This window comes from Streptomyces barringtoniae, from assembly GCF_020819595.1.
Lineage (GTDB): Bacteria > Actinomycetota > Actinomycetes > Streptomycetales > Streptomycetaceae > Streptomyces > Streptomyces barringtoniae.
The window spans coordinates 1-57,384 of sequence record NZ_JAJHNP010000029.1 but is presented as its reverse complement, the minus strand read 5'-3'; the positions used below and the strand labels follow the sequence as shown (position 1 = coordinate 57,384).

The window sequence follows — 57,384 nt, the reverse complement described above, 5'->3', positions numbered from 1 at the left end:
TGGTCGATGACGTCTCAGGCAGTGCTGCTGTGTGTGTCTCGGGCGACTCTCGTGATGCCGTCGAAGCAGCGGTCGAACTCGTGAAGAGTCAAATCCCGTTCAGCACCTTCGAGGATCTGCTGAACGCAGTCGATGCAGCAGCCGATTCCATGGATACGGCACGAGCTCTGATCCGGGCCGGCATCGGAGCTCCGGGCGACTTCGACGAGGGTCTGTTCAGCAGGGTCCGGTCTCTTCTGTTCGGTACCGACCCGGTGTTGCAGGAGGCTGCGATCTGGGCTGTTTCCTACGCGCCCTGGCCAGAATTCCGTGCCGTGCTGCAAGAGTTCCTGTCAGCGTCCTCCAACGAGCGACTGGGGCTGACTGCGCGGCAGGTGTTGGAGGGGTTTGAACAAGAGGAGATCCCCGAGGCATGACCACCTACGCAGACATACCCAAACCCATCCGCTCCGGCCTGGTCATCGTCGACCCCCAGCGCGGAACGCCCAAGGAGATCATCGTTCTCCAGTTCAACCCGGACAGCCTGGAGCGGAGCATCGCGCCGCAGGCGGCCGGGGCGGACAACCAGTCGGGGGACCGGACCGAGGCGTTGCGGCTCAAGGGGCCGGCCGTTGAGACGTGGAAGTTGACCGCGGAGATCGACGCGACCGACCAGTTGGACGTGGCGGCGCCGAACGGGATCCATCCGCAGCTCGCCGTGCTGGAGATGCTGGTGAGCCCGTCGAGCGCCAGCCTGCGCCAGCTCGAGGCGCTCGCGGCCCGCGGCACGTTGGAGATCACCCCGGTCGAGGCCCCGCTGACGCTCTTCACGTGGGGCAACAAGCGGGTCGTACCCGTCAGGCTCACGGAGTTCTCGATCACCGAGGAGGCGTTCGACGTCGACCTGAATCCGATCAGGGCTCAAGTGGCGATCACCCTGCGTGTTCTGACGGTCAGTGACCTGCCCGTCAGTAACCGGGGGTACGAGCTCTACCTCGCGTACCTGGCGCAGAAGGAGCGGCTGGCAGGTCCCGCCGCGACCCGGCGGCTCAGCGCGCTGGGTCTCAGCGGAAGCGGACTGGGAGGGGTCTGATCACCATGGCGTCGCTGGAGAACCCGCTGGACGCGGTCGCGCTCGCACAGGCGACCACCGCCTATCCGCGGTCGAGCCGCTACTACGGGCTGGGCACCGCCCGGTTCACGGAAGCGGACGGCCACGAAGTCACTTATCTGCGTCGCCGCCTCCTCCCCGCCCCGGAGGGCATGGCGGACCTGACCACCCACACCGTCAGCACCGGCGACCGCCCCGACCTCCTCGGCGCCCGCTACCTGGGCAACGCCGAGCAGTGGTGGCGGATCGCGGACGCCAACCCCGTACTGGATCCACGGGAGTTGACCAGCGAGCCGGGCCGTCGGATCCGCATCACGCTCCCCTCGGGCGTGCCCGGAGGGGCGAATGGCTGAGTACGGTCCGATCACGACCGGGCCGATCCATCTGACGCTGATGATGGGCCCGCAGCTGGCCGTGCCCGTCGCGCAGGAGGTCGCGGACTCGCTGCTGTCCGTGCAGGTGACGGTGGCGTCGGGGCAGCGCAGCGGCTTCCAGCTGGCATTCGACCTGGCGAAGGACAGCCTGATCAGCAACAGTCTGCTGCCCGGCGGCCACTTCGATCCCAAGACGCGCGTCATCCTCACGGTCACGGTCCAGGGCACTCCCACCGTACTCATGGACGGTGTGATCATTCGTCAGGAGGTCGGGATCTCCAACCAGCCCGGCCAGTCGACGCTCACCGTCACCGGCGAGGATCTCACCGTCCTGATGGACCTGGAGGAGCGCGCCGCCGTCCCGTACCCGGCGATGTCCCCGGCCGCCCGCGTGCACGCGATCATCGCCCAGTACGCGCAGTACGGGATCACCCCGCTGGTCGTCCCGGAGCTGATCCCGCAGACGCCGATGCCGACGCAGCGTGTGGACTTCCAGAAGGGGACCGACCTCGCCTACGTCAACCAGCTGGCGCAGGCCAACGGTTACGCCTTCTACCTCGACCCCGGCCCCGTCCCCGGGCAGAGCCGCGCCTACTGGGGGCCGGAGGTCCGCCTCGGAGAGCCGCAGCACGCGCTGAACGTCAACATGGACGGACTGTCCAACGTCGACCAGCTGACCTTCGCCTTCGACGGCACGGCACGGGAGCAGCCGGAGGCGCGTATTCAGCTGCCGGCCACCCGCGTCTCCTCCGTCCTGCCCGTGCCCGAAGTGAGCATCCTGCGGCCGCAGCTGGCCCAGCGGCCGGCGCCCGCGCTGAAGAAGACGGTGATCGCGGACACCGCCAAGAAGGACAGCGGGCAGGGCATCGCCGAGGCGCTCGCCAAGGCGGCGGAGTCCGCCGACGCCGTCACCGGCTCCGGCCAGCTGGATGTCGTCCGGTACGGATACCTGTTGCGCGCCCGGGAGTTGGTCGGCGTCCGCGGCGCCGGCATCACCTACGACGGCCGGTACTACGTCAAGTCCGTGACCCACAACCTGCAACGGGGCTCGTACACGCAGAACTTCACCCTTGCTCGCGAGGGGCTGATCGCGCTCGAGCCGACGGTCGTCCCCTAGGAGACAGAGAATGGCTGCTGAACCCACCCGCTACCTCGGCAAGTACCGGGGCACCGTGGTGAGCAATGCCGACCCCATGGGCGTGGGCCGACTGCAGGTCCAGGTCCCGGACGTGCTCGGCGACGTGCCCTCGACCTGGGCCATGCCGTGCTTCCCGCTGGCCGGCCCCGGGATGGGGCAGTTCCATCTGCCGCCGGTGGGCTCGGGCGTGTGGGTGGAGTTCGAGCAGGGCGACCCCAGCTACCCGATCTGGACGGGGTGCTGGTACGGGGCGGCGCACGAGGTGCCCGAGGACGCGGTCACCGCCACCAACAACCCGAACGTGGTGCTCCAGACGCCCGGCCTGCGCCAGATCGTCCTCTCCGACGAGCCCGGCGGCAAGGGCATCACCCTCAAGCACCCCTCCGGCGCGTCGATCGTCATCGACGACACGGGGGTGCACATCAGCAACGGTCAGGGTGCGGTGATCTCCCTGGTGGGGCCGACCGTGACCATCAACAACGACGCGCTCAGCGTCACCTGAATTCCGACGGGGGAAGGCCAAGTTCACGTGTCCGGAAATCTTGTCACCATCGGTGCCACGGTGATGTGCCCGCACGGCGGTCAGGCGAACGTCCTGCCCGCCCAGTCGCGGGTGCTCGTCGACGGCAGCCCGGCCGCCACCGAGGCCGACGTCCACACGGTGACCGGCTGCACCTTCACCGCCGGTGGATATCCCCACCCCTGCACGACGATCCGCTGGACGGGGGCCTCCGCACGCATCCGCATCAACGGCTCGCCCGCCCTGCTCCAGGACTCGACGGCGCTCTGCAACACGGCCGCCGGCGCGCCGCAGGGCCCGCCGAACGTCACGATCGTGCAGCAGCGGGTGGTGGGACGATGAGCCCGCGCAACCGCCGGACCGCGGCAGCGGGCGCGGCCGCCCCGGCCGGAATCCACGCCGAGCGCGTCATCCAGCTGCCCGCTCCGCAGCCGTACCCGTCCCGCACGGACATCGCCTTCCCCTTCCATGTCGACAGCCGCGGCCGCACCGCGGGCACCGACTACGACGGGCACGTGCGGGACATGATCGAGCAGCTGCTCTTCACCAGCCCGGGGGAGCGGGTCATGCGCCCAGACTTCGGCTGCGGGCTGCTCGACCTGGTCTTCGCGCCCAACAGCCCCGAGCTGGCCTCGGCGCTCCAGCTGTCCGTCCAGGCCGCCCTGCAACGCTGGCTCGGCGACGTGATCGAGGTGGACGCGCTCGACGTGGTCAGCGAGGAGAACGTGGTGCGGGTGCACCTTGCCTATACGGTCCGGCGCACCGGGACGCGCCGTACCGACGTGTTCGAGGGGAGCGGGGGAGCCGCGTGAGCAGCGCAGACTGCCGAACCGACCAGCGCCGCGGAGCCGTGCGTGCCGCGCGTCTGCACGGCGTGGACGAGGTGGAGGCGAGCGACGACGGCCGTACGCTCGTCGTCACCTTCCTCGGCAAGGCACCGAACCACCTGTCACACCACCACATCCGCATCGAGGGCGGCCGCCGCATCCGGGACATCCACGCCCTGGCGGTCGAGATCGTCCGCGAGGACGACCCCGAGCTCGACGACCGGATGTTCGTCACCCTGGACAAGGCGGGGGACACGTCGCCCTACCGCCTCCGCGTCGTCGAGACCGACGCCTTCGGCCGGCCGGGGACGCAGCCGCGCCGGGGCTTCGACGTCCGGTACGCCGCCGCCGAGTTCGCCTTCACCCAGGGCGGGCCCAGCCCGTACGACTGCGGGGAGGACGAGGAGGACTGCGCCCCGCGCTACGCCCGCCACCCGGTCATCGACTACACCGCGCGCGACTACGACAGCCTGCGCCGCCTGATCCTGGACCGGATGAGCCTGACCGCACCCGGCTGGGTCGAGCGCCACGCCCCGGACGTCGGCACGGCCCTGGTCGAACTGCTGGCCTACACGGGCGACCAACTCTCCTACCATCAGGACGCGGTGGCCACCGAGGCGTATCTCGCCACGGCCCGCCGCCGGGTCTCGGTCCGCCGTCACGTCCGCCTGATCGACTACGCGATGCACGACGGCTGCAACGCCCGCACGGTCGTGGCGCTTCAGACGGACCGCCAACTGACGCTTCCCAAAGGCGAGTTCCGCTTCGCGGCCATCGACGTGTCGCGTCTCGGCCCGCAGGAGCGCCCCGACTTCGGCACGGTCGTCGCCGACGAGGACCTGGACGCCCTCGCCGACCTGCCCGTCGGCCTGGAGGTCTTCGAACCGCTGAACCCAGGTGCCGATCTCGCTCTCCGCCCCGAGCACAACGAGATCCGCTTCTGGACCTGGGGTGAGGAGGAGTGCGTCCTGCCCAGGGGCGCCACCTCGGCGACGCTCATGGACACCCCGAAGCGTGGGCTCAAGCTCAGGCCCGGCGATCTGCTCGTCCTGGAGGAGGTCCTCGGCCCGCGCACCGGAACGCCCGCCGGCGCCGACCCGACGCACCGCCAGGTCGTCCGCCTCGCCTCGGTCACGCCCGGTGAGGACGAGCTCTACGAGCAGCCCGTCCTGGAGGTGACGTGGAGCCAGGGCGACGCCCTGACCTTCCCGTTGTGCCTGTCCGCACGCGGCGGACTCGACTGCGCACTCATCACGGACGTCAGCGTCGCCCGCGGCAACGCCGTCCTGGTCGACCACGGCCGTTCGCTGACCTTCTGCAACGGCGCCCCCGAGCGCTTCGCCGTCCCGCCCGCGCCCGCCGAACTCAGGCCGTGCGGCCCCGCCGCCTTCGGCTGCTCCGACGAGCGCACCCAGGGCAGCCCCGCCGGCGAGGCGGTCCACGCCCTGCTCGACCAGACCCGCCGCGGGCGTCCGATGACGCCGGACCAGGTGCGCGAGCTGGAACCGCTCCTGGGCGCGGCCGCCGTCGCCCGCGCAGGCATATCCGTCGTCCTCGCCCCCGGCACCACCGTCGAGGAACGCGTCCAGCCCTCCACCGCCGAAGCCCAGGCCACGGCCCTGGAGACGCTCCTCGCCCAGTCCACCTACCCGGCGATCGCCCCCCGCTTCCGCCCGCTCCTGCGCCACACCCCCGTCACCCAGGCCACCCCCTACCCCGACCCCGCTCGTGTCGCCGCGGGCCAGGCCGCCCGTCTGGCAGCCATACCCACCCGGCTGCGCGAGCGGATCGAACAGCTGTGGCGCCGCGCCGAGGAGGGCGAGCCGCCCACCGAGGGCGAGGTCGACGAGCTGACCGTGGTCTTCGGCGCCCGTACGATCCAGCGCCTGCGCATCGACGAACACCCCGGCCGGGCCCTGCGCGAGCTCTACGACCGCCGGACCCGCCTCCTCGCCGGCAAGCTCCGCCGCCTGGAGGTGCTCACCGCCCGCGCCCACGCGGGCACGGTGCTCAACCGCTACGTGGCCTGGGAGATCGCCCAGAGCTGGGGCGAGCGCTACGCCGCCGAGCTGGAACCGGGCGACCCGGTCCTCGCCGGACCGGCCGCCGACGCCCTGCGCCAGGACCCGCGCACCGCACTGCCGGCCGTCCGCGCCCAGGCCGGCGACGGAGTGTGGACTCCCCGCCGCGACCTGCTCGCCGACGGCCCGCGCGGCCACCACGTGGTCGGCGAGGTCGAGGACGACGGACGCCTTGCCCTGCGCTTCGGCGACGGCAAGCACGGCGCGCCGCCCCCGCCCGGCGCCACGCTGGAGGTCGCCTACCGCGTCGGCAACGGCGCATCGGGCAACGTCGGCGCCGAGGCGATCAACCACCTCGTCGTCTGCCGCGGCAGCGACGACAACGGCCGCGGCGCGCGTTCCCGCCGAGCCGCCTTCGAGGCGGTCACGGCGGTCCGCAACCCGCTCCCCGCCGTCGGCGGCACCGAGCCCGAGGCGGTCGACGAGGTCCGCCGGCTCGCCCCGCTCGCCCCGCACCGCGAGCTCAGGCGCGCCATCACCCCCGGCGACTACGCGGCCCTGGCCGCACAGGTCCCGGGCGTGCGCCGGGCCGCCGCCGAACTGCGCTGGACCGGCAGCGGCCAGGAGATGCACGTGGCCGTCGAGGCGGTGCAGCGCCCAGGAGCCACGGTGGCGGGAGGGCCCGCCGGAGCCGTCGACTTCCCCGAGCCCGGCGAGGCACTGCTGCAGGCCGTCGAGCACAACCTGCTGCCGTACCGCCGCATCGGCCACGAACTGGTGGTGCGCCCCGCGCTCCAGGCCTCGGTCGACCTCGCGCTGTCGGTCTGCGCGGACCCGGCCCACCAGCTCGGCCACGTGCTGGCCGAGGTGCGCCGGGTGCTGGGCAACCGCCGGCTGCCCGACGGCAGGCTCGGCTTCTTCCACCCGGACGCGCTGACCTTCGGCGAGCCGGTGCGGGTCAGCCGCCTGGTCGCCGCCGTGGCGGCCGTACCCGGGGTGCTCAGCGCCAAGGTGACGCGGCTGCGGCGCCTCTTCCGGACCGACCAGGGCGAGTTGGCGGCCGGGTTCCTGCCGGTCGGCGCGCTCGAGGTCGCCGCTTGCGACAACGACTCCGCCCGGCCCGAGAACGGCCGGCTCACCATCGAGATCGGAGGTGGCCGATGACCGGCAACCCGTGCAAATGCGGTTGCGATCGCGGCGGAGCCGACCCGGCGACGCCGGTCGAGGTGTTCAACCCGCCCGGCCTGGACGCGGTCCGCTACCGGGTGGGGGAGTACGGGCGCTTCCTCTCGGCGATGCTCGACCGGCTCTCCGGCCCGGCCTACCCCGCCCTGCGGGGCCTCACCGTGCGCACCCCGGACGACCCGGCGGTCGCGCTGGTCGACGCCGCCGCGGTGGTCGGCGACGTGCTCACCTTCTACTCGGAGCGGATCGCCAACGAGGGCTATCTGCGCACCGCCACCGAGGAGGGCTCGCTCGCCCTGCTCGGCGGCCTGGTCGGCCACAAGCCCCGTCCGGGCGTCGCCGCCGAGACCTATCTGGCGTACACCGTGGACCGCGATCCGCGCAGCGGCCAGGAGCCCACGGTCGTCGTCCCGCGCGGCACGCGCTCGCAGAGCGTCCCGGGCCAGGGCGAGGAACCGCAGTCCTTCGAGACCGTCGAGGACCTCACCGCCCGCTGGTCCTGGAACGAACTCAAGGTGCTCCAGCGCCGCCCCTACCAGCTGTCGGCGGCCCAACTCGCCAAGCGCAGCAGGCTGTTCGCCGCCGGGACGACCAACAACATCAGACAGGGCGACCAGCTGCTCTTCATCTTCAGCGCCGACCGCGCCGCCGACCGCAGCCAGCGGGTACTGCTCACGGTCCCCGGCGTCAGCGTCGACCGGGAGAGCGGCACCACGGCCATCGGCCTGCCAGAGGCCTCGCTGCCGTCCCTCCAGGGCATCAAGGCCGAGCTCACCCGCTGGATCACCGAAGAGGGAGAGCACAACCCCAACCCGTGGCCCGAACACAGCCGTATCGTCCGCGACTTCGACGACCAGGTGCTGGCCCCGCTCCGCGGCGAGCTGGACACCCTCGACACCCCGCCGAAGCTCGCCGACCGGCTGACCCGGACCCTCGCCCGGCTGCGCGAGGCCAAGGCCTACGGACAGGACTACCGGGACGTCTCCGACTGGTTCGAGGCCCTGGACACCGAACTGACCCGGCTGCGCGCGCAGGCCCTCGGCCTCCAACCGCCGCAGCCCGCCGCCGGTACGGGCACACACACCACCGCGGCGGCGGCCCTGCCAGGCGCGGCGTCGGCCTCCGGGGCTCCCGGCAGCGAGCCGGGGGACTGCCCCGCCGATGCGATCGACCCGGCCCTCTCCGGGCTCGGCCCGCTGCTCTCCGCCCTGCGCACCCCGCCGGCCGGCCTCCCCTCGGACGCCCGCGCCCTCTCCCGCGATCCGGAGCGCAGCTACGCCCCCGGCTCCGACCTCGGCGCCGGGCTGCTCACCGCGCTCGACCCGCGACTGGGTGACGGCCTCTACTCCGCCTGGGCCAACGTCGACCTCGGTGCACCCCTCGCACTGCTCGATGCCCAGGCCATGCGGGTCACCGGGACGCCGTTCGGCGCCACCGCCCCGCTCAAACCGGTCTACGACGGGACCGGCCGCGTCGTCCGCTACACCGACTGGCCGCTCACCGGGTCCAAGCTCACCGGCATGCGCGTCGACTACGACACGGACGGCGCCACGCCCCGCCGTGCGGAGTTCAGCTACGTCGAGGCCGGTGGCTCGGTGAGCATCAACTTCACCCTCCCCGGCGACGACGGCACCCACGACTTCGGCCCCGGCCGGATCGAACTCTCCACCACCGGCAGTGAGTCGGCGCCGCGCCGGGCCCTAGAGGCCGGCCAGGAGCCGGGTGTCACCGCACGCCTGCGGGCCCACCTCCCGGAGCGCGACCTCTTCGTCTCCCGCCCCGCCGACGACGGCCGCATCCACGTCACCATCACCGCGACCGGCACCACCGACGAGGGTGACGGCAACGGCCCCAACCCGCCGCTGCCCCAGCCGCTCGACTTCCGCCTCGCTCCCGGCGACCAGCCGACGGGCACCCAGGGCGCGTACCAGATCACGGTGAAGCGATCCGCCGACGACGGCCCGGCCTCCGTCGAGGTCACCCTCGCCGCCCAACTCGGCCTGACCGCACGCAACGTGCTCGCGCTCGACGCGGTCTACGAGGGCATCGCCCCCGGCAGCTGGATCGCCGTCGACCGCCCCCGCAAGGGCGTCACCGGCGGCGTCCCCGGTGACCCCAAGCTCTCCAGGGTCATCACCCGGGTGAGCGGTGTCCGTGTGCTCTCCCGCGCGGACTTCGGCATCACCGGCAAGGTCACCGAGCTGACCCTCGAGGACCCGTGGCTGGACGATAAGGACACCCTGCTCTCGCACATCCGCGACACCAGCGTCTACGCCCGCGGCGAGAGCTTCCGGCTGGCCGACGAGCCGCTCACCGACGACGTCGGCGGCGACCTGATCGACCTCGCCCAGCTCCACCACGGCCTGGCCCCCGGCCGCTGGATCGTCGTCTCCGGCGAACGGACCGACATCCCCGGCACCCCCGGCGTGCACGGCAGCGAGCCGGCCATGGTCTCCCAGGCGGTCCAGGCCGTGGACCCGGCCCTGCCCGGCGACACCGTCCGCACCACCCTCATGCTCACCGCCCCGCTCGCCTACCGCTACAAGCGCTCCACGGTGACGATCTACGGCAACGTGGTCCGCGCCACCCAGGGCGCCACCCGCGACGAGCCGATCGGCAGCGGCGACGCGAGCCGGGCCGGTCAGAGCTTCGTCCTGTGGCAGGCCCCGCTCACCTGGCTGGCGTCCGACACCCCGCAGGGCGCGGCGAGCACCCTCCGCATCCGCGTCGACGGGGTTCTCTGGCACGAGGTGGACACCCTGGCGGCGACCGGCCCGCACGACCGCGTCTACACCACGAGCACCACCGAGGACGGCCGGATCCGGGTCACCTTCGGCGACGGCATCCACGGCCGCCGCCTGCCGAGCGGCCACGAGAACGTCCGGGCCACCTACCGGACCGGCATCGGCAGGTCCGCCAACGTCGCCGCTGGCAGGATCACCCAGCTGGCCACGCGCCCGCTCGGCGTGACCGGCGTGATCAACCCGCTGCCGGCCACCGGCGGAGCCGACCCCGAGGGCGCGGCGGGCGCCACCGACACGCGCGCCCTCACCCCCGGCTTCACCCCGCGGCGCCGCCAGGTCCCGCTGGCCGTCTCGGCCCTGGACCGCCTGGTCTCCGTCCCCGACTACGAGGACTTCACCCGGGCCCGGGCCGGCATCGGCCGCGCCAAGGCGGCCCAGCTCTACGACGGCCGACGCCAGTTGGTGCACGTCACGGTCGCCGGCGTGGACGACATCCCGATCGCCCCCGACTCCGGTCTGCTGACCTCTCTGCGCGCCTCGCTCGCCGAGTACGGGGACCTCCGGCTGCCGGTGGAGGTGGCGGTCCGCGAGAAGGTCCTGCTGCTCCTCGCCGCGCAGGTGACGGTCGGCCGGGACCACGACTGGGAGCAGGTCGAGCCCCTCCTGCGTTCCGCCCTCCTCGCCCGCTTCGGCTTCGACGCGCGCGAACTGGCCCAGCCCGCCCACCTCTCGGAGGTGCTGGCCACCGCCCACTCCGTCCCCGGCGTCGACCACGTCGAGGTCACCGCCTTCACCGGCGTCCCGAGCGACCTCTCCCCGCAGGGACTGGAGCGACTCGGCGACCGACTCGCCGTACCCCAGGACGTGGTCGCGGCGCAGCCGGCCCGCCACCACGTCGAACGCCACCGGGTGACCGGCCCGGCGGAGGAGACGCTGACCGACATCGCGGCCCTGTACGGCATCTCCCTCGTCGAACTGCTCCGCCTCAACCCCGACCTCACCGGAACCCAGCCCCTGGGGGCGGGCCGCAGCGTGGTCGTCTTCCGCGGGATCCGCCCGGCGCAGCTCGCCGTGGTCTCCCCGGACCTGCCGGACACCCTGATCCTCAAGGAGGCCTCCGCATGAGCCGGGACCCCGACGGCCTGCTCGACCTGCTCCCGGACTGGTACCGCATCCGCGACGCCGAGTCCGGCGAGCCGCTGCGGGCGCTGCTCGCGGTCATCTCCGAGCAGATCGACCTGATCCGCAGCACCGTCGAGCGGCAGTACGACGACTGGTTCGTGGAGACCGCCGCCGACTGGGTCCTGCCCTACCTGGGCGACCTCGTCGGGTACCAGGTGCTCCCCGGCTACCAGGACACGCTGAGCACCGACCCCGGTCTGGCCGCCCGCCTCGCCCCGCGCCGCGACGTGGCCGACACGGTCGCGAACCGCCGACGCAAGGGCACGTCGGCCGTGCTGGAGGAGATCTGCGCGGCCACCGCCGACTGGCCGGCCCGCGCGGTGGAGTTCTCCCGGCTCCTGGCCACCAGCCAGCCGGTGCGCCTCTTCCGCGCCGACGAGACGTCCGCCGACCGCCGCCGCCTGCGCCGTGGCCGCCTCGCCGACCTCCGCGACGGCGCCGCCCTCGACCTGCTCGGCAGCCCCTTCGACACCTCGGCCCGCACCGCCGACGTACGCCGCGCCGCCTCGACCCGCCGCCAGGGCGGGGTCACCCCGGCCGGAGTGGGGCTCTTCGTCTGGCGGCTCAAGCCGTACGCGATCTCCCGCGGCCCGGCCTACTGCCTCGACCGGGCCCGCAACCAGTACACCTTCTCCATCCTCGGCAACGACACCCCCCTCGTCACCCTCCCCGAGCCGGAGCCCTCGGCGACGCACATCGCCACCATCGACAACGTCCCGGGCTACATCACGCGCCGCCAACTCGCCGATCGGCTCAGCGACTTCTACGGTCCGGGCAGGAGCTTCGCCATCTGGCGCGACGACGACTTCAGCCCCGTCCCGCTCTCCGACATCGTGGTGGCCGACCTCTCCGGCTGGCACTACCGGCCCAAGTACGGCCAGGTCGCCGTCGACCCCGAGCTCGGGCGGATCGCCTTCGGCGCCCGGTCGGCGCCCACGCGCGGCGTCTGGGTCAGCTATCACTACGCGTTCTCCGACGACATGGGCGGCGGCCAGTACCCGCGCGACCGGTTCACCCCGCCCGAGGCCGCCGTCTACCGGGTCGGTCCGGGCCGCCGTTTCGAGCGGATCACCGACGCCTACGAGCAGTGGCGCGCCGACAAGTCCGCGGGCACGGCCGGGTGCGAGGCGATCATCCAGATCACCCACAGCGGCGCCTACCAGGAGCAGTTGGACTTCGCCCTCGACCCCGAGGACCGTCTCGAACTGCGCGCCGCCGAGGGCACCCGCCCGGTGATCCGTCTGCTCGACTGGTACGGCAACCGCCCCGACGCCCTCAACGTCCGTGGCACCGGCGGCACTTCCGGCGACAGGCGGGGCGGCCGCATGGTCCTGGACGGCCTTCTCGTCACCGGCCGCGGCGTCAACGTCACCGGCCCGCTGGGCGAGCTGGTCATCCGGCACTGCACCCTGGTCCCGGGCTGGTCGCTCACCGACCACTGCGCACCGCACTCGCCCGAGGAACCCAGCCTGGTCCTCGACCGCACCACGGCCTGCGTCCAGATCGAGCGGTCGATCCTCGGCACCATCCAGGTCGTCGGCGACGAGGTCGACGACGACCCGCTGCCGATCCACATCGCCGACAGCATCCTGGACGCCACCGCCTCCGGCCTCGAGGCGCTCTCCGCCCCCGACTGCCGGCACGCCCACGCCGTCCTGCACGCCTACCGCACCACCGTGATCGGCGAGGTGCACACGCACGCCGTCGAGACCGCCGAGGACTGCGTCTTCACCGGCCGGATGAACGTCGCCCGCCGCTCGGCCGGCTGCCTCCGCTTCAGCTACGTGCCGCCCGGCTCGCGCACCCCGCGCCGCTACCGCTGCCAGCCGGACCTGGTCCGCGAGGCCGTCCGGGAACTCGTCGAGAGCGGCCGGACGGCCCCCGCGGACGCCCCCGCACTGTCCGCCGCCGAGACCGACCGGGTCCGCCCGCGCTTCACCAGCCTGCGCTACGGCACCCCGGCCTACGGCCAGCTCGCCCACGGCTCTGCCCCGGAGATCGCCCGAGGCGCCGCCGACCGCTCCGAGCAGGGCGCCTTCCACGACCTCTTCCAGCCGCAGCGCACGGACAACCTCCGTGCCCGCCTGGCGGAGTTCGCCCCGGCCGGCACCGACGCGGGCGTCTTCTTCGTGACCTGACACCCGCCAAACTCCAGACGCAGACTTCCCACCGGCGCACCAGCACAAGAAAGTTGAGGGGGACCATGTACGGCGACTTCTCGCGCCTGACCCACCAGCCCGCAAAGCACTACTCCGCGGTGCTCGCCCAGCAGGGCCGCGTCCAGCTGGACGCCGACGCCAATGAGCAGGCGGCGATCGAGCTCTTCCGCTCCCGCACCCTGGCCCGTGACCTGATCGGCCCCGACGGCGGACCCGCCGGCACATCCGGCGACGGCCCCGGCTTCCGGATCACCTACGTCAGGGGCAGCCACGACCAGGACGACCTCACCATCGGCGGCGGCCGCTACTACGTCGACGGCATCCAGCTCGACGCCACGTGCCCCCAGCCGCCCATGACCGTCCCCGCCGGCGGCCTGCAGCCACTGGACGGCGGCTCGGCGGGCGCGGACCGCGACGGCGTCATCCCGTCCCCCACCCCCGCCACCTGGACCTACTGGAACCAGCCCGACGCCTACCGCGACCCCGAGCTGCAGAGCGACCAACTCCCCTCCGCCTTCCCCTTCCTGGCCTACCTCAAGGTCTGGGACCGCAGCGTCACCGCCGTCGAGGACCCCGAGATCCGCGAGGTCGCGCTGGGCGCCGCCATGCCGGACACGGCCGCCCGCGTCAAGACCGTCTGGCAGGTACTCACCCTCCCCGCCCAGGACCTGGACGTCGGCGACGGCGGTGCGGCCACGGTCCGCGCCGCCTTCGACGAGTGGGTCGCCGCCCAGCGCTCCACCGCCCGCCTGGCCGCCCGCGCCGAGCGGCCGGAGGGAGCGGCGGACGAGCCCTGCCTGGTCCGGCCCGACGCCCGCTACCGCGGCCCGGAGAACCAGCTCTACCGCATCGAGATCCACCAGGGCGGAACTGCCGAGCGGGGCGCGACCTTCAAGTGGTCGAGGGAGAACGGCAGTGTCGCCTTCCCGATCGCCGAACTGGACGGCACCTGGGTCGCGTTGTCCACCCTCGGCGACGACGACAAGCTCACCCTGGACGTCGGGGACCGCGTCGAGGTCTGCGACTCCGCCTACATCAGCCGCGGCGAACCGGCGCCCCTGCTGAGCGTCGAGGAGATCGACCTCCCCGGCCGCCGGGTCCGCCTCTCCGCCGAGCCCCTGCCCGGCATCGGCGCGCTGCCCGAGCGCCACCCCTTCCTCCGCCGCTGGGACCACGCCTCCACCGGCACCCCCGGCCACCGCCCGCGCACCGACGGCGGCGCCCTGCCCGTCGAGGAAGGCACCTGGCTGGAGCTGGAGGACGGCCTCCAGGTCTACTTCAACGCCGGCGGCTCCTACCGCTCCGGCGACTTCTGGCTGATCCCGACCCGCACGGTCACCGGCGCCGTCGAGTGGCCGGCCAACTCCGCCGGCGACCCCCTCCTCCAGCTCCCGCTCGGCATCGACGTCCACTACGCCCCGCTGGCCTGGATCACCGGCGAGAACTCCCTCACCGAACTTCGCCGTGTCTTCCACCCCCTGGCCACGCCGCTCTCGGACGCGCACGTGGACCCCCAGGAGAACTGAGGAGAACCGACGTGCCCCTCTGCCCCTTCGCCTCGGTCCGACTCCTCGCCCGATCCGAGCCGCCGTCACCCCTCCGGCCGACCCAGATCATCGTCCACACGGCGAACGCCACCCTCCCCGCCGCGGACGTCCGCTTCCGCCGGCCCGGCGCCCGCGGCCGGAGCCATTTCGGCGTGTCCGCCACCGGAAAGATCACCCAGTGGCTGGACACGTCCACGCCCGCCGACTCCGCGTACCGCGCCAACCTCCGCTCCGACGGCACCGGCGCGGTCACCATCACGACGGAGGGGCACGTCTCCGAGCCCTGGACGGACGACCAGCTGGACGCCCTGGTGCGCCTCCACTGGTGGCTGATGCGCACCCACCCCGCCATCGCCCACCGGGCCTGCCGCACCCCCGCCGACCCCGGCCTGGCCCACCACACCCTCCTCGGCTCGCCGGGCCCCTGGACTCCCGTTCCCAAGTCCTGCCCTGGCCCGCGCCGCATCGGGCAGTGGGAGGACTCCCTCCTGCCGCGCGTCCTGGCCCCGTACGGCATCTCCGTCTCCGACATGCGCCCGCGCCACGAGCGCGCCGAGGAGATCGTCCAGGAGCTCCTGTCCCTGTCGATCGCGCCCCTCACCGCGCCGGCCGCTGACGAGTCGCCCCTGACCCCGTCCTCGGACCCGTCCTCGGCGACGCCGCCGGAGCATCCGCCCACCGCGGCCGACACAGCACCCCAACCACGTGCGCGGGACTCCGCGGTGTCGGTACAGCCCCGCCAGCACCACCCCGTCCGGGAAGCCCTCCGCGACTTCTTCCTCCCCGACTCCGCGCCCCAAGCCCCCCAGCCGTCCGCACCGCCGTCCGCCGCTCAGGAGGGGGTCTGACGCGACGAACCCGGAGCTACCGGTCCTGCCTCGACGGCCGTAGGACCGCCTCGCTCGCGCGCACGAGCGCGGACAGCGGTTGTACGGCCCAGCCGGTGAGGTCACGGGCAAAGGCCAGGTCCAGCTCGATGGTCACCTTGAGGTAGCGGGTATCCAGCCGGGTGACTCTGGTGGGAGCGGGGGCGGGGGCCGTCGTGTCCGGCCGGCGCTGCAGCGCGGCTCGATAGGCGTCCTTGCGCTGGTTCATACCGTGTCCTGGCGGCTGATGAGCTCCTCGGCGAGATCCATGTACGCGGTTCCCTTCACCTCGACGGGGCTGCCGAAGGACTGGGAGTACAGGTCGAGCCGCGGGATATGCGTGGACAACACGTCGAAACCCCGCTCGGTGAGGGCTTCGCGGGCGTCGGCATCGGGACCGGTACGCGTGGCGTCGGGACGATTCGTGCGGTTCAGCAGGACGGCGGCGCGGGCCGGGAGGGAGCGCAGGGACTGCATGTCATCCATTTCGCGGTCGATGGGCGCCATGCGGTCCAGCTCGATCGGGGCCGGGGTCACCGGCACGATCCACTCGCTCGCGTACCGCATGACGCCGCGGGCGATGTGGGCGTGGTCCTCCAGCTGCGGCGCGTCGAACACCACTGCCCGCCGGTTGTCGAGAAAGTCGTTCACCCGCCGGTGTACGTCACCCACGGGAAGGGCGAGCACGGGGAACGGAAAGCCGCCCGCCAGCTCGCTCCAGCGCAGTGCCGAAGAGGCGGGGTCGCTGTCCACGAGCAACGGTGACAGGCCCGACGCGTGCAGCGCGTGGGCCAACCAGACGGCGCTGGTCGTCTTCCCCACACCGGGTTTGAGGTTCACGAATGCATAGCTCAGCGGCACAGGAACCGACGCTAACGGCTGAACGCCGAGGACCGGCGCTGACGCGGAGCCGCCGTGCACGGTTCACCCGGCGGCGCCGGTGAATCATTCCGGCGGGCTAACCCCGTCCCTTCTGTTTCCCCGCAGTTTTCCACCGCACTCTGGACACACGCCTACTCCTCGGTAAGGCTGGCGCGGCGGAGGCGCCCGGCTCTCGGGCGTGAGGGTCAAGTGCCGTCAGGGACAGGGGGATTCATGGGCGGGATCAGTCGGCGTCGGTTCGTGACCGGGATGTCCTCGGCGGCCGCGACGGCCGCGCTGTGGCCGGTGCTGACACCGGGCCGAGCACTGGCGCGGGACCAGGCCCTGGCGGCCACGGCGGCGCGAGCCGTACGGATCGACGGCACCACCCTCGAACAGGCGGCGGCACCCGTCGGCGACGGGGCGTACAAGCGGCTCGTGGCCGGCCCCGGCTGGCCCCTGGTGGTGCGCGCCGAACTGGCCGGCGCGGCATCCGGGCGGGACGACCGCCGCACCGGGCTCGCCTCCTTCGTGCAGTTCACCGACCTGCATCTGACGGACACCGAGTCACCGGTACGCTTCGAGTACCTGGCACGGTTCATCGACAGCGCGCATCGCCCGCAGGAGACGCTGACCGTGCGGGGCGCCGCATCGCTCGTCGAGCGGGTCAACGCGGTGCGCCAAGGCCCTTACACCGGGCTGCCGTTCGGCCTGGTGATGGCCACCGGTGACAACACCGACAACCACGAGCGGATCGAACTCGACTGGTACCTGACCGTCATGAGCGGCGGCCGCATCACCCCGAACAGCGGCGACCTCGCGCGCTACGAGGGCGTGCAGAACTCCGGCAACGCGCAGTACTGGAACCCCGAGTCGTCCCTCCAGGACGCCTACAAGGCCAAGGGGCTGCCGCAGATCCCCGGTTTCCTGCCGGGCGCGATCCGCCCCTTCGACGCACCCGGCCTGAGCGTCCCCTGGTACACCACGGTCGGCAACCACGACGACAGCATCGAGGGCAGCCTGCCCGACCTCGGCCTGCTGGGCGACCTGTACACCGGCTCGCGCAAGGTCGAGGGCTGCGACGATGCGACCGCCGCCAAGCTGGCGGACGCCCTGCTGCACGACCCCGGCGAGGCCGTGATCCTGCTGAGCGGGCTGCTGACCGACGGCGGCACCCTCCGCACGGTCACCCCCGACGAGCGTCGCCACCCGTTCACGCCCACCGAGTTCGCCAAGGCCCACCTGAACCCCGCGTACACCGGCGCCGGACCCGTAGGCCACGGATTCACCCAGGACTCGGTCGGCAGCGGACACCTCTACTACACCTTCGATCTCGCCGACGGCGTCCTCGGCATCAGCCTCGACACCACCAACCGGGCAGGATTCGCCGACGGTTCACTCGGCACCGGGCAGCTGAACTGGCTGGAGTCGGTCCTCAAGGCGCACAGCGGCCACTGGTACGGCACCGACGGCAGCGTGGTGCGCGGCGGATCCGGCAACCGCCTCGTCGTCGTCTTCAGCCACCACACCAGCGGCACGATGGGCAACCTGCTGCCCGACCCGTACCACCCCTTCGAGGGCCGTCACGGCGGCGACGAACTGGTCGCGCTGCTCCAGCGCTTCCCGAACGTCGTGGCCTGGGTCAACGGCCACACCCACACCAACCGGATCATCCCGCACGGCCACACCGTCCCCGAGCGCGCCTTCTGGGAGATCAACACCGCCTCCCACGTCGACTACCCGCACCACGCCCGGATCATCGAGATCGCCGACAACCAGGACGGCACGTTGTCGCTGTTCACCACGCTCATCGAGTCGGCGGCACCGTACGCGACCGACTTCACCGACACGTCCGACCGCGGCCTGGCCGCCCTCTACCGCGAGCTCGCCTACAACGACCCCTACGCCACCCCCGCCACCCGCATCGGGACGGCCGGCGACCACAACACGGAGCTGCTGCTGACCAAGCCCGCGCCGTAACGGCCACCCGGCCGGGGGTCTTCCCGCTGTTCAGGGCGTGCAGCGCACGTATCACCCGGAGTGCTCACCGAGCGGTGCCCGGCACGCCGACCCGGCTCACATCGGCCCCGCCGTGGTCTGCCCCACCTGGAGGGAGCTGCGCAGCACCACGGTGCGCAGCGGCCGCTCCTGGCCGGCGATCCGGTCCAGCAGCAGGCCGGCCGCCGTCCACCCCAGCTCGTACGAGGGCACCTGGACCGTGGTCAGGCCGGGCCGCACCAGCGGCGCCCAGGGCACTTCGCCGAACGACACGACACCGATGCGCGGGGGGTGCAGACCCGCCTCGCGCACCGCCTGCAGCGCCCCGACGGCCATCAGGTTGTTGGCCGCGAAGACCGCGTCCGGCGGCTGCGGCAGCGCGAGCAGATCGACCATGGCCCTGTGCCCGCCCTCGGCCTTGAAGTCGGCGTGCCGGGTGTAGTCGCGCAGCGGGTTCACCTCCCCGGCCGGAGCGCCCGCGCCGTCGTCCAGGAACTCCCGGAGTGCCCTGCGGTGGCCGGCGAGCCGTTCCTCGGCGGTGGAGGCGCCCCGCGGGCCGGTGATGCAGGCGATCCGCCGGTAGCCGCGGGCCAGCAGGTGTGCCGTGGCGGCCGCGCCGCCTTCCTCGTTGTCCACCAGTACGGCGTCCACTCCCGCCCCGCGGGGACGGCGGTCCACCGCGACCACCGGTATGCCGCGGCTCTGCAGGGCGGACACGTCGGTACGGCCTCGGGACGCGGCGGCCACGATGACGCCCGCCATCCGCTCGGCGATCGCGATGTCCAGATACCGTCGTTCCTTGTCGAGGTCCCCGTCGGTGTTGCACAGCACCACCGAGAAGCTGGTGCGCTGCGCGGCGTCCTCGACGCCGCGGGCCAGCGCCGTGAAGAACGGGTTCTCGATGTCCGGGATGATCAGTCCGACGAGGCTGCTGCGCCGCATCCGCAGCGAACGGGCGACCCGGTTGGGGGCGAAGCCCAGCTCGGCCGCCGCACGCCGGACCCGTTCGGCGCGCTCCGGCGTGACGCGGCCCCCGTTCAGGACCCGGGAAACCGTGGCAGGGGAGACCCCGGCGGCCTCGGCCACGTCGTTGATCGTCGTCATGGTCCTCCGACCTCTTGCCCGACCCGTACAGGACTCTTGACACCCTCGGAGGCCAAACCCTACGTTCCCCTTGAAAAGGATTTCAAGGATTCCGCCGGGATGCCCGCCGTTGTACAGCGACCTTCCCTGAAGGTCCTGCTCCTGTCGGAGGAGCAGGACGTATGGTTCCAGAAATCGATTTCCCCTTCGCTTTCCCTGTATCACCGGAGGCCACCCCATGGCACGCATCGGCCTGCTGCCCTGCTCATCGCGTCCGGGCAGGTCGGCGGCACCGAGCCGGCGGTCCCTGGCGCTGTGCCGGGCCACGAGCCGACCGCCCGCCGGTCCGCGGCCTCCTGACGGACCCGTGGGCCGTCCCGGTCCTGCTCACACGCCCGCGTCCCCGGCCTGCCGCCGGGGATTTCCGAAAACGATTCCTACTACGTCACCTGTGCACCATGGGAGGTCCGCAATGACGCGGATGAACGCGGACGGTGCGGCATGAACGCCGCGCCGCCCGCCCTGCTGCGCATGCGCGGCATCGGCAAGGAGTTCCCGGGCGTCCGGGCGCTCAGCGACGTCGAACTGGCCGTCCACCCGGGCGAGGTGGTGGCGCTGCTCGGCGAGAACGGTGCCGGCAAGTCGACGCTGATGAACATCCTGGCCGGGGTGCACGCCGACTACGAGGGCGCCATCGAGATCGACGGCGAGCCGGTGCGCATCCACTCACCGAAGCACGCCCAGCAGCACGGCATCGCGATGATCCACCAGGAGCTCAACCTGGTGCCCGAGCTGTCCGTGTCCGACAACGTCTTCCTCGGCCGCGAACTGCGCACCGCCCGCGGCACCCTGGACCGCGCGGCCATGCACGCCCGCACCGCGGAGCTGCTGGCCGACCTCGGACTCACCCTGTCCCCGGGGCGGTTGGTCCGCGACTGCCGCATCGCCGAGCAGCAACTCGTCGAGGTAGCCAAGGCACTGAACGGCACCCTGCGGATCCTGGTGCTGGACGAGCCGACGTCCGCGCTCGCCGAGGCCGAGGTGGAGCGGCTGTTCGTCGTCATCCGCCGGCTGGCGGCCCGCGGCGTCGGGCTGATCTACATCTCCCACCGGCTCGAGGAGCTGGCCGAGATCGCGGACTCGGCGACCGTGCTGCGCGACGGCACCTTCGCGGGCCGCCGCCCGGTCGCCGGCACCGACCGGGCCGAGCTCGTACGGCTGATGGTCGGACGGCCGCTGGGGGAGCTGTTCCCCAGGGCGGCGGAGCAGCGGTCCGACGGTCCGGTGCGGCTGCGCGTGCGGGGCCTGACCACGACCCCCGCGCCCGCGAGCACCCGTACGCCGCTGCACTCGGTGGACTTCGAGGTGCGAGCCGGGGAGATCCTCGGCGTCGCCGGGCTGATGGGTGCCGGGCGCAGCGAGGTACTGGAGGCCCTCTTCGGGGCCGGCGACCGGGTCCGGGGCGAGATCACGCTGAACGACCGCCCGTACAGCCCGCACACCCCCCGTACGGCGATCCGCCGGGGCATCGCGCTGGTCGCCGAGGACCGCAAGGCGCAGAGCCTGGTGATCGGCAACACCGTACGGTTCAACACCACGTTGGCCGCCCTCGACCGCTACCTCAGGCCGTGGCGCACCGTGGACGCCCGCCGGGAGAAGGCGGCCGCGGCCGGCAAGGTCGCGGAGCTGCGCACCAAGACGCACAGCCTGGACGCCGTGGTCGGCACCCTCTCCGGCGGCAACCAGCAGAAGGTGGTGCTGGCCAAGTGCCTGCTCACCGAGCCGTCGGTGCTGCTGCTCGACGAGCCGACGCGGGGCATCGACGTCGGGGCCAAGGCGGAGATCCACGCCCTGATGGACGCCCTCGCGGCCCGGGGCACCGCGATCATCGCCGTCTCCTCCGAACTTCCGGAGCTGATCGGCATGTGCGACCGGATCATCGTCCTCTGCGAGGGGCGGCTGACCGGCGAGTTCCACCGCGACCCGGCCCACGGGCCGGCCGCGACCCAGGAGGCCATCCTCACCGCGGCGATGGCACGGCAGAACGTGGTGGCCGGACCACCGGCGGACGGAAACGGGGCAGAGACATGAGCAAGACACTCCCACCGGCCCGGGACACCGCCGCCGGCACCGATGAGCACCTGCGGACGCTGCGCGAGCGCCTCTCCCGGGCCCTGCCGTCGCTCGGCTCCCTGCAGAGCTGCATCGGCCTGCTGCTGGTGGTCGCCGTCGGCATCGTCACCAAGGGCCAGATCTTCTGGAACCAGGACAACCTCACCAACGCCGTCACCGCCTTCGCCTCCCGCGGCATCCTCGCGGTCGGCGTCACCCTGGTCATCCTCACCGCGGGGATCGACCTGTCCGTGGGTTCGGTGCTGGGCATCGGGTCCATGACCGCGGCGATGCTGCTGGTCCACCACGGCCTGTCGCCCTGGGCGATCGTCCCGCTGTGTGCGCTGGTGGGCGCGTTCTTCGGCTTCCTCAACGGGATCGGCACCACCTGGCTGCGCATCCAGTCCTTCGTGATGACCCTGGCCATGCTCTCGGTGGTGCGCGGCATCGACCGGCAGTTGAGCAACAACGTCGCCGTGGGCGTGCAGTTGGTCGACCCCCACGGCCATCTCACCCCCAAGGCCGCCGCGTTCGCCGCCCTGGGCACTCCGGGCCACACCCTGATCGCGGGCGTCGGCTACCCGGTGATCGCGTTCGTCGCGGTCTGTGTGCTGGTACAACTGCTGCTCTCCAGAACCCGGTTCGGACGGCATGTGTACGCCGTGGGCGGCAACCCCACCGCCGCCCGGCTCTCCGGCGTCAACGTCAGCCTGGTGATCATCACCGTCTTCACGCTCTGCGGGCTGCTGGCCGGCTTCGCCGGTCCCATCGACGCCGCCTACAGCGCCTCGGCCGACCCGCTGGCCGGCACCTCCTACGAGCTGGACGCCATCGCCGCGGCCGTCATCGGCGGCACCAGCCTGGCCGGCGGCAAGGGCACCATCACCGGCACCGCCGTCGGCGCGCTGATCCTCACCCTGCTCGACAACATCCTCGGGCTCAACGCGATCAGCGACAACATGCAGATGATCATCAAGGGGCTCATCGTCGTCGTGGCGGTCGTGCTCCAGCGCCCGGGCTTCCTGCAGCCCCTCGTCGAGCCGCTGCGCCGCCTGCGCGCCCGCGCCTGACCTTCCCCCGCACCCCCGCTCACCCTCACCCTCACCCATGCAAGGAGCCCCTGTGTCCGCTGTGTCCCTGAGCCGTCGTACCGCCGTGGCCGTCGCCGGCGCGGTCGCCACCGTCGCCGCACTGACCTCCTGCGCCGCCCATGCGCCGAAGACCGCCGCCGCCGGCTCGGGCGGCGGCAGGAAGGAGTTCGTGGTCGGCTACTCCCAGTCCAACAACGCCGAGCCGTACCGCGCCCAGCTCAACGCCCAGCTGGAGTACTTCGTCAAGAAGTACCCGGACCTGAAGCTGCTGCCCATCAGCGACGCCCACCAGGACAGCGCCACCCAGGTGAGCCAGGTGCAGAACTTCATCCAGCGGAAGGTCGACGTCCTGATCCTCTCGCCCAACGAGCCGGCCCCGCTGACCGCCGCGGTGCAGCAGGCCTGCAGCGCACACATCCCGGTCATCGTCCTGGACCGCACCGTGAACACCGACTGCTACACGTCCTTCATCGGCGGCGACAACTACAAGATCGGCACGATGGCGGGCGAGGCGGCGGTGCAGGCCCTGCCGCACGGCGGCAACGTGGCCGAGCTGCAGGGCACCCTGTCCGACCAGCCGCAGATCGACCGCGACAAGGGCTTCAGGGACGCCGTCGCCGGACACCACATCACCATCGTGTACCACCAGGAGGCGAAGTGGCTGAAGGCCAACGCCACCGCGATCACGCAGCGCTGGCTCGACCAGAACAAGAAGATCGACCTCGTCTACGGCGAGAACGACGACATGGCCCTCGGCGCTGTCCTCGCCGCCCGCGGCGCCGGCAAGGCCGACGGCATCAAGTTCATCGGCATCGACGGCCTCGCCATCCCGACCGGGGGCATCCGGGCCGTACAGCTCGGCCAGATGTACACCACCTTCATCTACCCGACCGGCGCCGAGCAGGCGGCGGACACCGCCGAGGCCATCGTGCACGGAAAGACCGTCGGCAAGAAGCAGACCCTGCAGACCACCAGGATCACCAAGGACAACGCCGCGGACGTGTACAAGCAGTACGACATGTCGGCCAAGCTGGGCTGAGCCCCGTCCGCCCCGCGGACCCCGGCAGGAACCCATGGCCACCAGGTCATGGGTTCTCACCTGCCCCGCCGTTGTCAGTGGCGGCCGCTACGGTCTGCCCCGTGGACGCACTGCGCGCGGCGCTCGATCACGTGCTGGGCCTCATCGCGGACGCTCCCTGGAGCGGAACCCTGGCCCTGCGCGGAAGCATGGTCATGCCTGCCTGGGTGGGGGATGCGGCGCGTCAACCGGCCGATCTGGACTGGGTGGTGCTGGAGGACCCCGTCGGGGTCGACACGCTGGACCCGTATCCGTACGTCGACCGGCTGGACATCGTGCAGCAGTGGCCCGAGGCCGCCGACGGCGCGGCACGGTATGAGATGTGGACGTACGAGGAGTTCGACACCGGCGGGCAGCGGCCGCTGCTCCCGCCCGAAGGGCTGCACTGGCTGCATGAGGAGGACGCGGCGGACACCAGACCCCCGTACGCCGACCTGCTCGACCGCGTGGCCCGGCGCCCCGGGGCCGCCCCGGGGCTGCTCCTCGACGCGGACAACGCGCGCGTCGACGGCACCTGGACCTACGCCGAGTACGACACGCCGGGCGTGCGTCTGCTCATCCCCTGGCACGCGGACGGCCTGCCGCCCGGCGAGGTGCGGCTGGACTTCGCCCGCGACGAACGGCTGCCCGAACCCCCGGTGTGGACCCTGATACCGCGCGGCGACGGCGGAAGCCCCGTCCCGGTGCGCACGGCGAGCCGTGAACTGTCCCTGGCCTGGAAGCTGCTGTGGCTGCACACCGACAGCCGGGACGGACGCCGCGCACAGGGCAAGGACCTGTACGACGCGGTCCTCCTCGCCGAGACCGCATCCGCGGACACCCTGCCGCTCCCGCCGAGCCTGCTGCGGAAGGTCTTCGACCGGGCGGCGACATCCGCGGACCCGCATGCCCTCGATCCCGCCGCGGTGCTCCGCTGGGACGTGGACTGGACCGCCTTCCAGGAGCGGCACCCCGCCGTGCGGGGGACGGCGGAGGACTGGCTCTGCCGCCTGGCCGGGGCGCTGGCTCCGCTCACCGCCGGGCTCACCCCTCCGGTACGCCCGGACGGTCGCCGCAGCCGAAAATGACGTGCCCCGGCCGCCTCCCTCTCGTACCGTCATCCCGTACCGAGCGCCGCCACGACCACGGCGGTGCCTGTCGTCCGACACAGAGGGGAGCCCGGCCGTGCGCGCACGCACCGCTGTCGTCGCTCCCCGTTCCCGGTACGAGGTGATCCTCGTGTCCGGGTGGTGCCGGTGCCCGCTGCGCGGCCGGCACCGGACGCCCGTGACGCCCCGCTGATTCTCGGACGCACGGGTAATCGCGCTGCCCTTTTCCCGATGCAGGCCTCAACGTCAGGCCTGATCCCCAGAAAGGCCCTGGGCCGTGCGCACGAACACCACCACCCTCGCCGCGATCCGCAACCTCGGCATCCTCGCCCACGTCGACGCCGGCAAGACCACCGTCACCGAGCGGATCCTGTATGCGACGGGCACCACCCACAAGCGGGGCGAGGTGCACGACGGCACCACCGTCACCGACTTCGACCCGCAGGAACGCGACCGCGGCATCACCATCTTCGCCGCCGCCGTCAGCTGCGCCTGGGACGGGCACCGCATCAATCTCATCGACACCCCCGGCCACGTCGACTTCGCCGACGAGGTCGAGCGCTCACTTCGCGTCCTGGACGGGGCGGTCGCCGTGTTCGACGCCGTCGCCGGGGTCGAGCCGCAGAGCGAGTCGGTGTGGCGGCAGGCGGACCGGCACGGCGTGCCGCGCATCGCGTTCGTCAACAAGATGGACCGGGCGGGCGCCGACCTGGACCGGGCCGTCGAGTCCATCCGGCAGAGACTGCATCCCGTACCGCTCGTCGTCCAGCTTCCCATCGGCGCGGAGGACGGGTTCACGGGCGTGGTGGACCTCGTACGGATGCGCTCGCTGGTCTGGGCCGACGGCGCGGGTACGGCCGTGGAGGGGCCCGTGCCCGAGTCGCTGGGCGAGGAGGCGGTACGGCGGCGCCGGGCGCTGGAGGAGACCGTGGCGGAGCTGCACCCGGCCGCCCTGGAGGAGTTCTGCGACCGCGGGGCCCTGTCCGCCGGCACCCTCGCCGCCACCCTGCGCGACCTCACCCGCACCGGGGACGGCGTGGTCGTGCTGTGCGGCTCCGCGTACCGCAACCGCGGCGTCGAACCGCTGCTCGACGCGGTCGTGGCCTATCTGCCCTCGCCGCTGGACGTCCCCGCCGTACGCGGCGACCACGAGGGCACCGAGCAGGAGCGCGCCGCCGATCCCGAAGCGCCGTTCTCCGGGCTCGTGTTCAAGGTGAACGCGGGCGCCACCGGGCGGCTGGCCTACGTGCGCGTGTATTCGGGCACCGTCGAGAAGGGAGACACCGTGTGGGACCCGGGCACCGGGCGCACCGAGCGCGTGGCGCGCATCCTGCGGGTCATGGCGGACCGGCACGCCCAGCTGGAGAGGGCGGTCGCCGGTGACATCGTCGCGCTCGCGGGTGTGAAGTCGGCGCGGGCCGGCTCCACGCTGTGCGACCCCGGAGCCCCGCTGCTCCTGGAACCGCCGGTGACCGCCGAGCCCGTGGTGTCCGTCGCGGTCGAGGCCCGGCGCGCCACGGACACCGGCCGGCTGGCGGTGGCGCTGGCGCGGCTGGCCGAGGAGGATCCCTCGCTGGTGGTCCGCACCGACGCCGAGACCGGGCAGACCGTGCTGTCCGGGATGGGCGAACTCCACCTGGAGGTCGCGGTGGAGAAGATCCGCCGCGAGGGGGGACCGGAGGTCACCGTGGGCCGGCCGCGGGTCGCCTACCGCGAGACGGTCGTCGAGGGCGTGACCGGGTTCGTGTTCCGGCACGTCAAACAGGACGGCGGGGCGGGGCAGTTCGCCCATGTCGTGCTCGACGTGGAACCGCTCGGTCCCGAAGTGGGCGTCACCGGTTTCGAGTTCCGCTCCGTCGTGGTCGGCGGCCGTGTGCCGCAGGAGTACGTGCGCGCGGTCGAGGCCGGGTGCCGGGACGCGCTCGCCGAGGGGCCGCTGGACGGGCACCCGGTGACCGGGCTGCGGGTCACGCTCACCGACGGCTCCACCCATGTGAAGGACTCCTCCGACACGGCCTTCCGCACCGCCGGCCGGCTCGGGCTCCGCCAGGCCCTGCGCGCGTGCGCGACGGCCCTGCTGGAGCCGGTGGCCGAGGTCACGGTGACCGTGCCGGAGGACGCCGTGGGCTCGGTCCTCGGCGACCTGTCCGCCCGGCGCGGCCGGGTCGGCGGCTCGGAGACCCGGGGCGGCGTGGCGGTCCTGACCGCGACCGTACCGCTGGCCGAACTGGTCGGCTACGCCACCAGGTTGCGCAGCCGTACCCAGGGCCGCGGCACCTTCACGACCCGGCCGGCCGGTTACGCCCCGGCGCCGCGACCGGTGCCGGTCCGGTAGCGGGACGGGGCCCGCACGACGTGCCGATCCGGTGCGCCGTGCGGGCCCCGCCCACGACGTACGGGATGGGCCGGAGGGGGAGTTGGGCCTTGGTGCGGCAGCCGTCGTCCCTGCGGCACCAAACCGTTGCGGAGGCCTGTCGACATACAACCGTTGCACAACCGTGCTCCGGCTCTCCCGTCGCAGGTCACGCACCGTACGGCCGCCCACCACCGCCACCCGGACCCCCTGTTTTCCGGCGCATCCCCGCGCTTTTCCGGCCCGTTCGGCCGTTCCCCGCTGCCGGATCTCTTGACGAGCGTTTCCTCCGAGGATTAACTCACGTCCTAAATTAAGCCATGAGGGGCTTCGGGAGGCGAGCCGAACGGGTCCGCCCGGATCCGCGCGGGTCGCGCGGGTCGCGCGGGTCGGCACGGGCGTCGGCTTCCGTGAGCAACCTCGGGTTCTCGACTCCCGGAAAGGGACACCAGGAGCCATGCGCAGCATCCGAGCCGCGGCCACAGGCGCCGTCACCCTGTCTCTCGTCCTCGCGGCCACGGCCTGCGGAGGCGGCTCGTCCAGCGGCGGCGGGTCCAACGACTCGCCGAAGACGCTGACGTACTGGGCCTCCAACCAGGGCGCCAGCATCGCCGTCGACCAGCAGGTCCTCCAGCCCGAACTCGACAAGTTCCAGAAGCAGACCGGGATCAAGGTGAAGCTGGAGGTCGTGCCCTGGACCGACCTGCTCAACCGGATCCTCACCGCGACCACCTCGGGTCAGGGCCCGGACGTGCTGAACATCGGCAACTCCTGGAGCGCCTCCCTGCAGGCGACCGGCGCGCTGCTGCCGTGGGACACGGGGAACTTCGCCAAGATCGGCGGCAAGGACCGGTTCGTCGACTCCGCGCTCGGCTCGACCGGCGCGGCGGGCAAGGACCCCGCCGCGGTCCCGCTCTACTCGATGGCGTACGCCCTCTACTACAACAAGAAGATCTTCGCCGACGCCGGGATCGGGCAACCGCCCGCCACCTGGGACGAGTTGGTCGCCGACGGCAAGAAGATCCAGGCCAGGGGCAAGTCCGCGCTCGGTGCCGAGGGCTCCAACCCGTCGGAGAACATCCACCACGTCTTCGTCTTCGCCAAGCAGCGCGGCGCCGACTTCTTCACCGCCGACGGCAAGCCGGACTTCACCGACCCCAAGGTGGTGGACGCCGTGAAGAGTTACGTCGACCTCATGGCCAAGGACAAGGTCATCCCGACCGGCGACGCCGAGTACGCGCAGAACCAGTCCGTCAGCGACTTCGCCAAGGGCAAGCAGGCGATGCTGCTGTGGCAGTCCGCCTCCGCCAACCTCAAGTCCCAGGGGATGAGCGAGGACGCCTACGGCATCGCGCCCGTCCCGGTGATCTCCGGCACCCCCGGCCCCGGCACCCAGGTCGACTCGATGGTCGCAGGCATCAACCTCGCCGTCTTCAAGAACACCCACAACCTCGACGGCGCCACGAAGTTCGTGAAGTTCATGACCTCCGACGAGGAACAGAAGGTCCTCAACAAGGCCTACAGCACCATCCCGCCGGTGAAGTCCGCGCAGGCGGACCCGGCGTTCAGCACGCCTGCCAACACCGTGCTGAAGAACACCTTCACCACCAGCGCGGCCGCCCTGCCGCAGGTCGCGTCCGAGTCGCAGTTCGAGACAGCGGTCGGTACGGCCGTCAAGGACCTGTTCGCCGACGCCGCCGCCGGGCGCGCGGTGACCACCGACTCGGTCAAGGCCGCGCTGCAGAAGGCCCAGCAGCAGATGCCGGCGGCGTGAGCGAGACCATGACGACGACCACCGCCTTCAAGGAGCCGGTGCGGCACACCACGCCCGGTGCGGCGGCGCGCGAACCCCGCCGCCGTACCGGGCGGCTGCGCCGCGTCTCCCTGCCGTATCTGCTGCTCCTGCCCGCCCTGCTGCTCGAACTCCTCGTCCACCTGGTGCCGATGGTCATCGGCATCGTGATGAGCTTCAAGGAGCTCACGCAGTTCTACATCCGCGACTGGAGCACCGCCCCCTGGTCCGGCCTCGGCAACTACAAGGTGTCGGTGGACTTCGACGCCCCCGTCGGCCAGGCCCTGCTGCACTCGTTCTACGTCACCGTCGGCTTCACCCTGCTGTCGGTCGGCCTGTGCTGGCTGATCGGCACCGCCGCCGCGGTCTTCATGCAGGACACCTTCCGCGGCCGCGGCCTGCTCCGGGCACTGTTCCTGGTGCCGTACGCCCTGCCGGTCTACGCGGCCGTCATCACCTGGGTGTTCATGTTCCAGCACGACAACGGCCTGGTGAACCACGTCCTGCACGACCAGCTGCACCTCACCGGCAAACCGTCCTTCTGGCTGATCGGCGACAACAGCTTCTACGCGCTGCTCACCGTGTCGGTCTGGAAGGGCTGGCCCTTCGCCTTCCTCATCGTGATGGCCGGACTGCAGAACATCCCCCGGGAGCTGTACGAGGCGGCCGCGCTGGACGGTGCCGGGATGTGGCAGCAGATCCGCCGCATCACCCTGCCGTCCCTGCGCCCGGTCAACCAGGTGCTGGTCCTGGTCCTCTTCCTGTGGACGTTCAACGACTTCAACACGCCGTACGTGCTGTTCGGCAGGTCCGCCCCCGAGGCCGCCGACCTCATCTCGGTCCACATCTACCAGGCGTCCTTCGTCACCTGGAACTTCGGCACCGGTTCCGCCATGTCCGTCCTGCTGCTGCTCTTCCTGCTCGTCGTGACGGGCGTGTACCTGCTGTTCACCTCGCGCGGACGGAGGGCCTCCGCCGATGTCTAGCCCGCCCCTCGCCTCGCCGAGGCGCAACTCGCCGACGGCGCCGCCGCGTTCCTTCCTCTGGTCGAGGCGGATCTTCCTCACCCTGCTCACCGGCTTCGTGCTGGTCCCGGTGTACGTGATGGTCTCCAGCTCGCTGAAGCCGCTCGCGGACGTCACCGGCAAGTTCCGCTGGCTGCCGAGCGGGCTCACCATCCGGCCGTACATCGACATATGGTCGACGGTCCCGCTCGCGAAGTACTTCATGAACTCGCTGATCGTGGCGGGCGCGGCGACGATCTGCTCGGTGGTGATCGCGGTGTTCGCCGCGTACGCCGTCAGCCGCTACGACTTCCGCGGCAAGCGGGTCTTCACGGTGACGGTCCTGTCGACGCAGATGTTCCCCGGCATCCTCTTCCTCCTCCCGCTGTTCCTGATCTACGTCAACATCGGCAACGCCACCGGCATCGCCCTGTTCGGCTCCCGCGGCGGCCTGATCCTGACGTATCTGACCTTCTCCCTCCCCTTCTCCATCTGGATGCTGATCGGCTACTTCGACTCGGTGCCGCGCGACCTGGACGAAGCGGCACTGGTCGACGGCTGCGGCCCGCTCGGCGCGCTGCTCAGGATCGTCGTACCGGCGGCGGTCCCCGGCATCGTCGCGGTCGCCGTCTACGCCTTCATGACCGCCTGGGGCGAGGTGCTCTTCGCGTCCGTCATGACCAACGACGCCACCCGCACCCTCGCCGTCGGCCTCCAGGGCTACTCCACCCTCAACAACGTCTACTGGAACCAGATCATGGCCGCCTCGCTGGTCGTCAGCGTGCCCGTGGTCGCCGGCTTCCTCCTCCTGCAGCGCTACCTCGTCGCCGGTCTGACGGCAGGCGCCGTCAAGTGACCCGAGCGACCCACACCCCTGATCCCGAAGGGACTTCCGTGTCCGAACGCATCGACCTCGCCGCACTCCCGCACGACTTCCTGTGGGGCACGGCCACCGCGGCGTACCAGATCGAGGGGGCCGTCGCCGAGGACGGCCGTACGCCCTCGATCTGGGACACCTTCTCGCACACCCCGGGGAAGGTCGCGAACGGCGACACCGGCGACGTCGCCTGCGACCACTACCACCGCTGGCGCGAGGACATCGGCCTGATGCGGCAACTCGGCGTCAACGCCTACCGGTTGTCGGTGGCCTGGCCCCGCGTGGTCCCCGGCGGCACGGGCCCGGTGAACCCCAAGGGCCTGGCCTTCTACGACGAACTGGTGGACGCCCTGCTGGAGGCCGGCATCACCCCGTCCGTCACCCTCTACCACTGGGACCTGCCGCAGGTGCTCCAGGACCGCGGCGGCTGGCCCGAGCGGGACACCGCCTTCGCGCTCGCCGAGTACGCCTCGGCGGTCGCCACCCGCCTGGGCGACCGGGTCAAACTCTGGGCGACCCTCAACGAGCCGAGCTGCTCGGCCTGGATCGGCCACCTGGAGGGCAAGATGGCCCCCGGCTGGACGGACCTCACCGCCGCCGTCCGCGCATCCGTCCACCTGCTGCTGGGCCACGGCCTCGCCGCCCAGGCGATCCGCGCCGCGGCGCCCGGCGCCCAGGTCGGCATCGTCAACAACCTCTCCACCGTGCACGCGGCCACCGACCGCCCCGAGGACATCGCCGCCGCCCGCCGCCACGACGGCCATGTCAACCGCTGGTGGCTCGACCCGGTGCACGGCCGCGGCTTCCCGGCCGACATGGTGGAGACGTACGGCGTCGAACTTCCCCTCTACGCAGGCGACCTGACGACGATCGCGACCTCGCTGGACTGGCTCGGCCTGAACTACTACTTCCCCGCGTACGTCGCCGACGCCCCCGACGCCCCGGCGCCGTACCTCCGCGCCGTGCGCCGCGAGGGCGTACCGCGCACCGGCATGGACTGGGAGATCGACGCGAGCGGCATCGAGACGCTGCTGCTCCGGCTCACCGAGGACTACGGCGCCCGGAAGATCTACGTCACCGAGAACGGTTCCGCCTTCCCGGACGCGGTCCGCCCCGACGGCGGCATCGACGACCCCGAACGCCAGGACTACCTGGAGCGCCACCTCGCCGCCTGCGCCTCGGCCGCCCGCAAGGGCGCCCCCCTCGCCGGCTACTTCGCCTGGTCCCTGCTGGACAACTTCGAGTGGGCATACGGCTACGACAAGCGCTTCGGCCTGGTCCACGTCGACTACCGCACCCAGGTGCGCACGATCAAGGGCAGCGGTCACCGGTACGCGGACCTCGTCCGCGTCCACCGCGGCCAGACCCGCCGGGCCGCCTGAGCCGGGCCCGGCCGGCCGGGCCGGTGGGCACGGGAAGGGAGCCCGCGCCCACCGGCCCCTCCACACCGCCTTTCGCGTACGGCGCTGAACGAGCCACCGGTTCCCCACGTATGACCCGAACGTGGCAGGATCCCTCACCATGAGCGCGTCCCCGGCGGTGAGAGGCCTGCGTGCCGCAGTGTTCGCCGCGGTGTGCGTGCTGCTCGCCGCCGCCGGACACGGGCTCGCCATGGGGGACATGCCGCCGCTGTGGGCCGATGCGGCCGGGTTCGCCGCCGTCCTCGCGCTCGGCTGGGTGCTCGGCGCACAGGAGCGGTCGCTGGCCGGTATCGGCGCCGCCATGGTGCTCACCCAGGCCGGGCTGCACCTCGGCTTCGACGCCGCCCACCCCGCCACCGTGCGCACGGCCATGCCCGGCCACGCGATGGCCGCCATGCACGTCCACGCGGCGGCCATGAGCGACGTCCACACGAGCGCGCACCCGCACCTCACCGCCCACGCCACCGCCGCCCACCTCCTCGCCGCGCTGGCCGCCTCCTGGTGGCTGCGGCGGGGCGAGGCCGCGCTGTGGGCGTTGCTGCGCCGGGCCGGAGCGTTCGTTCCCGGCCTCGTCGCCTGGTGGCGCGACACCTCGCTGCCCGCCCCCGCCGGTCGCGTCCCGCGTGTCCCGGGCGCCCCCGAACCACCCCGACCGACCGTGCTGCGGCACGCGGTCAGCCGGCGCGGACCCCCGCCGCCGGTCCCGTACTCGCTCTGACACCTGTCCACACGGTTCACACGTCACTCGTACGGAGACCGACTCACCCATGTCCGTATCACGCCGCACCACGCGCCGCGCCGCCACCGTCGCCGCCCTCGCCACCGCCGCGGTCCTTCTCGCCGCCGGCGCCGCCTCCGCGCACGTCACCGTCCACCCCGACAGCTACGCCAAGGGAGCCACCGACGGCGTGCTGACCTTCCGGGTCCCCAACGAGGAGGACAAGGCCTTCACCACCAAGGTGCAGGTCTTCCTGCCCACCGACCACCCCGTGCTCGGCGTGCTCGTGCACCCGCAGGACGGCTGGACCGCCAAGGTCACCACCACCAAGCTCAAGACGCCGGTCAAGACCGACGACGGCACCATCACCGAGGCCGCTTCCGAGATCACCTTCAGTGGTGGCAGGATCGGCGCCGGGCAGTACGAGGACTTCAACGTCGCTTTCGGCCAACTGCCCGATGACACCGACCGGTTGGTTTTCAAGACCCTGCAGACCTACTCCGACGGGAAGGTCGCGCGCTGGATCGAGGAGCCGACCGGCGGCGACGAGCCGGAGAACCCGGCCCCCGTGCTCAAGCTGACGGCCGGTGACGCGAGCGGGGCCCCGGCGTCGGCCAGGACCGCTCCCGCCACCGCCAAGGCCGCCGACGCGAGCGACTCCACGGCCCGCGGGCTCGGCATCGCCGGGCTGGTCGTCGGTGTCCTCGGCCTCGCGGCCGCCGCGTTCGCGATCGTACGGGGCCGCTCCGCACGGTCGTAACCTGCCAAGCCACGGCTGAGGGCCCGGACCGGCGACCGGTCCGGGCCCTCAGCCGCTGCCGGCGGCCCGGGCTCAGCGCGCCGCCAGCTCCAGCACCTTCCCCCCGGTCGCCGCCGCCTCCACGCAGATGCGGGAGGTGCGCCACAGCCACCACACGTCACGGCCGAAGGACCACAGCAGCGAGCCCAGGGCCACGAGCACGACCGCGAGGTTCGCCAGGTGGGGGAGGAGCTCGGCACCCGCCACGAGCAGGGCTATGCCCTGGACCGCGGCGACGGTCTTGCGGGCGAAGGACGGCGGCAGCGGAGCGTTCAGCCAGGGGGCGATCCGGGCCGCGGCGACGAAGGCGTAGCGCATCCCGCCGATCAGCAGCACCCACGGGCCGAGCTGCATGGACACGTACACGCTCAGCACCAGGATCAGGAACGCGTCCACCTCCATGTCGAAGCGTGCGCCGAGCGCGGTCGACGTCCCGGTGCGGCGGGCCACCTTGCCGTCCACTCCGTCCAGGAGCAGGGCCACCGCGGTCAGGCCGACCAGCAGGGACACCGGTGGCGTGCTCTCGAAGGAGTCCGCCACCAGGGCGGTCACCCCGCCCACCAGGGTCGCCCGGCCGAGCGTCACACGATTGGCCGGGCCGAAGGAGCGCAGGCAGGAGCGGTGCAGGGCCCGGGCCAGCACCGCCCAGGTGGCGAACGCGAACGCCAGTCCCGTCAGCCAGCCGGCCGGCCCCATGCCTATCGCCGTTCCGAGCAGGGCCAGCAGCAGGAGCTGTATGCCCGCTCCCACAGCGGTCTCCTGCTGGGGCCTGGCGTCATACGTGTTGTTCAGGGCCACCGCACACCCTCCGGCCGAGTGACAGAGTCGATCAACGCCGCGTACTGTGCGCGGCCTGTGCACTTCTCGGTACGTGAACAACTTCCCTACTGTTCAGGAGGATGCCGATGAACCGCTCGGCCCGCGCGTTCTGGCTGAGCTCACCGGGCCACGGCGAGCTGCGCGACATCACGCTCGCGGAGCCCGCCGAGGACGAGGTCCTGGTGCGCGCCCTGTACTCCGGAGTGAGCCGTGGCACCGAGACGCTGGTGTTCCGCGGCGGGGTGCCGGAGAGTCAACACGCCGCGATGCGGGCGCCGTTCCAGGAGGGCGACTTCCCCGCGCCGGTGAAGTACGGCTACCTCAGCGTCGGCCAGGTGGAGGAGGGTCCGGCCGAGCTGATCGGGCGTACGGTCTTCTGCCTGTATCCGCATCAGAGCCGTTACGTCGTTCGGGTGAACGCCGTGACCGTCGTGCCCGAGCGGGTGCCCGCCGAGCGGGCCGTGCTCGCCGGGACCGTGGAGACCGCCGTGAACGCCCTGTGGGACGCGGCACCGCTGATCGGCGACCGGATCGCGGTGGTCGGCGGCGGCATGGTCGGCTGCTCGGTCGCCGCCCTGCTGGCCCGCTTCCCGGGCGTACGGCTGCAGCTCGTCGACGCCGACCCGGGGCGTGCGAAGACCGCCGAGGCGCTCGGCGTGGACTTCGCCACGCCCGACGCAGCCCTCGGCGACTGCGACCTCGTCGTGCACGCCAGTGCCAGCGAGGCCGGTCTCACCCGCGCGCTGCAACTCCTCGCTCCCGAGGGTACGGTGGTGGAACTCAGCTGGTACGGCGACCGGCGGGTCTCCCTGCCGCTGGGCGAGGCCTTCCACTCCCGGCGGCTCACCGTGCGCAGCAGCCAGGTCGGCACCGTCTCCCCGGCGGCGCGTGCCGGCCGGGACTACGCCGACCGGATGGCGCTCGCCCTCGACCTGCTCGCCGACCCGGCCCTGGACGCGCTCATCACCGGGGAGAGCGCTTTCGAGCAACTCCCGGACGTCATGCCGAAGCTCGCCTCGGGCGAGATCCCCGCCCTGTGCCACCGGATCCGGTACGCCGACACGGGCCTGACCTGAGAAAAGAGTGAGAGAGGGCTGAACGCGGGGAACCGAAGAGCCGTACTACACGGCATCCCCCGACGGGTAAGGAACCGGGGGACCAGACGCGTCGTACCTGGAGGGTCGTCCGTTGTTCAGCATCACCGTCCGCGATCACATCATGATCGCCCACAGCTTCCGCGGCGAGGTGTTCGGGCCCGCGCAGCGCCTGCACGGCGCCACGTTCCTGGTGGACGCCACCTTCCGCCGCGAGCAGCTGGACGAGGACAACATCGTGGTCGACATCGGCCTGGCCACGCAGGAACTGCGCCTGATCACCGCCGAGCTGAACTACCGCAACCTCGACGACGAACCCGACTTCGCCGGCGTCAACACCTCCACCGAGTTCCTCGCCAAGGTCATCGCCGACCGGATCGCCGAACGCGTCCACAAGGGCGCCCTCGGCGAGGGCGCCAAGGGGCTCTCGGGCATCGCCGTCACCCTGCACGAGTCGCACATCGCCTGGGCGAGTTACGAGCGTGGCCTGTGACCGGGGCGACCACGGAGCGGGCACGGCTGTCCTACGTCCCGGCGCAGCACACAGCCGACGCCGTCGAGAAGGCCGGAATCCTTCCCATGTCCCTGCGCACCGTGCACTTCGTCCTGCCGGGCGGCATCGACGACCCGGCCGCGCCCAGCGGCGGCAACGCCTACGACCGCCGGGTCTGCCTGGACCTGCCCGGCTTCGGCTGGCAGGTCACCCGGCACGCCGCACCCGGCACTTGGCCGCGCCCCGACCAGGCCGCACGCGACCACCTCGCCCGCACCCTGAGCGAACTGCCGGACGACGCGGTGGTGCTGCTGGACGGGATCGTCGCCTGCGGCGTCCCGGACATCGTCACCCCCCAGGCAGAGCGCCTGCGCCTGGCCGTGCTCGTCCATCTGCCGCTCGGCGACGAGACGGGCCTCGCGCCGGCCGTCGCCGCCGACCTCGACGCCCGCGAACGCGCCGTGCTGCGCGCCGCGCCCGCCGTCATCGCGACCAGCGACTGGGCGGTGCGCCGGCTCGTCTCCCACCACGGACTCGCGCCCGAACGGGTGCATGTCGTCGCGCCCGGCGCCGACATCGCGCCCCTCGCGCCCGGCACCGACGGCGTCTCCCGGCTGCTGTGCGTGGCCGCCGTCACCCCGCGCAAGGGCCAGCACCGGCTCGTGGAGGCGCTCGCGGCGGTACGGGACCTGCCGTGGACCTGCGAGCTGGTCGGCGGACTCGGCCACGACCCCGCGTACGTCGCACAGTTGCGCGAGACGATCGTCCGGTACGGCCTCGCCGACCGGCTGCACCTGACCGGCCCGCGCTCCGGCGCCGACCTCGACGCCACCTACGCCGCGGCCGACCTGATGGTCCTCACCTCCTACGCCGAGACCTACGGCATGGCGGTCACCGAGGCCCTGGCCCGCGGCATCCCGGTCCTCGCCACCGACGTCGGCGGTCTGCCGGAGGCGGTCGGCCGCGCCCCCGACGGCGGGGTGCCCGGCATCCTCGTCCCGCCGGAGGACCCCGCCGCGCTCGCCGCCGAACTGCGCGGCTGGTTCGGCGAGCCCGACGTACGCCGCCGGCTCAAGGCCGCCGCCCGCGGGCGGCGCGCCGCGCTCGACGGCTGGGCCGCCACCGCCCGCAGCCTGGCCGGAGTCCTCGCACGGCTCCCCGAAGCCCCGAGGAGGGCGGCATGAGCACGCCGGACACGACGACGAACGGCATGGCGTCGATCCCGGCCCAGGCCGGACCGAGGAAGGTGGGGCCGGTGCGCAGGGTCGAGAACGAGACCGAGCCGGTACGCGAGGCCCGTCGCGAGGAGCCCGGAGCCCCGGGCGGCGGCGTGCTGAGTTCGCAGGCGCCCGACGCGGAGGACGGCGCTCCTCGGGGGACCGGGGGCGGTGCCGGGGACTGCGGTGGTGCCGACGGTGGCGGGCAGCGTGGCGAGGACTCCCCGGTCGTCCCGGGGGCCGGGCCGGTCGGTCGCCCCGGTGAACGGGCCACCGTGCGGCTGCGGCACGACGAACCCGAGGAACCGCCCCGGTACGCGCCGGAATGGCTGAGGCTGCGGGAAGGCGCCGACGCGGCCGCCCGTGCGCAGGACCTGCTGGACGCCTTGCGGATCCGGCCGGCGAACCTGCCGGGCCACACCGGCGCCGTCGCCGTGCACGACCTGGGCTGCGGCACCGGCTCGATGAGCCGCTGGCTCGCGCCCCGCCTGGACGGCCCCCAGCACTGGGTCCTGCACGACCGCGACCCCTACCTGCTGCACTTCGCCGCCGTGGACTCCCCGCGCTCCGCCGCCGACGGCAGCAGTGTCACCGTCGAGACCCGGCGCGGCGACGTCGCCCGGCTGACGCCGGACGCGCTGGCGGGGGCCTCGCTGGTCACCGCCTCCGCGCTGCTCGACGTCCTCACCCGCGAGGAGGTCGTCACCCTCGTCGACGCCTGCGCCGGGGCCGGCTGCCCCGCGCTGCTCACCCTGTCGGTCGCCGGGCGTGTCGAACTCACCCCGGCGGACCCGCTGGACGCGGAGATCGCCGAGGCGTTCAACGCCCATCAGCGGCGCGGTGGGCTGCTCGGCCCGGACGCGGTCACCGTGGCCTACGAGGCGTTCGCGGCGCGCGGGGCCGCGGTACGCGTGCGTCCGAGCCCTTGGCGGCTCGGTCCCGAGGAGTCGGCGCTGACCGAGCAGTGGCTGCGCGGCTGGGTGGGAGCGGCCGTGGAACAGCGGCCCGAACTGCGTGACCGCGCCGAGCGGTACCTGCGGGACCGGCTCGCCGCCTGCGCCGCCGGTGAGCTGCGGGTCGTGGTGCATCACACCGACCTGCTGGCCCTGCCCCGGCCGACGGGCGGCGCGTGATGAGCCCGCGGTCGGCCGCGACGGAGTCCGGGCACCGGGTCACCGCCGGAACCGGCGCCCACGCGCGCGTGCAGGGCACGGAGACCGCGCACGCGCGCGTGCGCGACGGCGGTCCGGCCGACGTGTGCGTGTACGGTGCCGGCCCGATGCACGCGCGCGTGCCGAGCGGGGGCACGGCGCAGGCCGCCCACGAGACCGGGACCGGGCTTGCGCAATCGCCGCCTTCGTCTCATGAGCGGCCGCCCTCGCTCCCCGAACCGCCGGCCTCGGAGTCCGCACGGCCCCCGGTCACCGGGCGCCCCCGCCTCCGCTCGCTGCGCACGCACTTCGGCACCGTCGCCGGCGCGGTCATCCTCGGGGCCCTGCTGTGGCGGCTGGGCACCGGCGTGCTCGTCGACGGGCTGCGGCGGATCGACGCCGTCACGGTGCTGGCCGCGCTGGGCATCGGCGTGGTGACCACCGTGCTCAGCGCCTGGCGCTGGCAGTTGGTGGCCCGAAGCCTGCGCATCCGGCTCCCGCTGGGCTCCGCCGTCGCCGACTACTACCGGGCGCTGTTCCTGAACGCGGCGCTCCCCGGCGGGATCCTCGGCGATGTGCACCGGGCGGTCCGGCACGGACAGAGCGCCGGTGACCTGCGCCGCGGAGTGAAGGCCGTCGTACTGGAACGCGTCGCCGGGCAGATCGCGCTGGCCGCGCTCGCCGTGGCGGTGCTGCCGACGCTGCCGTCCCCGGTCCGCGCCGAGGCCCGCGACATCGCCCCGCTGGTCGCCCTCGCGGCGGCCGGCGCGCTCGCCATCGGCCTCGCCGTGCGCATGAACCGTGCGTCCTCCCGCCGGGCCGGGGGGCTGCGCACCGCCCTCGGCGAGGTGCGCCAGGGCCTGTTCTCCCGCCGGGGCGGGCCGGGCATCGCGCTGTCCTCGGCCGTCGTCCTGGCCGGGCACGTGGCGATGTTCGTCGTGGCGGCCCGGGTCGCGGGCTCGGCCGCCTCCCTCGGGGAACTGGTCCCGCTCGCGGTCCTCGCCCTGGTCGCCATGGGACTGCCGCTGAACGTCGGCGGCTTCGGGCCCCGCGAGGGCGTCACCGCCTGGGCGTTCGGCGCCGCGGGGCTCGGCGCGAGCACCGGGGTCGCCGTCGCGGTCGTGTACGGCGTGCTGAGCTTCGTGGCCAGCCTGCCCGGCGCCGTCGTCCTCGTCGTGCGCTGGTACGCCGGCCTGCGCACCGCGCCCGCCACGACGGACCCCGCCCCCGCGAGGGACTACCCGCGCCCCGCCGCGGACGTGAGCAACGCGAAACACGACTCGAAGGATTCCGCCAGGCTCGCCAGCAGTTCCTTCCCCTTTTCGGCCGACCCCAGGGAAGGACGGCCGATGACGCCGGATTCGGTATAGGCGGACATTCCCACGGTGAGCAGATGACGACGGTCGTCAGCGGTGAAATCGGCGGACTCGTAACCAGGGCGGACGAATTCGGGATGAGCGTGCAGAAGAATCGAGGTCTCGATTTCCCCCGCGTGCATGTCGGTGAGCAGCGAGGTGCGCACCCCCGCCCGTTCCCGCGCCGTCTCCCAGTCCTCGGCGGCCGGGAACAACGCCATCCGCTCACCGCGCGCGGAGGCCTCCTGGACGACGTTGCCCAGCACGTAGTTGCCGCCGTGCCCGTTGACCACGACCAGCGCGTCGACGCCCGAACGGCGCAGCGACGCGGCGATGTCCGAGACCACCGCATGGAGGGTCACGGCGGAGATGCTGACGGTCCCCGGCCAGTCCGCGTGCTCGTGCGAGCAGGAGACCGTCACCGGGGGAAGGAGGTGCACCGGGTACGCGGCGGCGATCTCCCGCGCCACGGCACAGGCGACGAGCGTGTCGGTCGCCAGCGGAAGGAACGGACCGTGCTGTTCGAAACTGCCGACGGGAAGGACGGCGACCTGTGTTGAACCGCCCGCCCCCCGCGTGCGTACCTCTCCGGTGGTGTCCGCCGGCAGCACGCCGTACGCCACCCCGTCCGTCCCGCCACATGCCGCCGCACGCGCGCCCGAACCACTCATCATTTCACGGCCTTTCGTCTCTGCTTAGGAATCAGATCATGACAGAAAACAACGGCTTCAACATGGGCGTCCTCGGCAAGAAGTCCCCGCGGCGTTCGGGCGCGGAACGCGTCGTGAATGCACCGCTGCCCACCGTGTACGGGAAATTCCAGGCGATCGGCTACCTGGACCACGACCGCGGCGACGAACAAGTGGCCCTCGTGTACGGCGAGATCGGCACCGAGAACGTGCTGACCCGGTTGCACTCCGAATGCCTGACCGGGGACGCGTTCGGCTCCCGGCACTGCGAGTGCGGCGACCAGCTGGAGGCCGCACTGCGCGCCGTCGTCGCCGAAGGCAGCGGGATCGTCGTGTACTTGAGGGGCCACGAGGGCCGCGGCATCGGACTGCTCGCCAAGCTGCGCGCGATGGCACTGCAGGCGGAGGGCCTGGACACCGTGGAGGCGAACCTCGCGCTCGGCCTGCCTGTCGACGCCCGCGACTACGGCATCGCTGCGGAGATCCTGCACGACCTCGGGGTGCGCTCGGTACGCCTGATGTCCAACAACCCCCGCAAGCGCGAGGCGCTGGTGCGGCACGGGATCCAGGTCGCCGAGCAGGTGCCGCTGCTGATCGAGCCGTGCGAGAGCAACATCACGTATCTGCGCACCAAGCGGGAGCGGATGGACCACGTCCTGCCCCATCTGGACGCCGTCGCCCACGGCTCCTGAAGCCGGCCGTCCGGCGTCCGCCGCCTCCCCCCACGGGCGGCGGCCGCCCCGGCGGTCAGTCAGTCCACCAGCGTCTCGTGCACCAGCCGCCGCAGCTCCGGAAAGATCTTCAGCGTCTTCGGGCGTACCTGCGTCATGAACTGGACCGTCAGCTCACGGGCCGGATCGACCCAGAAGGCGGTCGTGGCCGCGCCGGTCCAGCCGAACGTGCCGAGGCTGGAGGGGGCCAGGGTGCGGGACGGGTCGGTCACCACCGACACGTTGAAGCCGAAGCCGAGCCCGTCGTTGCCGGGTTCCTGGTGGGCGGGCGCGCCGAAGGAGCGCAACACCGCGTCGCCGGGCAGCTGGTTGCGCGTCATCATGCCGACGGTTTCCGTGGACAGCAGCCGTACGCCCTCCAGTTCGCCGCCCCGGCGCAGCATCTCCATGAACCGGTGGAAGTCGTACGCCGAGGAGACCAGGCCGCCGCTGCCGGACAGGAACCTCGGCCGGCCGTGCACCGGCAGCCCCGGCACCGGTTCGATCCCTCCCTCTACCGTCTCCCCGTACAACTGGGCCAGCCTGCCCGCCTGTTCGGGCTCGATGTGGAAGCCTGTGTCGGCCATGCCGAGCGGGCGCAGGATCCGCTCGGCGAAGAACGTGTCCAGCGGCCGCCCGGACACCACCTCGATCACCCGGCCCAGCACGTTCGAGGCCACCGAGTAGTTCCACTGTGTGCCGGGATCGAACTGCAGCGGCATGCGTGCGTACACCTCGACCGTCTCGGCCAGATCGGCGCCCGGCGGCACCGAGTACTCCAGGCCGGACTCGCGGTAGAGGGCGTCGACGGGGTGCTTGTAGTAGAAGCCGAAGGTCAGGCCGGCGGTGTGGGTGAGCAGATGCCGGATCAGGATCGGGCCGGAGGCCGGGCGGGTGCGCAGGTCCGGGCCCGAACCCCCGTCGTACACACGCGGGTTGGCGAACGCCGGCAGATGACGTTCCAGCGGGTCGTCCAGGGACAGCCTGCCCTCCTCCACCAGCAGCAGTACCGCGACCGCGGTGACCGGCTTGGTCATGGAGTAGATCCGCCACAGCGTGTCCGCCTCGACCGGCAGCCCGGCCGCGACATCGCGCCGGCCGTACGTGGTGAGGTGGGCGACCCGGCCACCACGCGAGAGGGCCACGAGAAAGCCGGGCAGCCGCCCCTCGTCGACGTGGAGCGCGAACTGCCGGTCCAGGCGGTCCAGCGCCTTGACGTCCAGCCCCGCCTCGCCCGGGTCGACTTCCTGCCGCAGCCCTGCCATCGCTCTCCTCCGGTCGCCATGTACGCGCTGTCCCGGCTGCCCGCCGGGACGCACCCGGCCCTCATCGTCGCCCAGGAACACCACCATGGACCCGTTCATCAGCGGTGTTTGTGATCGACGCGACGCCGTCAGGGCCGGGCATCCCGCGCCCGCCACTGGTTCCGGGCAGCCCGCGCCCGCCACCGGTCCAGGCGGGCCCGTGCTCGCCACTGGTTCCGGTCGGCACGCGCTCGCCGTCGGTCTCGGCTGTCCCGCGGTTGCTGGTTCCGGTCGGCGCGTGCTCGTCATCGGTCCCGGTTGTTGCGCGCTTGCCACTGGCCGGGCTGGTACGTGCTTGCCGTCGGTCTCGGCTGTCCTGCGGTCGGTGGGTGCTCGCCATTGGTCCCGGTTGTTGTGCGCTCGCCGCTGGTTCCGGCTGGTACGTGCTCGCCATTGATCCCAGCCGTCCCGCGCTCGTCACCTGCTCAGGCCGTCCCGCGCTCGTCTTCTGCTCAGGCCGGAAGGCGATCGTCGTCTGCCCCGGCCGGCAGGCCATCGTCACCTGCCCCGGCCGACGTGCGGTAGCCGCCGGTCCCGGCCCGGGCGCCGTCGCCGTCGGTTCTCGGCAGTGCACTGGCCAAGGGCACGCCGAGCGACGCGACGGCCGTCAGGGCGAGCAGGGCGGTCGTGGTCCCGGTGCCGATGAGCGCGGTCGCCGTGGCCACTCCCACGGCCGGGCCGACGTTCAGCGCCGTCTGCTGCAGCCCGCCCGCCACTCCGGCCACCGCCACCTCCGCCCGGCGTACGACCACCTGGGTGGCCGCCACCATCACCGTCCCGAAGCCGGCCCCCAGCAGGGCGAACGCGCAGCCGAGCGTGGGCGTCGAGCCGGCCCCGGACAGTACGAGGACACCGAGCGCCAGCAGCGCCGTCGCCCCCGTCGTCGTACCGCGCGTCCCGAAGCGGCGCAGCAGCGCCGGGCACAGCGCGGCGGACGCCACCATCAGCACCGCGAGCGGCAGACTGCGCAGGGAGCTGTCCAACGGGTCGAGGCCCAGGCGGCGTTGGAGGACGTAGGTGGCCACGAAGAGGGTGCCGAAAAGGGCCGCGGACACGACCACCAGCACGCCGAGCGCCGCCCCGGCCGCCCGCGAGCCGATGACCGAGGGCGGCAGCAGCGGGCTCGCCGTACGCCGCTCGTGCCGCACGAGGACGGCGGCGGCGACCGCGGCGACGGCGAGTCCCGTGACGGAGGCGGGCCGCGCGGTCAGCGAGTGCACCAGGCAGGAGAGGGCCACCGCGAGGAGTACGGCCCCCGGTATGTCCAGCGGGGCCCCGGAACCCGCCGCGGGCCGTTGCGGGCGCAGCAGCGTCGGCAGGCCGAAGACGAGCGCGGGCAGCACGTTGACGAAGAACACCGCCCGCCAGCCCAGGCCGGTCACCAGCGCCCCGCCCACCAGCGGCCCCGCTGCCGCCGCCAGCCCGATCGCGGCGGTCCGCACGGCGAGAGGACGCGCGAGCCGGTCCGGCGGGTACGCGGCCCGCAGCATCCCCAGTGTGGCGGGCTGCAGCAGCGCCCCGAACACCCCCTGCACCGCCCGCAGCCCGATCACCCAGCCCACGCCGGGCGCGCCAGCGATCCCCGCCGACGCCGCTCCGAACCCCAGCATGCCGAGCGCGAACACCCGCTGCTGCCCGTACCGGTCACCGAGCCGTCCCGCGAACACCAGCAGGCTGGCCACGGCGATCAGATACGCGGTGCTGGTCCACTGCACCTCCGCGAACGACGCCCCCAACTCGCTCTGCAGACGGGGCTGCGCGACCGTGAGGACCGTCCCGTCCAGCGCGACGACCACCGCACCCGCCACGCTGCTCGCCAGCGTCCAAGGCCGGTTCACCGGCCGCGCTCCGGGCCGAGGTGGGCCAGCAGCACCGCATCGAGCAAAGGCCCGAAGTCCTCTTCGCCGACGGCGAGTTGGAGACTGCGCCAGCACCACAGCTGGGCGACTCCGTGCAGATTGGCCCACAGGGCGCCCGCGACCCGCCGGGCGTCCGCTGTGGGCCGGACCTCGCCGACGAGCCCGGCGAGCACGCGGAACAGGGGGAGACTCGTGTCCCGCAGCCCCAAGTGACCGCTCTCCAGCAAGTCGTGACGGAACATCAGCTCGTACATGCCGGGGTTTTCGAGCGCGTATTCCAGATAGGTTCGCGCCAGCGCCGCCACCTGCGCGCGCGGGCCGGCGGAGCCCGGTGCGAGCGTCGCCCGTACCCGCTCGGCCAGCTCGGCGAAGCCGCGGCGCGCGATGGCCGACAGCAGCTCCAGATGGGTGGGGAAGTAGCGGCGCGGGGCCCCGTGCGAGACGCCGGCGCGCCGGGCGATCTCCCGCAGGGTCAGCGCCTGCAGCCCCTCGACCGCCAGCAGCTCAACGCCCACGTCGACCAGACGCTCCCGCAACCCCATGTCGGACTCAGTCATAGACACTGTCTACCAGGCTGCCGTAGACACTGTCTACTCTCCGGTCGGAGCGCGGGAATGCGGCACCCGCTCCGGTGAGTTGACCGTGTCATGAGCGAAGACTCCACCTCGGACCCCACGCAGGACGCGCTGCTCGAACTGCTCGCCGAAGGCGACGCCGGCGTCCTGGTCACCCTCAAACGCGACGGCCGCCCCCAGCTGTCCAACGTCAACCACGCCTACTATCCCGACGAGCGCGTGATCCGGATCTCCGTCACCGACGACCGCGCCAAGGCCCGCAACCTCCGCCGAGACCCCCGCGCCTCCTACCACGTCACCAGCGCCGACCGCTGGGCGTTCACCGTCGCCGAGGGCACGGCCGAACTCTCCCCGGTCGCCCGGGACCCGCACGACGACACCGTCGAGGAACTGATCCGCCTGTACCGGGACGTTCAGGGCGAGCATCCGGACTGGGACGACTACCGGGCGGCGATGGTCCGCGACCGCCGTCTGGTGGTGCGGCTGCACGTCGAGCGGGCGTACGGTATCCCGAAGCGCTGACCCGCCCCGGTTCCCGGCTACGACGCGCCGACGGTCCGCGTCTCGATCGCTCGCAGTACGGCGACCATGTCCTCGTCGCCGTACCCCTGGGCCACCGTCTCCTCGAACAGGGTGTGGCACACGTCGAGGAGCGGTGAGGCCAGGCGAGCCCTGCGGGCCGCCTCGGCGATGAGCCGGTTGTTCTTCAGGACGTCCAGTGCGGCCGCCTGGACCGCGAAGTCACGGTCGAACAGCTTGGGCGCCTTCATCCGGGAGACGCCGCTGGCCATGGGGCCCGCGTCCAGGACGTCCAGGAAGAGCCGCCGGTCCAGGCCCTGCCGCTCGGCGAAGTGGAACGCCTCGGTCAGCCCGGTCACCAGGGTGATCAGGAAGAGGTTCACGGACAGCTTCATCAGCAGCGCGCCGGGCGCCGGACCGCACCCGAACGTCTCCCGGCACAACGGCGCGAGCAACGGCCGTACGGCGTCCACGGCGTCCTGCTCCCCGGCGAGCATGGCCACCAGCCGGCCTTCCTCCGCCGGGACCCGTGACCCGGAGACGGGTGCCTCGACGTACCGGCCGCCGGCGGCGCGGACGTCGGTCTCCAGGGCGTGGGAGTACTCGGGCGAGGTGGTGCCCATGTGGACGACCGTGCGCCCGGCGACCCGTGCCGCCAGCGCGGGAGTGCCCCGGCCGAGCACGGTGTCGACGGCGGCCTCGTCGGCGAGCATCAGCAGCACCACGTCCGCCTTGGCGAACACCCCGTCGGCGTCCGCGGCGACCGTGGCGCCGGCGGCGCGCAGGGGTGCGGCGCGTTCCGGGGTCCGGTTCCAGACCACCAGGGGAGTGCCGGCGGACACCAGGCGCTGCGCCATGGGGCGGCCCATCACTCCGAGACCGATGAAACCGACGTTCACGGGACCGCCCTCCGCCCAGGGAGCCGATTATGACCACGGTCATAGTAGCCGCCGTTATGACGCCGGTCATAGAGTGGGGAGCGGTGAGGATCGGGAGGCCGTCAATGGGCGAGTCGCGACACGGGCCGCGGGAGCGGATGGTCTTCAGCGCGGCCCAGCTGATACGGCGCGACGGTGTCGCCGCGACCGGCATGCGCGAGGTCGCCGCGCACGCGGGCGCACCGCGCGGCTCGCTCCAGCACTACTTCCCGGGCGGGAAGGAACAGCTGGTCAATGAGGCGGTCGGCTGGGCCGGACGGTATGCGGGCAAGCGGATCGCACGCTTTCTCGCGGGGCTCGAGGAGCCGACGCCGAGCGGGCTGTTCGCGGCAATGGTCGCCCAGTGGACGGATGAGTACACGGCGCGCGGCTTCGCTGCGGGCTGCCCGGTCGCCGCCGCCACCGTCGACTGCGCCTCGGCCGACGGCTCGACCCGCGAGGCCGTGGCCGCCGCGTTCACGACCTGGCGGGCCCCGCTCGCCGAGGCGCTGACCGGCATGGGCGTCCCCGCGGCACGCGCCGAATCCCTGGCCACGCTGATGATCAGCACCCTGGAGGGCGCGATCCTGATGTCCCGCGCGGAACAGGACGCACAGCCGCTGACCACGGCCGCCCGGGAACTCGGGCCCCTGCTCGACGCGGCGGTGACTCCGGCGGGGTGACGCCACGGCGGCCACTGGCCGGTGAGCGCGACGGTGGCGATCGGTCCGGGTGAGCGCGACGGTGGCGATCGGTCCGGGTGAGCGCGGCCGGGTTGGCCGGTCGTGGGTGGGCGGTGCTTGTCCCGGGGCGCCCGTCGCATTAGCCTCCGCGCGTGATCAACGGTGCACATGTGGTGCTCTACAGCCGGGACGCGGAAGCCGACCGGGCCTTCCTGCGCGACACCCTCGGATGGACGCACGTCGACGCGGGCCACGGATGGCTGGTCTTCCAGGCGCCGCCCACCGAGGTGGCCTGCCATGCCACCGACGGCGAGCCCGCGCACGAGCTGATGCTGATGTGCGACGACCTGGACGTGACTCAACGTCAACTCGCGGAGAAAGGAGTGGAGTTCACCAGGCCGGTGGAGGAGGCCCGCTGGGGCCGGGTGACCGCCCTGCGCCTGCCGGGCGGCGGCGAACTCGCCCTGTACGAGCCGCGCCACCCGCAGCCCTAGCAGTCCGCCGGCCCGGAGCCGCTCGCCTCAGGCCGTCACCCGTTCCGCCCGCTTCGCCTGCCTCCCCGGCCGCTCCCCGAGCAGTTCCGTCGGGACCCTGTGCGTCTCGCGGGCGGTGAGCGCGGCCAGGGCCGGCGGCAGGCACAGCGCGCCCGTGAACAGGGCGACCGCCGACCAGTCGGCGCCGCCCGGACCGGCGATCTCGGCGGCGAAGGTGACCGCGAACCCGGCCACCGCGAAGCCGATCTGCGTGCCGACGGCCACGCCCGACAGCCGCACCCGGGTCGCGAACATCTCGCCGTAGAAGGCGGGCCACACGCCGTTCGCCGCGCTGTAGACGAGGCCGAAGGCGACGATCCCGAGGACCAGGATCAGCGGGCGCGAGCCCGTGGAGATCGCCCACAGATAGCCGGCCATCGCGGCCGCGCTGCCCACCGCGCCGATCAGGAACACCGGCCGGCGCCCGATCCGGTCCGAGAGCGTGGCCCACAGCGGGATCACCGCCAGAGCGGCGAGGTTGGCCAGGGCACCCACCCACAGCATGAACGTACGGGACATCCCGACCGCGTCACTGGTGGCGTAGGCCAGCGCCCACACCGTGAAGATCGTGCTGACCGAGGCGATGAGCGCGCCCGCGATCACCCGGACCACGTCCGCCCAGTGCTCGCGCAGCAGCACCGCGAGCGGCAGCCGGACCACTCCCTCGGTGGCCGCCTGCCGGGCGAAGGCCGGGGTCTCGCGCAGCCGGCGCCGGATGACGTAACCCGTGACGGCGACCACCATGCTCAGCCAGAACGGCACCCGCCAGCCCCACGACAGCAGTTGGTCCTCGGGCAGCCTGGACACGGGGATGAAGACCAGCGTGGCGATGAGCTGGCCGCCCTGGGTGCCGCTCAGCGTGAAGCTCGTGAAGAATCCGCGCCGGTCCGGCGGCGCGTGCTCCAGGCTCATGGAACTCGCGCTCGCCTGCTCGCCGGCCGCCGATATGCCCTGCAGCACGCGGCAGAGCACGAGCAGCACCGGGGCGAGCGAGCCGGCCTGGGCGCGGGTGGGCAGACAGCCGATCAGGAAGGTCGTCAGGCCCATCAGGATCAGGGTGAACACCATGATCTTCTTGCGGCCGAGCCGGTCTCCGACGTGCCCGAGGACCAGCGCGCCGAGCGGCCGGGCGGCGTAGGCGACGCCGAAGGTGGCGAGCGACAGCAGGGTCGCGGTCGCCGGGTCGGAGGAGTCGAAGAACACCTTCGGGAAGATCAGTGCGGCGGCGCTGCCGTAGACGAAAAAATCGTAGTACTCCAGCGCGCTGCCGATCCAGGCGGCCGTCGCCGCCTTCCAGGGCTGGCCGGGAGGGGTGTCGGAGGCGGGCGCGGGGGAGGGGACGGACACGGCGGTGCTCCTTCGGGGAACCCCGCCCTACGGAAGGGCGGAGTGAGCGACGAGGGAAGGGAGCGGGTGAGGGGCCGGATCTCGGCTGCTAATTAACCCACTGGATAGTTAGTGGTGGTGGGTGGGATGTTGCGCCGGTGTTTCCGCGCTGTCAAGAGTCGGTGCGACAGCCCGTGCGGGGTGCGCGGGCCCGCCGGGGTCAGCCGGCCGCGCGCTCCGCGGTCAGGTAGGCGATCACCATGTCGCCGAGCATGGTCCGGTAGTGCTCCCGCTGGGCGGGGTCCACCAGGTCCCGGCCGAACAGGGCGCCGAAGGTGTGCCGGTTGGCGACCCTGAAGAAGCAGAACGAGCTGATCATCGCGTGCAGGTCGACCGCGTCGACGTCGGCCGTGAACAGCCCCGACTCCTGCCCCGCGGTGAGGATCCGGCGGATCACCTCCAGCGCCGGGGAGCCGATCCTCCCGAGCTTCTCGGAGGCCGCGATGTGCTCGGCGCCGTGGATGTTCTCGATGCTGACCAGGCGGATGAAGTCCGGGTGGCGCTCATGGTGGTCGAAGGTCAGCTCGGCCAGGCGCCGGATCGCGGCGACGGGGTCCAGGTGGTCGACCTCCAGTTCCTGCTCGGCCTCGCGGATCACCCCGTAGGCCCGCTCCAGCACGGCCGTGAACAGCTGTTCCTTGCCGCCGAAGTAGTAGTAGATCATCCGCTTGGTGGTGCGGGTGCGGGCCGCTATCTCGTCGACTCGGGCGCCGTCGTACCCCGCCCGCGCGAACTCCTGTGTGGCCACGTCGAGGATCTCGGCCTTGGTGCGGGCCGCGTCGCGCACCCGTCCCCCGGGTCGTTCGGGTTCTTCGACGCTGGTCATCGCTGTCCTTCGGGCCGGTGGACGCCTGGGTGGCGCGCTCGCTGTGTGCGTGCCGGTGATTGTAGAAGCAGGGCCCCCGAAGCCGCCCGGCTCTTCCTCACGGCTCTCCCGGCTGATATAGCTAACGTACTGGTTCGTACATTAGCGCCGCCTCGGGAGGGCCACATGGCCAAGGACGCGTATCTCGTCGGGCTGATCGGGGCCGGTATCGGCCCCTCGCTCAGCCCCGCCCTGCACCAGCGGGAGGCGGACCGGCAGGGCCTGCGCTACCTCTACCGGCTCCTCGACATCGACCTCCTCGGCCGGGCGCCGGAGGCGGTCGGCGACCTGGTCCGCGCCGCCCGCGATCTCGGCTACGACGGGCTGAACATCACCCACCCCTGCAAACAGTTGGTCATCGACCACCTCGACGCCCTCGACCCGTTGGCCGAGGCGCTCGGCGCGGTCAACACCGTGGTCTTCGACGACGGCCGGGCCGTCGGCCACAACACCGACGTGACCGGTTTCGCCGCCTCCTTCGCGCGCGGCCTGCCGGACGCCCCGCTGGAGCGGGTCGTCCAGCTCGGCGCGGGCGGCGCGGGCGCGGCCGTCGCACACGCCGTGCTCACCCTGGGCGCCGGGCGGGTCACCGTCGTCGACGCACTGCCCGGGCGGGCCGCCGCGCTCGCCGACTCCTTGGTACGCAACTTCGGCCCAGGCCGGGCGGGCGCGGCGACGGTCGATCGGCTTCCGGCGCTGCTCGGCGAGGCCGGCGGCTGTGGGGGGCTCGTCCATGCCACCCCCACCGGCATGGCCGCGCATCCCGGACTGCCCCTGTCCGCCGAGCTGTTGCATCCCGGTCTGTGGGTCGCCGAGGTCGTCTACCGGCCGCTTCGGACCGAGCTGCTGCGGGTCGCCCACGCGCGTGGCTGTGCCGTCCTGTCCGGGGGCGGGATGGCCGTGTTCCAGGCCGCCGACGCGTTCCGGCTGTTCACCGGGCGGGAGCCGGACAGCGGGCGGATGCTGGCCGACTTCGAGGAACTGGTGGGCGTCGAGCGCTCGGGGAGTGCGGCCGGATGACGAGGAACACGGGCATGCACACCTCCATCGCCACCGTCTCCCTCAGCGGCACCCTCACCGAGAAGCTCGCCGCCGCCGCGCGGGCCGGCTTCGGCGGGGTGGAGATCTTCGAGAACGATCTCCTCGCCTGCCCGCTCGCTCCCGAGGAGATCCGTGCGCGCTGCGCCGACCTCGGGCTGAGCATCGATCTGTACCAGCCGATGCGGGACATCGAGGGCGTGCCCGACGACGTCTTCGTGCGCAATCTGCGGCGCGCCCGGCACAAGTTCGAGCTGATGAACCGGCTCGGCGCCGACACCGTCCTCGTGTGCTCCAGTGTGTCGCCGGACGCCGTGGACGACGACGTGCGAGCAGCCGGTCAGCTCGCTCGACTGGCCGGCCTGGCGGAGGAGTTCGGCATACGGGTGGCGTACGAGGCGCTGGCCTGGGGGCGGCATGTGAACACCTACGGACACGCGTGGCGGATCGTCGAGGCCGCCGACCATCCGGCGCTCGGCGTCTGCCTGGACAGCTTCCACATCCTCTCCCGCGGCTCCGAGCCCGAGGACCTCGAGGGAATCGCGGACATCCCCGGCGAGAAGATCTTCTTCCTGCAACTCGCCGACGCCCCGCTGCTCGCCATGGACGTCCTGCAGTGGAGCCGCCACTACCGCTGCTTCCCCGGACAGGGCGGCTTCGACGTCGCCGGGCTGCTGCGGCGCGTCCTCGCCGCCGGGTACCGCGGGCCGCTGTCCCTGGAGGTGTTCAACGACGTCTTCCGGCAGGCCGACGCCGGCCCCACCGCCGTCGACGCCCACCGCTCCCTGCTCCTCCTGCGCGAGGCCGCCGGCGCCGCCGAGCTGCCGTCCCCCGTCGTGCCCACCGGGGTGGCTTTCGCCGAACTGCTCACCCCGGACGCCGAACCCGTCACCGCACTGCTGACCGCGCTCGGCTTCACCCGCACCGCCCGGCACCGCGGCAAGCCCGTCGACCTGTGGCAGCGCGGTGCGGCACGCGTCCTGGTCAACACCGCCGCCACCGCCCGCCGCGACGGCACCCGGCTCGCCGCGATCGGCCTGGAGTCCCCGGACCCCGCCGCTGCCGCCCGCCGCGCCGAAGCCCTGCTCGCCCCCGTCCTGCCCCGCCGCCGCGCCCCGGGGGATGCCCCGCTCGACGCCGTCGCGGCCCCCGACGGCACGGAACTGTTCCTCTGCGCCACCGGCGACACCGAACCACCGGACTGGCGGGCGGACTTCGCCGACCTTGCGGACACCCCGGCGCCCTGCGCGACCCGCATCGACCACCTCGCCCTCACTCAGCCCTGGCACCACTTCGACGAGGCCACCCTCTTCCACCGCAGCGTCCTCGGCCTCACCGCCCAGGAGAGCGTCGACCTCGCCGACCCCTACGGCCTGATGCGCAGCCGCGCCGTCGCCAATGCCGAGGGCAGCGTCCGAATCGCCCTCGGCGTCGGCGCGGCACCCACCGACGACACCGTGCACGCGGCGCACATCGCGCTGGCCACCGACGACGTGGTGGCCGCGGCCCGTGCCTTCCGCGCCGCGGGCGGCCGGCTGCTGCCGGTGCCCGCCAACTACCACGACGACCTCGCCGCCCGCTACGAGTTCCCGGACGGGGAGCTGGAGACCTACCGCGAACTCGGCATCCTGTACGACCGGGACGCGGGCGGCGCCTTCCGGCACTGCTACACCGAGACCGTCGGCCGGGTCTTCTTCGAACTCGTCCAGCGCGACCCCGGCTACCAGGGGTACGGCGCCGTGAACGCCCCGGTCCGGCTCGCGGCCCAGCACGCCGGGCGGCGCTGAGAGAGGCGGGCGGAAGAACAGGGCGAAGGAGCAGGACGGAAGAGGAGGTGAAGGAGCAGGACGGAAGAGGAGGTGAAGGAGCCGGTGAGCCCGCGGTGAGACCTCGGTGAGACCCGGCCCCGGCACGCGCCGCCCGCCGGTCCGGCGGCCGATACTCGCACGGTCCAGGACATACCCGGTGTCCCGGACCCGAGAGTCCCGGACCGGGTGCCTGGAAGTCCCATGCCGATACCCGCCGGCCGGCCGCTGCTCCGCCCCGACCCGCCGCCGACCGAGCCGACCGCAGCCGTCCCGCCCCCGCCCGCCCCGCCCGTGGCGGCCCGCGCCGACCGCTACGAACGTCCGGTGCTCGCCGCCGTCGCCGTGCTCGCCGCCGTGCTGTGCCTGTGGGGCCTGGACCACAGCACCTACCACGCCTTCTACGCGAGCGCGGTGCGCAGCATGACGGACAGCCCGGCCGACTTCTTCTACGGCTCCTTCGACCCCGCGGGCTCCATCACGCTGGACAAGCTGCCCGGCTTCCTGTGGCCGCAAGCGCTCGCGGCGCTGGTGTTCGGCTTCCACCCCTGGGCGCTGGTGCTGCCCCAGGCACTGGAGATGGTGGGCTGTGTCCTGCTGCTGCACGTACTGGTGCGCCGCTGGGCCGGGGTGCCCGCCGGGCTGCTGGCCGCCGCGTTCCTGACGCTGACCCCGGTGACGGTGGGCCTCGGCCGTTCGGTCACCGAGGACGCCCCGTTCGTGCTGCTCCTGCTGCTGGCCGCCGAGGCCACCTGGCGGGCCACCGAGAAGGCCCGCCCGCGCACCCTGCTGCTCGCGGGCGTCTGGGTTGGCCTCGCCTTCCAGTGCAAGATGCTGGAGGCGTGGGCGGTGCTGCCCGCGCTGGCCGCGACCTACCTGGTCGCCGCGCCCGCCGCGCGGCGCCGCCGTATCGGCCATGTGGCGCTGGCCGGAGCGGTGACCGTGGCGGTGTCGGTGTCGTGGATGCTGGTGGCCGCCCTCACCCCGGCCGGCGCCCGCCCGTACCTCGACGGCACCACCGACGACTCGCCGTTCGCCCTCGTCGTCGGCTACAACTTCCTCACCCGTTTCCACGACGTCGGCGTCGACGCGGCCGGCACCGGCAGCATCATGGCGAGCCGGGTGGCCCGGGCCGGCGCACACCTGGGACCGGGCATGGGCGACGGCGTGGGGAAGATGTTCAGCCCCGGGCTGGCCACCCAGACCGGCTGGCTGTACCCGCTGGCCGCGCTCGGGCTCGTCGGCGGGCTGCTGGCGTTGCGGCGGCGCCGGGTGCCGCGCACCGACCCGCTGGTCGCCGGACAGGTGCTGTGGGGCATGTGGTTCGCGACCTTCTTCGCCGCCTTCAGCTTCGGCAGCGTCACCGGCCACACCTACTACATGGGCGTCGTCGCCGTGGCCGTGGCCGCGCTCGCCGCGGCCGGCGTCGTCCGCGCCCGCCGCTCCCGTCTGCTCGCCGCCGTCATCGCCGTCAACCTCCTCTGGGCCGCGGCGCTGACGTTGTGGTACCCGCGCTTCCAGCCCTGGTCGGCGCCCTGTGCGGCCGCCCTCGGCCTGCTCGCGCTGGTGCTCGCGGGCCTGCGTCACCGCACCGGCGCGGCCGCCCGCCGCATCCCGCCACGGGCCGCGCTCGCCACCGCCCTCGCCGCCGTCCTGCTGGTCCCCGCCGTCTGGACGGCGTCCGCGCTGTCCCTGCGCTACAACCAGCCCGGCTCCTTCGGCCGGGTCGGCCCCACCAGCACCCGTGCCGGCACCGCCTCCACCACCCTCGGCCCCCAACGCCGGCGGCTGCTCGCCTACCTGACCGCGCACCGCGACGGCGCCCGCTACCTGGCCGCCGTACCGGGCTGGGAGAGCGCCGCGCCGTACGTCATCGCCGCCGACGCGTCCGTCCTGCCGATGGGCGGCTTCACCGGCCGCGTCCCCTACCCGGCGCCGGACGCCTTCCGCCGGCTGGTGGACACCGGACGGCTGCACTACGTCCTCGTCCCACGCGCCGACCTGCGCCCCGGCGCCCTCACGGCCGGCAGCCCCGTCGGCGCCGTGCTGCGCTGGACCGCCGCCCACTGCGCGCTCGTCCCGCCGGCCGCCTACGATCCCGGTGACCGGTCCCGGTTCCTGTACCACTGCGGCCCGGTCCGCCTGGGGTGAACGGGACGGCGTACAAAGGGACTTGCGGATCTGGTGCCGCTACGACCGTCCTCGTTGCGCGTGGCCGATCTGCGTCCCGGCGCCCTCACGGCCGGCAGCGCCGTCGGCGCCGTGCTGCGCTGGACCGCCGCCCACTGCGCGCTCGTCCCGCCGACCGCCTCCGGCCCCGGTTGCCGTAACACCGCGGCCCGGTCCGCCAGGGGTGGACCGGGCCGCACACGAAGGGGCTTGCGGATCGGGTGCCGTTACGGCCGTCTGTTCCACTCGGCGATCACGGGCCGCCCGTGCTCGGTCGACAGCCGGCTGACCGTGCCCGTGGCCAGCTGGAACAGCCGGCCGTCGGCGGGCGGCAGGCCCAGCCGGCGCGCGGTGAGCACGCGCAGGAAGTGGGCGTGGGCGACGACGATCACGTCCCCCTCGGCCAGGGCCGGGGACAGCCGGGCCAGGACCCGGTCGGCGCGGGCCCCGATCTCCTCCGGTGACTCGCCGGGATGCCCGTCGGGGCCCGGCGGCACGCCGTCGGTCCACAGGTCCCAGCCGGGGCGGGTCCGGTGGATGTCGACCGTGGTGACACCCTCGTAGCCGCCGTAGTCCCACTCGTGCAGGTCGGGGTCGGGCACGACCCCGACGAGGCCCGCCAGTCCGGCGGTGCGCAGCGCGCGCCCCAGCGGGCTGGCGAGCGCGAGGGCGTAGGTCCGGCCGGTGAGGAGCGGGGCGAGGGACTTGGCCTGTTGCTCGCCGTCCTCGGTCAGGGGCAGGTCGGTCCAGCTGGTGTGCTGTCCCGACCGGCTCCACTCCGTCTCACCGTGGCGGACCAGCAGCAGGTCCCCCACGGCGGTCAGTCCTTCTTCTCGACCGCGTGGCCGCCGAACTGGTTGCGCAGCGCGGCGATCATCTTCATCTGCGGCGAGTCGTCCTGCCGGGAGGCGAACCGGGCGAACAGGGAGGCGGTGATCGCGGGCAGCGGTACGGCGTTGTCGATGGCCGCCTCGACGGTCCAGCGGCCCTCGCCGGAGTCCTCCGCGTAGCCGCGCAGCTTCTGCAGGTGCTCGTCCTCGTCCAGGGCGTTGACCGCGAGGTCGAGCAGCCAGGAGCGGATGACGGTGCCCTCCTGCCAGGAGCGGAACACCTCGCGGACGTTCTCCACCGAGTGCACCTTCTCCAGCAGCTCCCAGCCCTCGGCGTAGGCCTGCATCATGGCGTACTCGATGCCGTTGTGGACCATCTTGGAGAAGTGCCCGGCGCCGACCCGGCCCGCGTGGACATAGCCGTACGGGCCCTCCGGCTTGAGCGCCTCGAAGATCGGCTTCAGCGGCTCCACGTGCTGCTCGTCGCCGCCGACCATGAGCGCGTAGCCGTTCTCGAGGCCCCACACACCGCCGGAGACACCTGCGTCGACGAAGCCGATGCCCTTGATGCCGAGGGCGGCGGCGTGCTTCTCGTCGTCCGTCCAGCGGGAGTTGCCGCCGTCGATGACCGTGTCGCCGGGCTCGAGCAGGTCGCCGAGCTCGTCGACGACGGTCTGCGTGGCGGTGCCGGCCGGGACCATCACCCACACATGGCGGGGCGCGTCCAGCTTCTCGACCAGTTCGGCGAGGGACTTGACGTCGGAGACCTCGGGGTTGCGGTCGTAGCCGATGACGGTGTGGCCGGCGCGGCGGATCCGCTCGCGCATGTTGCCGCCCATCTTGCCGAGACCGATGAGACCGAGCTGCATGTCAGTTCACTTCCTGAGCGTTCTTGAGAGAGCGGTAGGCGGCGACGAGGGCCGTGGTGGACGGGTCGAGACCGGGCACGTCCGCACCCTCGGTGAGGGCGGGCTCGACCCGCTTGGCGAGGACCTTGCCCAGCTCGACGCCCCACTGGTCGAAGGAGTCGATGTGCCACACGGCGCCCTGCACGAACACCTTGTGTTCGTAGAGGGCGATCAGCTGGCCGAGCACGGACGGGGTCAGCGAGCCTGCGAGGATCGTGGTGGTGGGGTGGTCGCCGCGGAAGGTGCGGTGCGTGACCTGCTCCTCGGGCACGCCCTCCGCGCGGACCTCCTCGGCGCTCTTGCCGAAGGCCAGCGCCTGGGTCTGGGCGAAGAAGTTGGCCATCAACAGGTCGTGCTGCGCCTTGAGTTCATCGCTCAGTTCCCCGACGGGCCGGGCGAAGCCGATGAAGTCCGCAGGGATGAGCTTGGTGCCCTGGTGGATCAGCTGGTAGTAGGCGTGCTGCCCGTTGGTGCCCGGCGTTCCCCACACCACCGGTCCGGTCTGCCACTCCACCGGCCGCCCGTCGCGCTGCACCG

General features: G+C 72.7%; 49 protein-coding genes and 1 pseudogene (1 of these 50 only partly in view). 36 read left to right on the top strand and 14 right to left on the bottom strand.

Going from position 1 to position 57,384, the window contains the following annotated elements; genetic code table 11:
• From LMU33_RS37045 to LMU33_RS36990, 12 genes are all read left to right on the top strand, one after another.
• A protein-coding gene (locus LMU33_RS37045) for a hypothetical protein (protein WP_228625760.1) crosses the window boundary here: on the top strand, nt 1-416 show its 3' portion. It extends 31 nt beyond the left edge of the window; 416 of the gene's 447 nt are visible here — the last part of the coding sequence; its start codon lies off the left edge, out of view; its stop codon occupies nt 414-416.
• The gene (locus tag LMU33_RS37040) at nt 413-1,072 is read left to right on the top strand and encodes a CIS tube protein (RefSeq protein WP_228625758.1); all 660 of its coding nucleotides are present in this window, start codon (nt 413-415) and stop codon (nt 1,070-1,072) included. Before LMU33_RS37045 ends, LMU33_RS37040 begins: the two co-directional genes overlap by 4 nt.
• A gap of 5 nt (nt 1,073-1,077) precedes the next feature.
• Nucleotides 1,078-1,443, top strand: coding sequence for a LysM peptidoglycan-binding domain-containing protein (locus tag LMU33_RS37035; protein ID WP_228625756.1), 366 nt, complete (start codon nt 1,078-1,080; stop codon nt 1,441-1,443).
• Complete coding sequence (locus LMU33_RS37030) at nt 1,436-2,581, top strand: hypothetical protein (RefSeq protein ID WP_228625754.1); 1,146 nt, start codon at nt 1,436-1,438, stop codon at nt 2,579-2,581. The genes LMU33_RS37035 and LMU33_RS37030 overlap by 8 nt, the downstream gene beginning before the upstream one ends.
• A 10-nt stretch (nt 2,582-2,591) precedes the next feature.
• Nucleotides 2,592-3,104 (top strand): phage baseplate assembly protein V, encoded by a 513-nt coding sequence (locus LMU33_RS37025; RefSeq protein WP_228625752.1) that lies wholly within the window; start codon nt 2,592-2,594, stop codon nt 3,102-3,104.
• Nucleotides 3,105-3,131: 27 nt separating this feature from the next.
• Nucleotides 3,132-3,464 carry a PAAR-like protein gene (locus LMU33_RS37020; protein WP_228625750.1) on the top strand — a complete coding sequence of 111 codons (333 nt, stop codon included), beginning with the start codon at nt 3,132-3,134 and terminating at the stop codon, nt 3,462-3,464.
• A complete protein-coding gene (locus LMU33_RS37015; protein ID WP_443728985.1) occupies nt 3,461-3,934 on the top strand; it encodes a GPW/gp25 family protein in 474 nt (157 codons plus the stop codon). The genes LMU33_RS37020 and LMU33_RS37015 overlap by 4 nt, the downstream gene beginning before the upstream one ends.
• A complete protein-coding gene (locus tag LMU33_RS37010; protein WP_228625748.1) occupies nt 3,931-7,134 on the top strand; it encodes a putative baseplate assembly protein in 3,204 nt (1,067 codons plus the stop codon). The genes LMU33_RS37015 and LMU33_RS37010 overlap by 4 nt, the downstream gene beginning before the upstream one ends.
• On the top strand, nt 7,131-11,024 hold the full coding sequence (locus LMU33_RS37005) for a putative baseplate assembly protein (protein ID WP_228625746.1): 3,894 nt from the start codon (nt 7,131-7,133) through the stop codon (nt 11,022-11,024). The genes LMU33_RS37010 and LMU33_RS37005 overlap by 4 nt, the downstream gene beginning before the upstream one ends.
• Nucleotides 11,021-13,219 carry a hypothetical protein gene (locus LMU33_RS37000; protein ID WP_228625744.1) on the top strand — a complete coding sequence of 733 codons (2,199 nt, stop codon included), beginning with the start codon at nt 11,021-11,023 and terminating at the stop codon, nt 13,217-13,219. The genes LMU33_RS37005 and LMU33_RS37000 overlap by 4 nt, the downstream gene beginning before the upstream one ends.
• Before the next feature lie 65 nt (nt 13,220-13,284).
• Nucleotides 13,285-14,766, top strand: a complete 1,482-nt coding sequence (locus tag LMU33_RS36995) for a DUF6519 domain-containing protein (RefSeq protein ID WP_228625830.1) — start codon at nt 13,285-13,287, stop codon at nt 14,764-14,766.
• 11 nt (nt 14,767-14,777) lie between these two features.
• Nucleotides 14,778-15,635, top strand: coding sequence for a peptidoglycan recognition protein family protein (locus LMU33_RS36990; protein ID WP_228625742.1), 858 nt, complete (start codon nt 14,778-14,780; stop codon nt 15,633-15,635).
• A gap of 16 nt (nt 15,636-15,651) precedes the next feature.
• Here LMU33_RS36990 and LMU33_RS36985 read toward each other — a convergent pair whose 3' ends face one another.
• Together LMU33_RS36985 and LMU33_RS36980 are read right to left on the bottom strand one after the other, a co-directional pair.
• Nucleotides 15,652-15,882, bottom strand: a complete 231-nt coding sequence (locus LMU33_RS36985; protein ID WP_228625740.1) for a hypothetical protein — start codon at nt 15,880-15,882, stop codon at nt 15,652-15,654.
• Nucleotides 15,879-16,514, bottom strand: a complete 636-nt coding sequence (locus LMU33_RS36980) for a nucleotide-binding protein (RefSeq protein WP_228625738.1) — start codon at nt 16,512-16,514, stop codon at nt 15,879-15,881. The genes LMU33_RS36985 and LMU33_RS36980 overlap by 4 nt, the downstream gene beginning before the upstream one ends.
• 234 nt (nt 16,515-16,748) lie before the next feature.
• Here LMU33_RS36980 and LMU33_RS36975 point away from each other — a divergent pair, with 234 nt between their 5' ends.
• On the top strand, nt 16,749-18,494 hold the full coding sequence (locus tag LMU33_RS36975; protein ID WP_228625736.1) for a TIGR03767 family metallophosphoesterase: 1,746 nt from the start codon (nt 16,749-16,751) through the stop codon (nt 18,492-18,494).
• 96 nt (nt 18,495-18,590) lie between these two features.
• Here the strand turns inward: LMU33_RS36975 and LMU33_RS36970 are convergent, their stop codons facing one another.
• The gene (locus tag LMU33_RS36970) at nt 18,591-19,616 is read right to left on the bottom strand and encodes a LacI family DNA-binding transcriptional regulator (protein WP_228625734.1); all 1,026 of its coding nucleotides are present in this window, start codon (nt 19,614-19,616) and stop codon (nt 18,591-18,593) included.
• Between the two features lie 480 nt (nt 19,617-20,096).
• Here LMU33_RS36970 and LMU33_RS36965 point away from each other — a divergent pair, with 480 nt between their 5' ends.
• The 11 genes from LMU33_RS36965 to LMU33_RS36915 all read left to right on the top strand — a co-directional run bounded on the left by LMU33_RS36965 (nt 20,097) and on the right by LMU33_RS36915 (nt 33,889).
• Nucleotides 20,097-21,686 (top strand): sugar ABC transporter ATP-binding protein, encoded by a 1,590-nt coding sequence (locus tag LMU33_RS36965; protein WP_228625733.1) that lies wholly within the window; start codon nt 20,097-20,099, stop codon nt 21,684-21,686.
• A complete protein-coding gene (locus LMU33_RS36960) occupies nt 21,683-22,777 on the top strand; it encodes an ABC transporter permease (RefSeq protein WP_228625731.1) in 1,095 nt (364 codons plus the stop codon). The genes LMU33_RS36965 and LMU33_RS36960 overlap by 4 nt, the downstream gene beginning before the upstream one ends.
• Nucleotides 22,778-22,829: 52 nt before the next feature.
• A complete protein-coding gene (locus LMU33_RS36955; RefSeq protein ID WP_228625729.1) occupies nt 22,830-23,837 on the top strand; it encodes a substrate-binding domain-containing protein in 1,008 nt (335 codons plus the stop codon).
• Nucleotides 23,838-23,938: 101 nt separating this feature from the next.
• Complete coding sequence (locus LMU33_RS36950) at nt 23,939-24,943, top strand: nucleotidyl transferase AbiEii/AbiGii toxin family protein (RefSeq protein ID WP_228625727.1); 1,005 nt, start codon at nt 23,939-23,941, stop codon at nt 24,941-24,943.
• A 298-nt stretch (nt 24,944-25,241) separates the two neighbouring features.
• Nucleotides 25,242-27,299 carry an elongation factor G gene (gene fusA / locus LMU33_RS36945; RefSeq protein ID WP_228625725.1) on the top strand — a complete coding sequence of 686 codons (2,058 nt, stop codon included), beginning with the start codon at nt 25,242-25,244 and terminating at the stop codon, nt 27,297-27,299.
• Between the two features lie 475 nt (nt 27,300-27,774).
• Nucleotides 27,775-29,091: an ABC transporter substrate-binding protein gene (locus LMU33_RS36940; protein WP_228625723.1), complete on the top strand. Its 1,317-nt coding sequence runs from the start codon at nt 27,775-27,777 to the stop codon at nt 29,089-29,091.
• Nucleotides 29,092-29,099: 8 nt separating this feature from the next.
• Nucleotides 29,100-30,095, top strand: a complete 996-nt coding sequence (locus LMU33_RS36935; protein WP_228625721.1) for a carbohydrate ABC transporter permease — start codon at nt 29,100-29,102, stop codon at nt 30,093-30,095.
• Complete coding sequence (locus LMU33_RS36930) at nt 30,088-30,969, top strand: carbohydrate ABC transporter permease (RefSeq protein WP_228625719.1); 882 nt, start codon at nt 30,088-30,090, stop codon at nt 30,967-30,969. The genes LMU33_RS36935 and LMU33_RS36930 overlap by 8 nt, the downstream gene beginning before the upstream one ends.
• A 38-nt stretch (nt 30,970-31,007) precedes the next feature.
• On the top strand, nt 31,008-32,372 hold the full coding sequence (locus LMU33_RS36925) for a GH1 family beta-glucosidase (RefSeq protein WP_228625717.1): 1,365 nt from the start codon (nt 31,008-31,010) through the stop codon (nt 32,370-32,372).
• Nucleotides 32,373-32,511: 139 nt separating this feature from the next.
• Complete coding sequence (locus tag LMU33_RS36920; protein ID WP_228625715.1) at nt 32,512-33,129, top strand: hypothetical protein; 618 nt, start codon at nt 32,512-32,514, stop codon at nt 33,127-33,129.
• A 49-nt stretch (nt 33,130-33,178) separates the two neighbouring features.
• The gene (locus tag LMU33_RS36915; RefSeq protein WP_228625713.1) at nt 33,179-33,889 is read left to right on the top strand and encodes a YcnI family protein; all 711 of its coding nucleotides are present in this window, start codon (nt 33,179-33,181) and stop codon (nt 33,887-33,889) included.
• A 72-nt stretch (nt 33,890-33,961) separates the two neighbouring features.
• Here LMU33_RS36915 and LMU33_RS36910 read toward each other — a convergent pair whose 3' ends face one another.
• The gene (locus LMU33_RS36910) at nt 33,962-34,726 is read right to left on the bottom strand and encodes a CDP-alcohol phosphatidyltransferase family protein (protein WP_228625711.1); all 765 of its coding nucleotides are present in this window, start codon (nt 34,724-34,726) and stop codon (nt 33,962-33,964) included.
• Between the two features lie 107 nt (nt 34,727-34,833).
• On the opposite strand from LMU33_RS36910, the gene LMU33_RS36905 reads away from it, so the two are divergent.
• The 5 genes and pseudogenes from LMU33_RS36905 to LMU33_RS36885 form a co-directional block, all read left to right on the top strand.
• Complete coding sequence (locus tag LMU33_RS36905) at nt 34,834-35,823, top strand: zinc-dependent alcohol dehydrogenase (RefSeq protein ID WP_228625709.1); 990 nt, start codon at nt 34,834-34,836, stop codon at nt 35,821-35,823.
• Between the two features lie 112 nt (nt 35,824-35,935).
• Nucleotides 35,936-36,334, top strand: a complete 399-nt coding sequence (locus LMU33_RS36900; RefSeq protein WP_228625708.1) for a 6-pyruvoyl trahydropterin synthase family protein — start codon at nt 35,936-35,938, stop codon at nt 36,332-36,334.
• Complete coding sequence (locus tag LMU33_RS36895) at nt 36,331-37,518, top strand: glycosyltransferase family 4 protein (RefSeq protein ID WP_228625706.1); 1,188 nt, start codon at nt 36,331-36,333, stop codon at nt 37,516-37,518. Before LMU33_RS36900 ends, LMU33_RS36895 begins: the two co-directional genes overlap by 4 nt.
• Nucleotides 37,515-38,684 (top strand): class I SAM-dependent methyltransferase, encoded by a 1,170-nt coding sequence (locus LMU33_RS36890; RefSeq protein ID WP_228625704.1) that lies wholly within the window; start codon nt 37,515-37,517, stop codon nt 38,682-38,684. Before LMU33_RS36895 ends, LMU33_RS36890 begins: the two co-directional genes overlap by 4 nt.
• Nucleotides 38,684-39,802: pseudogene (locus tag LMU33_RS36885) on the top strand (lysylphosphatidylglycerol synthase transmembrane domain-containing protein); the annotation flags it as partial. The gene LMU33_RS36890 and the pseudogene LMU33_RS36885, both read left to right, overlap by 1 nt.
• Before the next feature lie 137 nt (nt 39,803-39,939).
• Here the strand turns inward: LMU33_RS36885 and LMU33_RS36880 are convergent.
• Nucleotides 39,940-40,728, bottom strand: coding sequence for a creatininase family protein (locus LMU33_RS36880; protein ID WP_372478129.1), 789 nt, complete (start codon nt 40,726-40,728; stop codon nt 39,940-39,942).
• Between the two features lie 38 nt (nt 40,729-40,766).
• Here LMU33_RS36880 and ribA point away from each other — a divergent pair, with 38 nt between their 5' ends.
• On the top strand, nt 40,767-41,438 hold the full coding sequence (gene ribA / locus LMU33_RS36875; RefSeq protein WP_228625700.1) for a GTP cyclohydrolase II: 672 nt from the start codon (nt 40,767-40,769) through the stop codon (nt 41,436-41,438).
• A 59-nt stretch (nt 41,439-41,497) separates the two neighbouring features.
• Here ribA and LMU33_RS36870 read toward each other — a convergent pair whose 3' ends face one another.
• From LMU33_RS36870 to LMU33_RS36860, 3 genes are all read right to left on the bottom strand, one after another.
• Nucleotides 41,498-42,721 (bottom strand): serine hydrolase domain-containing protein, encoded by a 1,224-nt coding sequence (locus LMU33_RS36870; RefSeq protein ID WP_228625698.1) that lies wholly within the window; start codon nt 42,719-42,721, stop codon nt 41,498-41,500.
• A gap of 491 nt (nt 42,722-43,212) precedes the next feature.
• Nucleotides 43,213-44,598, bottom strand: coding sequence for an MFS transporter (locus tag LMU33_RS36865; RefSeq protein WP_228625696.1), 1,386 nt, complete (start codon nt 44,596-44,598; stop codon nt 43,213-43,215).
• Nucleotides 44,595-45,176, bottom strand: coding sequence for a TetR/AcrR family transcriptional regulator (locus LMU33_RS36860; RefSeq protein WP_228625694.1), 582 nt, complete (start codon nt 45,174-45,176; stop codon nt 44,595-44,597). Before LMU33_RS36860 ends, LMU33_RS36865 begins: the two co-directional genes overlap by 4 nt.
• 90 nt (nt 45,177-45,266) lie before the next feature.
• Here LMU33_RS36860 and LMU33_RS36855 point away from each other — a divergent pair, with 90 nt between their 5' ends.
• Nucleotides 45,267-45,716, top strand: a complete 450-nt coding sequence (locus tag LMU33_RS36855) for a PPOX class F420-dependent oxidoreductase (protein WP_228625692.1) — start codon at nt 45,267-45,269, stop codon at nt 45,714-45,716.
• 17 nt (nt 45,717-45,733) lie between these two features.
• Here LMU33_RS36855 and LMU33_RS36850 read toward each other — a convergent pair whose 3' ends face one another.
• Nucleotides 45,734-46,612 (bottom strand): NAD(P)-dependent oxidoreductase, encoded by an 879-nt coding sequence (locus LMU33_RS36850; protein WP_228625691.1) that lies wholly within the window; start codon nt 46,610-46,612, stop codon nt 45,734-45,736.
• A 104-nt stretch (nt 46,613-46,716) separates the two neighbouring features.
• Here LMU33_RS36850 and LMU33_RS36845 point away from each other — a divergent pair, with 104 nt between their 5' ends.
• The gene (locus LMU33_RS36845; RefSeq protein WP_228625689.1) at nt 46,717-47,313 is read left to right on the top strand and encodes a TetR/AcrR family transcriptional regulator; all 597 of its coding nucleotides are present in this window, start codon (nt 46,717-46,719) and stop codon (nt 47,311-47,313) included.
• Between the two features lie 152 nt (nt 47,314-47,465).
• The gene (locus LMU33_RS36840; protein WP_228625687.1) at nt 47,466-47,807 is read left to right on the top strand and encodes a VOC family protein; all 342 of its coding nucleotides are present in this window, start codon (nt 47,466-47,468) and stop codon (nt 47,805-47,807) included.
• 27 nt (nt 47,808-47,834) lie between these two features.
• Here LMU33_RS36840 and LMU33_RS36835 read toward each other — a convergent pair whose 3' ends face one another.
• Complete coding sequence (locus LMU33_RS36835; protein WP_228625685.1) at nt 47,835-49,193, bottom strand: MFS transporter; 1,359 nt, start codon at nt 49,191-49,193, stop codon at nt 47,835-47,837.
• Nucleotides 49,194-49,392: 199 nt separating this feature from the next.
• The gene (locus LMU33_RS36830; protein ID WP_228625683.1) at nt 49,393-50,058 is read right to left on the bottom strand and encodes a TetR/AcrR family transcriptional regulator; all 666 of its coding nucleotides are present in this window, start codon (nt 50,056-50,058) and stop codon (nt 49,393-49,395) included.
• Nucleotides 50,059-50,223: 165 nt separating this feature from the next.
• Between LMU33_RS36830 and LMU33_RS36825 the strand changes: the two genes are divergently transcribed.
• The 3 genes from LMU33_RS36825 (at nt 50,224) to LMU33_RS36815 (ending at nt 55,091) form a co-directional block, all read left to right on the top strand.
• Nucleotides 50,224-51,117 (top strand): shikimate dehydrogenase, encoded by an 894-nt coding sequence (locus LMU33_RS36825; RefSeq protein ID WP_228625681.1) that lies wholly within the window; start codon nt 50,224-50,226, stop codon nt 51,115-51,117.
• A gap of 14 nt (nt 51,118-51,131) precedes the next feature.
• Nucleotides 51,132-52,922: a sugar phosphate isomerase/epimerase and 4-hydroxyphenylpyruvate domain-containing protein gene (locus LMU33_RS36820; protein WP_228625828.1), complete on the top strand. Its 1,791-nt coding sequence runs from the start codon at nt 51,132-51,134 to the stop codon at nt 52,920-52,922.
• A 222-nt stretch (nt 52,923-53,144) separates the two neighbouring features.
• Nucleotides 53,145-55,091 carry an ArnT family glycosyltransferase gene (locus LMU33_RS36815; protein ID WP_228625679.1) on the top strand — a complete coding sequence of 649 codons (1,947 nt, stop codon included), beginning with the start codon at nt 53,145-53,147 and terminating at the stop codon, nt 55,089-55,091.
• Between the two features lie 245 nt (nt 55,092-55,336).
• On the opposite strand, the gene LMU33_RS36810 is transcribed toward LMU33_RS36815, so the two are convergent.
• From LMU33_RS36810 to LMU33_RS36800, 3 genes are all read right to left on the bottom strand, one after another.
• Nucleotides 55,337-55,924 (bottom strand): histidine phosphatase family protein, encoded by a 588-nt coding sequence (locus tag LMU33_RS36810; protein ID WP_228625677.1) that lies wholly within the window; start codon nt 55,922-55,924, stop codon nt 55,337-55,339.
• Between the two features lie 5 nt (nt 55,925-55,929).
• Nucleotides 55,930-56,808 carry a phosphogluconate dehydrogenase (NAD(+)-dependent, decarboxylating) gene (gene gnd, locus LMU33_RS36805; RefSeq protein WP_228625675.1) on the bottom strand — a complete coding sequence of 293 codons (879 nt, stop codon included), beginning with the start codon at nt 56,806-56,808 and terminating at the stop codon, nt 55,930-55,932.
• A 1-nt stretch (nt 56,809) separates the two neighbouring features.
• On the bottom strand, nt 56,810-57,384 hold a 575-nt coding region (locus tag LMU33_RS36800; RefSeq protein ID WP_504967739.1), incomplete at its 5' end, for a phosphoglucose isomerase-related protein.

What these genes read in the sequence shown, in the direction of transcription:
- LMU33_RS36965 (WP_228625733.1), top strand. Translation starts at nt 20,097, where the DNA reads ATGAACGCCGCGCCGCCCGCCCTGCTGCGCATGCGCGGCATCGGCAAG.
- LMU33_RS36905 (WP_228625709.1), top strand. Translation starts at nt 34,834, where the DNA reads ATGAACCGCTCGGCCCGCGCGTTCTGGCTGAGCTCACCGGGCCACGGC.
- LMU33_RS37035 (WP_228625756.1), top strand. Translation starts at nt 1,078, where the DNA reads ATGGCGTCGCTGGAGAACCCGCTGGACGCGGTCGCGCTCGCACAGGCG.
- LMU33_RS37000 (WP_228625744.1), top strand. Translation starts at nt 11,021, where the DNA reads ATGAGCCGGGACCCCGACGGCCTGCTCGACCTGCTCCCGGACTGGTAC.
- LMU33_RS37005 (WP_228625746.1), top strand. Translation starts at nt 7,131, where the DNA reads ATGACCGGCAACCCGTGCAAATGCGGTTGCGATCGCGGCGGAGCCGAC.
- LMU33_RS36915 (WP_228625713.1), top strand. Translation starts at nt 33,179, where the DNA reads ATGTCCGTATCACGCCGCACCACGCGCCGCGCCGCCACCGTCGCCGCC.
- LMU33_RS36940 (WP_228625723.1), top strand. Translation starts at nt 27,775, where the DNA reads ATGCGCAGCATCCGAGCCGCGGCCACAGGCGCCGTCACCCTGTCTCTC.
- LMU33_RS37015 (WP_443728985.1), top strand. Translation starts at nt 3,461, where the DNA reads ATGAGCCCGCGCAACCGCCGGACCGCGGCAGCGGGCGCGGCCGCCCCG.
- ribA (WP_228625700.1), top strand. Translation starts at nt 40,767, where the DNA reads ATGACAGAAAACAACGGCTTCAACATGGGCGTCCTCGGCAAGAAGTCC.
- LMU33_RS36845 (WP_228625689.1), top strand. Translation starts at nt 46,717, where the DNA reads ATGGGCGAGTCGCGACACGGGCCGCGGGAGCGGATGGTCTTCAGCGCG.
- LMU33_RS36860 (WP_228625694.1), bottom strand. Translation starts at nt 45,176, where the DNA reads ATGACTGAGTCCGACATGGGGTTGCGGGAGCGTCTGGTCGACGTGGGC.
- LMU33_RS36975 (WP_228625736.1), top strand. Translation starts at nt 16,749, where the DNA reads ATGGGCGGGATCAGTCGGCGTCGGTTCGTGACCGGGATGTCCTCGGCG.
- LMU33_RS36930 (WP_228625719.1), top strand. Translation starts at nt 30,088, where the DNA reads ATGTCTAGCCCGCCCCTCGCCTCGCCGAGGCGCAACTCGCCGACGGCG.
- LMU33_RS37025 (WP_228625752.1), top strand. Translation starts at nt 2,592, where the DNA reads ATGGCTGCTGAACCCACCCGCTACCTCGGCAAGTACCGGGGCACCGTG.
- LMU33_RS36935 (WP_228625721.1), top strand. Translation starts at nt 29,100, where the DNA reads ATGACGACGACCACCGCCTTCAAGGAGCCGGTGCGGCACACCACGCCC.
- LMU33_RS36985 (WP_228625740.1), bottom strand. Translation starts at nt 15,882, where the DNA reads ATGAACCAGCGCAAGGACGCCTATCGAGCCGCGCTGCAGCGCCGGCCG.
- LMU33_RS36825 (WP_228625681.1), top strand. Translation starts at nt 50,224, where the DNA reads ATGGCCAAGGACGCGTATCTCGTCGGGCTGATCGGGGCCGGTATCGGC.
- LMU33_RS36970 (WP_228625734.1), bottom strand. Translation starts at nt 19,616, where the DNA reads ATGACGACGATCAACGACGTGGCCGAGGCCGCCGGGGTCTCCCCTGCC.
- LMU33_RS36960 (WP_228625731.1), top strand. Translation starts at nt 21,683, where the DNA reads ATGAGCAAGACACTCCCACCGGCCCGGGACACCGCCGCCGGCACCGAT.
- LMU33_RS36995 (WP_228625830.1), top strand. Translation starts at nt 13,285, where the DNA reads ATGTACGGCGACTTCTCGCGCCTGACCCACCAGCCCGCAAAGCACTAC.
- LMU33_RS37040 (WP_228625758.1), top strand. Translation starts at nt 413, where the DNA reads ATGACCACCTACGCAGACATACCCAAACCCATCCGCTCCGGCCTGGTC.
- LMU33_RS36855 (WP_228625692.1), top strand. Translation starts at nt 45,267, where the DNA reads ATGAGCGAAGACTCCACCTCGGACCCCACGCAGGACGCGCTGCTCGAA.
- LMU33_RS36815 (WP_228625679.1), top strand. Translation starts at nt 53,145, where the DNA reads ATGCCGATACCCGCCGGCCGGCCGCTGCTCCGCCCCGACCCGCCGCCG.
- LMU33_RS36870 (WP_228625698.1), bottom strand. Translation starts at nt 42,721, where the DNA reads ATGGCAGGGCTGCGGCAGGAAGTCGACCCGGGCGAGGCGGGGCTGGAC.
- LMU33_RS36830 (WP_228625683.1), bottom strand. Translation starts at nt 50,058, where the DNA reads ATGACCAGCGTCGAAGAACCCGAACGACCCGGGGGACGGGTGCGCGAC.
- LMU33_RS36880 (WP_372478129.1), bottom strand. Translation starts at nt 40,728, where the DNA reads ATGAGTGGTTCGGGCGCGCGTGCGGCGGCATGTGGCGGGACGGACGGG.
- LMU33_RS36820 (WP_228625828.1), top strand. Translation starts at nt 51,132, where the DNA reads ATGCACACCTCCATCGCCACCGTCTCCCTCAGCGGCACCCTCACCGAG.
- LMU33_RS36890 (WP_228625704.1), top strand. Translation starts at nt 37,515, where the DNA reads ATGAGCACGCCGGACACGACGACGAACGGCATGGCGTCGATCCCGGCC.
- LMU33_RS37030 (WP_228625754.1), top strand. Translation starts at nt 1,436, where the DNA reads ATGGCTGAGTACGGTCCGATCACGACCGGGCCGATCCATCTGACGCTG.
- gnd (WP_228625675.1), bottom strand. Translation starts at nt 56,808, where the DNA reads ATGCAGCTCGGTCTCATCGGTCTCGGCAAGATGGGCGGCAACATGCGC.
- LMU33_RS36920 (WP_228625715.1), top strand. Translation starts at nt 32,512, where the DNA reads ATGAGCGCGTCCCCGGCGGTGAGAGGCCTGCGTGCCGCAGTGTTCGCC.